Source organism: Nitrosospira multiformis, from assembly GCF_900110185.1.
In the GTDB taxonomy this organism is placed as follows: Bacteria; Pseudomonadota; Gammaproteobacteria; order Burkholderiales; family Nitrosomonadaceae; genus Nitrosospira; species Nitrosospira multiformis_A.
Genome location: NZ_FOCT01000005.1, coordinates 1 through 57,671, shown reverse-complemented (window position 1 = coordinate 57,671; position 57,671 = coordinate 1). Strand labels below are relative to the sequence as shown.

The window sequence follows — 57,671 nt, the reverse complement described above, 5'->3', positions numbered from 1 at the left end:
CTGCCGTTTCTGTACAAGCTGCATTTCAGCATGCATATTCCCGATGGATTTGGAATCGAGTTGGGTATCCTGTTCATGGGCACACTCGCGATTATCTGGGCACTCGACTGCTTCATTGCCCTGTGGATTTCATTTCCCAAGGCGAGTGCATGGACCAAATCCTTTGCGTTTCGCTGGCGGCAGGGAGGAGCAAGGCTGAACTTCGATCTGCATCGATCGGGTGGAGTGTGGGTATGGGGATTCCTGCTGGTCCTGGCTGTGACTGCAGTGTCGATGAATCTCAACCAGCAGGTCATGCGGCCGTTGGTGTCGCTGTTTTCGACGCTGTCGCCCAGTCCCTTCACACGCACTCCCAATCCTCCCGACCAGCCTATCGAACCCGTGGTGGATCGGCAGACCATCCTGCAGCGTGCAATAACCGAAGCGGAAAAGCGCGAGTGGAGAACGCCTCCCGGGGGCATATTTTATGATCCCGAAGTGGGAGTTTATGGCGTCATCTTCTTCGAGCCAGGGAACGACCATGGCGATGCGGGGCTGGGGAATCCCTCGCTTTTCTTCGACGGCAAGGATGGAACATCCGTCGGAGCGAATGTGCCGGGTGAGGGCAGTGCGGGTGATATTTTCATGCAGGCTCAGTTTCCGCTGCATTCCGGTCGTATCGTCGGGCTTCCCGGGCGCATTTTCGTATCCCTCATGGGCCTGCTGGTGGCCATGCTGTCAGTTACGGGAGTGATCATCTGGCAGAAGAAGCGCTGGGCGCGAAAGAAAATGCTGATGAAGGGAGCAGGAGAGGTATAGCTGTATTGCACTGATTTTCGTCGTGTCCACACCTTTCTGATTTTTTCGGAAAAACCGGTCTTGACCATTATCGGTGCGGAATCATTTTTCTGCCCAGTAACGATAAGGCCATTCTGCGGCCGGTTGTGAGCACAGGATAAACCACCTCAGCAGCGTTTCTGTTGCGGAACAGGAATTTGTTCAGTCTCCCAAAAGGTCCCCTGTCAGCACCGAGTATGGAAAGAAGGTGCATCGCATTGGCTCCGTGGTAATAATGCCTCTGCCATATCACGACCATGCCTTCATTGATTTCCATGCCTTGGGCCCGCAACACTCGGACCAGATCAGGTCTTGTCCGGGCGTTGATGAGTTCTATCCAGCCTATATTCTTCCGTAAAGCGTAAAGCTTCACAAACGCCGCACAAAAAGGGCATTCTCCGTCATAAATGATGGAGAGGTGATTTGAATCACTCGCAGTCGCTGTCATACCCAGCCCATCCAGTTTCGGACCGCCGAATGGGCCAGCATGACAGCCGGATAAGTCGCGAGAAAAGGCCAGACGAACGCGTTCAATCCCATGAAGTAGGCATTGGAAAAATGAAAAAGGGCGAAGCAGCAAAGACTTGCAATCGCCACACCGGGGGGTGCCAATAGAACGAGTGGAAACAGCATTTCCGTCCCGATAGTCAGCCAGCATACGAACTTGCAGAAGGCGGGCCGCTCTGCGGCAAAACTCGCGGCAAGGGAGTGTCCGTATGTTCGAGTTTTCATCACACCGAGCAACGCATTTCCGTCTCGCCAGACCGGCGAAACAACCTTGGCGGCCCCAGCAACAAAATAGGCGAGGACCGCTTGACCGCTGATTGCAAAAACACCAGAGGCCGCCAGGTTCATGTCATCCAGCGCAAGGCCGGCGGAAATGATGGCAACACCTGCGGCAATGACCATTCCCATCTGATCCGAGCCATCCCCGCCGAACCACGTGCGGCGTGACATGTAGAAGCATGAAAGCAGAATGAGCAGGCTGCATGGCAAATCTGCAGGATTGGGGTAGGGGATCAGCAGCAGAAGCCCCGCGGCAATACGGCATACCAGGACAGCACTTACAGCGGATTCCGCGTGCACACGATGGCGAACGGATGGGGGGATTAAAAGATGCGGTCGCAGGCGCAGGATATTCCATGTGAGCAAGCCATCGGACCGGAACAGGTGAAGGTTGGCAAACCATTCCGCTGCGGAAAGCAGGGCCCATGCGGCCAATAGAGTCTTGGTGATGACAAGGCATAAGGCGATGTCCGCCATGCCCTCGGTTACCATCGGCTATGAAAACTGGAAAGGAATGAGCATTCCAGTTCCCGCTCCAGGTGCCCTGTAGACTCGATAATCGCGATTTGAAATTCGGCAGCGTCCGGCTCGGCCGGCACAGCATGGGCTGCGTAATGCAAGAGAAGGAGATAGGGGACAGTGAAAGGAAGTCCGGAGAGTCCCACATCGTCGCGTTTCAACAACAGCTTTATTGCCTGGATCGCATCAGTCAGAATCTTCGATGCGCGCTTCTGGGGATTCCACAAGTAAGCCAATTTCGGGCGCGCTGGATAAACAGGCACGCTTTTCCAGTCTGTCAGCCGCCCATCGCGGTAACGCTCCCTTATAACCAGGTGATAATCCCTGACTCCAGGATTAGGTGCAAAGAATGTCCAGCGCGGAATGATATGGAGTCCGTTAAACCGATTGATGACGGACTGGAAGCGCGAGTGTTGCGCCAATAATGTGATTACCAGCCAAAGAGTCACTACCGAATAAAGCAGGATAGAGACTAATGACATGGTGAGTTCATATCAGCTCAGGGCGTTCTCGCGAAGTTTCATGAGTACGCCCAGCGACAGACCCTCTCCCCCTGATAAGCCTGCGTTATCACCCGCTACAGCGGTGCCGGCATTACCAATGGGTATCACGATCTGCTCATATTTGTCGGACGTAGCGGATGTCATTCTTCTTGCTTCTATAACGGCATCCAGTCCCGCAAGTTCCACCTCGGCAAGTTTTGTCATCATTCCTCCACAGTCAAAAGATATTCTAAATTAATGTCGGTCCAGGAAAGCGCAGCAGGACTTTATCTGGAAATCTGATTAAGTGTAGTACAACTTGTGCGCCCTGTGCGCTGCTGTGAGCTCTGCTGCTGATAAAGGAATGAAAGGGAATGAAAGGGAGTCCCAACGGATGGCGTCTGTTAATGGACCCGGAGGGAATCAATCGGATGTATCGGGTTCCGCAAATTTTGCCACGTCCTGATTTTCGTCCATCGATTCCCCCTCCAGAAATTCCATGATCGCGTAGGTCAGTTCCTTGCAGCCATCCCCGGTTATGGCTGAAATGGCAAAGTTCTTGTCTTTCCAGCGAAGGCTGCGGATGAATTTCCTGCATATTTTTTCGCGCTCATTTTCCGGCAGCAGATCGACCTTGTTGAGCACCAGCCAGCGTGGCTTTCGATAGAGCGCTTCGTCATACTTCCTCAGTTCTTCGAGAATAGCTCTGGCCTCATGCGCCGGATCAACCGCTTCATCGAGCGGCGCAATATCGACGACATGCAGCAACAGGCGGGTGCGCGCAAGATGCTTCAGGAAGCGGTGTCCAAGTCCCGCGCCTTCCGCTGCGCCTTCGATCAGTCCCGGAATATCAGCCATTACGAAACTGCGGTTCTGATCCACGCGCACCACACCCAGAGCAGGGTGCATGGTGGTGAAAGGATAATCCGCTACTTTTGGGCGTGCCGCTGAAACTGCGCGAATCAGGGTCGATTTACCCGCGTTTGGCATGCCGAGCAGTCCCACGTCCGCGAGAACCTTGAGCTCCAGCTTGAGATTGACTTCCTCTCCCGGTTCACCCAGCGTGAATTGCCGAGGTGTGCGATTTGTGCTGGATTTGAAGTGCAGATTGCCCAGTCCCCCCGTGCCGCCTTTCGCCAGCAGGATTTTCTGATCATGCTGGACCAGGTCGGCTATCCGTTCTCCGGTAGCCTCGTTGGTGATAACGGTGCCAACGGGCATGCGCAACACAATATCCTCGGCGCTTTTTCCGTAACGATCCGAGCCTTGTCCGTTTTCGCCGTTTCTTGCGCGGTGGATGCGGGCAAACCGGTAATCCACCAAGGTATTGATGTTGCGGTCAGCCACCGCATAAATGCTGCCTCCGCGTCCGCCATCACCTCCGGACGGGCCCCCTTTGGGAATGTATTTTTCCCTGCGGAAAGCTGCGACGCCATCTCCACCTTTTCCAGCGATTACATGGATAATCGTTTCATCAATGTATTTCATAGAATCAACTTACCGTGATGCAAACAAAAAAGCCCTATCGGGCTGATAGGGCTTTCCTGAGAAGTAAAATAAATTAAGCCGGAATAATGCTTACTGTCTTGCGCTGTGGCAACCCTTTGACTGTGAAGTTTACCCTGCCGTCCACCTTCGCGAACAGTGTGTGATCTTTGCCCATTCCAACATTCTCGCCAGGGTGAACTCTTGTACCCCGCTGGCGGATGATGATACTGCCGGCCGGAATCAGCTCGCCGCCAAAGCGCTTCACGCCAAGGCGCTTGGAATTGGAGTCTCGCCCGTTACGGGAACTGCCGCCTGCTTTTTTATGTGCCATGCCAAACTCTCCTTATACCGAAATACCGGTAATCTGAATTTCGGTGTAGTTCTGCCGGTGCCCCTGCTGCTTCCGATAGTGTTTGCGCCGGCGCATTTTGAAAATGCGGACTTTGTCATGCCTGCCTTGTTCCAGTACGGTTGCTTTGACAGAAGCGCCGCTTACCAAGGGTTTCCCCAGCGAAATATTGTCGCCGTCAGCAACCATCAATACCTGGTCGATCAGAAGTTCGCTTCCGATTTCTGCTGGTACCTGTTCTATTTTGAGTTTTAACCCGTTTTCGACCCGGTACTGCTTCCCGCCGGTTTTTATGACTGCGTACATGATGAAATCCTGTTTATTGCGCCCGCCAGGGAGCCATGAAAAGAAGTAGACGCGGATTATACAGAGTCACCCACTTAAGGTAAAGGTCTGTTGTGGATGAGTTTTGTGTCCCGATCCGAGTTTTGCCTGTTTTCGAACTTGACACGTTGGTGGCGACATTTCTACCATGGCATCTTTTTTGCAGGAACCTCCGTGTCAATTGAACGTATCAGAAGCCTGATTGCCCCGGATATGGGCAGGGTGGATACCGTAATTCGTGAAAAACTCCATTCGGAGGTCGTGCTCATCCGGCAGGTAAGCGAATATATCATCAACAGCGGCGGGAAGCGTCTACGGCCCGCTTTGGTAATCCTGTCCGCCGGCGCGTTCGGTTATACCGGACAATACCATTACAATCTTGCTGCCATCGTGGAATTCATCCATACGGCAACCCTTCTGCATGACGACGTTGTGGACGCTTCCGAGCTGAGGCGAAGCAAGGCGACTGCAAATGCCCTGTTCGGAAATGCCGCCAGTGTATTGGTCGGGGATTTTCTATATTCCCGGGCATTCCAGATGATGGTCGAGGTGGACAATATGCAGGTCATGCGGGTATTGGCCGATGCAACCAACACGATTGCTGAAGGCGAAGTGTTGCAACTGCTCAATGTTCGTGATCCGGACGTTGATGAGGAAAATTACCTGCGCGTGATTCGCTATAAGACCGCGAAGCTGTTCGAAGCCGCAACGCGGCTCGGTGCGATCCTTGCTAATGCCACGCCAGCGGAGGAAGAGGCGATGGCCGTGTATGGCATGCATCTCGGCACCGCGTTCCAACTTACCGATGACATGCTGGATTATTCCGGAGATTATCAGGAAACCGGCAAGAATCTGGGTGACGATCTGGCAGAAGGCAAGCCCACTCTGCCGTTGATCTACGCCATGAAAACAGGATCGAGCGCTCAGGCGGAGATCATACGCAGCGCCATCGAGCAGGGAGGCGAGGGAGGGTTTCAGCCCGTGCTGGAAGTTATCCAGCAGACCGGCGCATTGGATTATGCCAAACAACGCGCGCAAGCCGAATCCGAGACCGCATCCAATATAATTTCCTCACTGCCGGATTCAGACTACAAGCAATGCCTGCTGGATCTGAGCACCTTTGCGGTGGCGAGAAATTATTAATAGTTTTATCTGACCTAATTCGCCTGCTTGGCAGAGGCGCGGTGGCGCTGTCACCGCGCTAATTTGGATTGCTCCGAAACCCCTTCCTGCGTACAATTGCAGCCCACGTGCCTGCCATGAATTGCTCCAGGCATCGCAAGTATCAAAATTGAATTTTTCGGGGTGTAGCTCAGCCTGGTAGAGTACTGCGTTCGGGACGCAGGAGTCGGAGGTTCGAATCCTCTCACCCCGACCATTCGGTTTGTTCACATTGGCGTTTTCGACTACTTTTATCCGGAAACGCTGTCATATGCAGAATATCTGCATCATTCATTCCTGATTGTATGCAAAGCGGGGCAGATTTGACCTCTCCACACCTCTACAAGTGCAGAGAGAACCAAGGAGAGAAGAAATAGGTCAATCGAGCCATTTGTGCCCCTCTTCCACAAATGGGAGGGGGTCAGGGGAGAGGGCGGATTCGGCGAATTTTAATCCCCCTCAAGCTTGCACACTATTGCATAAGCGGTAGAATGCCGTACATGTCATTTAACTGCTTGCCGCCGGTTTCGATACCGCAACGGAGATTCCACCTTGGGTAGAATCTTGTTCTTCGCCCTTATTGCCCTTCTTTTTTTATGGGTAATAAGGAGCTACCGTCGCGCTCTCAAAAAACGTGCGGAGATGCAAAAACAGCCTCAATCTCTCGAAGGTGAGGATATGGTCCGATGTGTTTACTGCGGCGTTCATTTACCCAGAAGCGAAAGCATCATTTCGGAAGGCAGGTTTTTCTGCAGCGATGAGCATCGGCGACTGCAGCTGCAATCTGAATCGTGAACCCGCCGGTACAAATGGGTTACAGCCGGCAAAATAACGCGACTGGCGCCGTCCGACAGGATGAGTGCCTCATGCAGGTCGAAGCAACGGGATGTGCGAACAGCATTCGCTTCATTGCTTCACCCAATTTCGACGAACGGCCGGTCGGGTGTGCGATTTCACTGCTCGTGATCCACAACATCAGCCTTCCCCCCGATCAGTTTGGGGGGGACGGTGTAGCCGAGTTATTCACCAACAAGCTTGATCCGGAAGCTCACCCCTACTACCGCACCATTCATGGTCTCAAGGTTTCGAGTCATTTTTACATTCGCCGGACAGGAGAGATCATTCAATTCGTTCCGTGCGAAAAACGCGCCTGGCATGCGGGGGAATCCTGCTGGCAGGGCAGGAGCCGGTGTAATGACTTTTCCATCGGTATCGAGCTCGAGGGCAGCGATTCGCAGCCTTTCACCGATTCTCAATACAGAATGCTGGTCGAGCTCACGCTGGAACTGCAAAAGGCGTATCCCATCGAGCACATTGCAGGGCATTCCGACATTGCCCCGGGTCGCAAGACCGACCCGGGCCCCTGTTTCGACTGGGAGCGTTACCGCACCGCCCTCGCTGCCCCGCGTTAAGCCTTATTTCGAGTCTTGCGCAGCCTCTCGGCTATAAACATCGGAAAAAAATCCCATCCGGGTCATCTGGATGAGGCGCGCGCTTTTTCCTTGGCTGCGGTAGAACTATTCCCGCGCGCATTCACGCCATCCGAAAAAATTCCCTGGCTTTGCAAATAGTCCTCGTAGTTCCCCTTGAAGTCGACGATCCTCTCTGGTTTCATTTCAACGATGCGTGTTGCGAGAGAGGATACAAATTCGCGGTCGTGGGAAACGAAAATCAGCGTGCCTGTATATTTTTCCAGCGCTGCATTAAGCGATTCGATGGATTCCATGTCGAGGTGGTTGGTGGGTTCGTCCATCAGCAATACATTGTTTCTTTGCAGCATAAGCTTGCCAAACAGCATACGCCCTTCCTCTCCGCCGGAAATGACGTTCACCGATTTTCTGACTTCATCGCCGGAAAACAGCAATCTTCCGAGCACACTCCGTATAGCCTGGTCATCATCGTGTTCGCGGCGCCACTGCGTCATCCATTCGGTAAGCGATATATCGTTGCCGAAGTCTGCGGCATGGTCCTGCGCAAAATAGCCAGGACGTGCTTTCTCCGCCCATTTGACTTCTCCCGCATCAGGCGGCAGATCGCCGGCAAGACAGCGCAGCAAGGTGGTTTTGCCAATTCCGTTCGGACCGATAATCGCAATTTTTTCGCCCGCTTCCACATTCATGCTGAATTTGTAGAACAGCGGTTTTTGCATTCCGGCAAAACCTTTGGTGATGCTTTGCACCGATACCGCCAGGCGGTGCAGCTTCTCGCGCTCATCCATGTCCAGCCGGATGTATGGATACTGTCGGCTTGAAGGTTTCACATCTTCCAGCTTTATTTTTTCGATCTGACGGGCACGGCTGGTTGCCTGCCGTGCCTTGGAAGCATTGGCGGAAAAACGGCTCACGAACGACTGCAATTCAGCAATCTGGGCTTTTTTCTTCGCGTTGTCGGCCAGCATGCGCTCTCGCACCTGGGTAGAGGCGAGCATGTAGTCATCGTAATTTCCCGGATAGATGCGGATTTCGCCATAATCCAGGTCAGCCATATGGGTACATACGCTGTTCAGAAAATGCCGATCATGCGAAATGATGACAATCGTGCTCCTGCTGGTGTTGATGACGTCTTCCAGCCAGCGGATGGTATTGATATCGAGATTATTGGTGGGCTCATCCAGGAGCAGGATATCCGGATCGGCAAACAATGCCTGGGCAAGCAGTATGCGCAGTTTGAAGCCGGGCGCCACGGCGCTCATCAACCCCTGATGTTGCGGCAGCGGTATGCCCACGCCGAGTAGCAGTTCTCCCGCGCGCGCTTCGGCGGAATAGCCATCCAGTTCGGCGAACCTTGCTTCCAGTTCCGCGGCGCGCATGTAGTCATCTTCCGTCGCATCGGGATTGGCATAAATTGCGTCGCGTTCTTCCTTTACGCGCCATAGTTCTTCATGCCCCATCATCACCGTATCGATTACGAGACAATTTTCGAAAGCGAACTGGTCCTGGCGCAATTTTCCCACGCGCTCCCCCGCATCGACACTGACATTGCCGGAAGTGGGCTCCAGATCGCCCCCCAGGATTTTCATGAAGGTCGATTTCCCACACCCATTGGCGCCGATCAAGCCGTAACGATTGCCATCTCCGAACTTAACCGAGACATTTTCGAACAGGGGTTTTGCCCCAAACTGCATGGTGATATTGGCTGTTGTAATCAATGTCTTTCCCTCTCTCTGTTCCCGGGAAGGGATTGGAAAAAACCTTCCATTATACGTTTCCTGCATCAGAAACGGAATTATGATCCTCCGCGGAGGGCCAAACAGGGAACCGGTAAATAGAGATCTTAGACATCCGGCTTACTGAGAGATTCCTCGGTTTTCGCCTGATCCTGTATCATTACCGTTTCGGCTTAAACCGGTGTTTTATGAAGATTACATTTCTGGATTTCGAGCAGCCGATTGCTGAGCTTGAAGCAAAAATAGAAGAATTGCGTTTTGCCCAGGACGATTCAGCGGTCGATATTTCAGCTGAAATCCTGCGTCTGCAAAAGAAAAGCCAGTCCCTCACCAACAGCATATACGGGAAGCTCACGCCCTGGCAGATTTCACAAGTCGCGCGCCATCCGCAGCGCCCTTATACGCTCGACTACATTCAGAATCTTTTCACGGATTTCGAAGAACTCCACGGCGATCGCGGCTTTGCGGATGACTACGCCATAATAGGCGGGTTGGCGCGTTTTGACGGCCAGACAGTCATGGTTATCGGCCACCAGAAGGGGCGCGACACCAAGGAAAAAATTCATCGCAATTTTGGCATGCCCAAGCCCGAAGGGTATCGCAAGGCGCTGCGCCTGATGCGTCTGGCAGAAAAATTCGCCATCCCGCTGTTCACCTTCATCGATACCCCAGGCGCATATCCGGGCATTGGGGCGGAAGAACGCGGTCAATCAGAGGCGATTGGACACAATCTGTATGTCATGGCGGAGTTGAAAGTGCCCGTGATCTGCACTGTTATCGGAGAGGGCGGGTCCGGGGGCGCCCTGGCGGTGGCAGTGGGCGACGCAATCCAGATGCTGCAATATGCAACCTATTCCGTCATTTCTCCCGAAGGCTGTGCCTCCATCCTTTGGAAAAGCGCTGACAAAGCGCCTGAAGCTGCCGAGATCATGGGAATCACGGCGCATCGACTCAAGACCCTGGGTCTGATAGACAAGATCATCGATGAACCTTCCGGGGGCGCTCACCGCGACCAGCCCGCTACCATGCAAGCCGTAAAGAAAGCCTTGCAGGAGTCGCTCAAGCTCCTGCAGGACTATTCCGTTGAAATGTTGCTGGAGAAACGCTTTGAGCGGCTAATGGGATATGGCCAGTTCAAGGAACTCAAAGTCAGATAATATCTCGCGCAGAGCGCAGCATGTATTGCGTACCCAGGTCCAAACCGGCGATCATCTGACCATCGCTTTGAGCGGGGGAGTAGATTCAGTAGCGTTACTGGATCTGCTTGTCCCGTTTGCCTCGCAAATGCAACTCCCGCTCTCGGCCGTTCATGTCAACCACGGCATCAGCCCCAATGCAGATAGATGGAGTGAATTCTGCCGAAATCTGTGCCAGTCCCGAAACATTTCCCTTGAAGTTGCCAGGGTAAAGGTCGCGCGAGGACCCGGTACCAGTCTGGAAGCCGCTGCGCGTGAAGAGCGCTATCGCATCTTTAGGGGTCTTCAAACGGATTATATAGTGCTGGCCCAGCATCTGGACGACCAGGCGGAAACGCTGCTGCTGCAATTGCTGCGTGGTGCAGGGGTAAAGGGTCTGAGCGCGATGCCGGTCGTGAGGACCGTGCGAAAAGAAATGGGTGGGGCAGTCTCGGTGAACTCCATCTCTGCACTTGAGGGCAGACCGAGGCTGCTTCGGCCTCTGCTCGACGTTTCGCGGCGGGAGATCGAAGACTATGCGAGAGCGCGTGCCTTGCAGTGGATTACCGACGAAAGCAACGACGAGATATCTTTCGACCGGAATTTTCTGCGTCACGAACTTTTTCCACTCATGGAAAAGCGCTTTCCCGCTTACCGTACGACTTTCCTGCGCGCCAGCCGACATATGGCAGAGGCCTCCGCTTTACTGGATGAACTGGCCGAAGTCGATAGCGCGCAATGTGCAGTACCCGGAAAACTCCACGTCGAAGACCTGCGGAAACTGGGTTTTCCGCGTGCCCGGAACCTGTTGCGCTACACGCTGACGCAGCATGCCGTTGTACTGCCCAGCACGGTAAAGCTCGAAGAGATCCTGCGGCAACTGCTCTCCTCGTACCCCGATACAAAACTGCATGTCGTTTTCGGTGATACAGAAATCCGGTGCTTCAGAGGTCGGGTACATATACGAAAAGCCCAAACGATAGTCCAAGCGATTCCCGAGGCTTGCTGGCATTTGGTCTGGCGAGGAGAAGAGCAGCTTCCCATTCCCGAGCTTGGCGGAACCCTCCGATTTACACGTCGTATGGGCGCAGGGATCGGCTTGCAAAAGATCAAGGAGCAGCCCGTAACGATCCGTCTGCGCCAGGGCGGAGAAAGGCTGCGTACAGACTGCAAGCGTCCGCGCCGGAGCCTTAAAAACCTGTTACGGGAAGCATCCCTGCCACCCTGGCAACGGCAAAGGTTACCGCTGATATTCAGCGAAGAGCAGCTGATCTGCGTACCGGGGATTGGCGTAGACTGCGATTTTCAGGCAGCGGACGACGAACAGGGTCTCTTGGTGGAGTGGCAGCAGGCCCCTGTTTCACCCTGATCTTTGATTTCTGGTTCCGATGGAATGAATGGGTCCACTGCGGCGGAAATGACAAATATTTATTGTTGAGATATTTTCTGAAATCCGGGTTAAACGCAATTCCCATTTTCACGGGCATCATTCCCTCGAAAGAGGGAACCCAGAAACTCCAAGTCAATATTATGGATTTGTCATTCCGGATTTAACCCCGGACCCCGGAATCCAATTCATTACTATCGGGCCAGGCCCGACACGTTTCACCACAATTCAAACACCAGCACTTCCGCTTTTTGACCTTGATCGAGAACCAGACGATCCTCGCCGGTAAGCATGGCGGCATCCCCCGTTTCAAGCGTATCGCCGTTCAGTGATACACGACCGCGTGCGATGTGGATATAAACGTCATTGCCTGAGCCGATACTCTGTTCAATTCGCTCGTCCCCGTCCATCAGCGCAGCGAACATCCTCGCATCGGTCTGTATTTTTACAGAGCCATTGGCGCCATCCGGCGAGGCAACCAGGCGTAGCTTCCCGCGCTTTTCCGCTTCATCAAAGTATTTCTCTTCATAGCCGGGCGGAATACCTGTCTTGTTGGGCAGGAACCAGATTTGCAGGAAATGGACTCTTTCACTTTGTGACGCATTAAATTCGCTATGCCGTACACCCGTGCCTGCACTCATGCGCTGCACACTACCGGGGCGGATCACTGAACCGCTCCCCGTACTGTCTTTATGCGCCAGTGCCCCCTCCAGTACATAACTGACAATCTCCATGTCGCGGTGTCCATGCGTGCCAAAACCCTGCCCAGGCTGGACAGTGTCGTCATTGATCACCCGCAAAGAACGAAATTGCGTATGCTCTGGATCGTAATAGTCTGCAAAAGAAAAGCTGTGCCAGGAATTCAGCCAGCCGTGATCGGCATGACCCCGCTCATGGGCGCGACGTAGTTCGATCATGTAAATGCTCCTTTCAGTGAGATGGAAAAAGGGGACTATCAAGTTCGGCAATTTGCAGAGCAGTTTCCTCTTTATGCCTGAGTCATGTCCCGGTCGCCGCTGTACTGTCGGTTGACGCTGCCGGTGCGCCCGCGATGAAATGTGAAACGCGCGGCGCTTCATTGCCCGTATGAAAACGATTGACGTTTTCCTGCACACGCTGATCCTCGCGGGTAACGCGAGCATGCTGGCGCAAATGATCGAGCCACGAATCCTGCTGAAAGAATTCGATATAACGTCCCGGTTTGTCGAGGTCCTCGAAGATTCCCCAGGCAAACGCGCCATCACGCCGGCGCATTGCTCCCAGCGGCCGGATTGCTTCCAGGAAGGCTTTGCGCTGACCGAGCGCGATTTCATATTCGACGGTTACCAGCACCGGTCCCCGGCGCAAATCTGATTCCTCCACCGTGGGCGGATGCAGCCAATGGTAGGAAGGAGCAAGATCGGGAATCTCCCGAGGGCCCAGGCTGAAATTGCGTACAGCCAGCGCTGCCACCATAATCCCGCCGGAAGATAGCAGGAGCGCGGCGGGAACAGTGGTGCTGGCGGCAACCCAGCCCCAGACGAGACTTCCGAGCGCCATGCCGCCGGAAAACACCATGATGTAGAGGGACAATGCCCGTCCGCGTACCCAGGCCGGGACGGCTGTCTGTGCGGCAACCTGCAGTGACCAGAGCACACCGACCCACGCCGCACCGGATACTATCATTGCGCCGCAAAGCGCCGCTTCGTTCCGCAGTGTCGCCAGCGCTATGATCGTCGCGGCATAAACCAGGCTTGCCCCTAGCACCAGGTGATCGCGGGACAAAAGCTCATGCAGCCGCGGCAGGAAAAGGATGGCGCCTACAGCACCGAGGCCCACGAAGGAGAGCAGCAATCCATACGTTCCCGGACCACCCGCCAGTTCGACCCGCGCAATCAGCGGAAGCAGCGCCCATCCCGAAGCTGCGAAGAGAATAAAAGCCGTGGTACGAATCAGCACCGCGCGGAAAGGCGATGCTACATGAGCATAACGTACCCCGGCACGCAATGCCTGGAAGAAGCGTTCGGGCGGCAGCGATCGTTCTTCCGGCTCGCGCTTCCACCTCCAGAGGACGACAATCATGCCTATAAACGAGAGCGCATTCAGGCCGTAAGCGGCCCATGGTCCGATCTGGGCCAGCAATACGCCGGCAATGGCGGGACCGAGGGAACGCGACAGGTTCATCGACAATGAACTCAATGCGACCGCTTCCGGCAGCATACTCCTGGGAACGAGCTCGGGAGCGGTGACATTGAGCGCGGGAGTTGCCAGTGACGCGCCAATGCCTAAGGCAAAGGTCAGAATCAGGAGGTTCCAGATATCGATCTGCTCGATAGCAGCAAGTATGGTGAGCATTGTCGCCGCCGCTGCCATCCATATTTGCGTGAAGAGAAGGTAACGCCGTCGGTCTACAATGTCGGTCAGCGCACCTGCAGCCAACGCGAACAGTACCATTGGCAACGAAGTTGCCGCCTGCACCAACGATACCATCACCGGCGAGGGAGACAGATCGGTCATTACCCAAGCGGATGATACGCCGTTGATCCATGTTCCGATGTTGGAACCAAGCGCGGCAAACCAGAATGCCCTGAATGGCAGTATCTTGAGCGGTGCCCAGGTGCCGGAGCGCCCTCCACTCGATACTTCATAGCCAGCTTGTTTGGTCACCAGCGAAAACCCAGGCTTGTCATAAGAAAAGTCACGTCCCTGCCGCCGGCTTGAATCAAGGCATCGCCCACCCGAAAATGGACTACGGCAGCGCGGATTTCCCATTGTGGATCGAGAAGGTAAGTGCCCTCCAGCCTGATCTGGTCGCCGATATACCGGCCGGTTCCAATTGTTTCGCGTATTGCCACCAAAGGTGCGGGCGGAGTGTAAACGGCATCTGCTTTGTGATGTTTCCACAAAAAATTCCAGCCCAGAAGGAATGTCAGTGACGGGATGGGTCTGATCGTCACGGCCGGTTGCAAGTCCATGATATTACCCGGTGCCAGCAGTGCTGCTTCACTGAAATAGGTAGGGTTGGGGTAGAGCGCATTGAAGGTACCGAGTTGACCATCTCCAGGTTTTTTATCGCCGCTGGCGATATCCGCTTTCAGACTGAGCCGCGGTGACCACGGCAGCCTGGCGAACGTGAAACCGGTATCGGTGGCAACAGTCCAGGCACGGATGGTTTGATCGCCGACATGACCGGTCTGAAATACCGTTTCCACGTTCCAGTCCCAGCCTTTCTTGGAACCAAAAAGCCGTGCACCGAGGGAATGCCGATGTTCTGGTCCTTGTGCCGCCGCAAATCGCGCCTGGTCTCTTTCATAGCCAAGCCAGTAGAGATCGAGCTTGAAGAGCTTGATGCTTTCCGGAGCGAGTGAGGCATGCAATCCATAGAGCCACTGGGCCTTATTGGTGGTATCGTCAAAAGCTCCAGGTTTGTTGACAACCGGACGAAAGGTGAATCCGTCGATGCGATTCGATCCCTGCTTCCAACTGGCACGTATACCATCGAAAGCAAGGCGAATATTGGGCCCCTCCCGCACCGAGACGAGCCGCGAGGTGCCAAGTGTCATTTCCTGTCGACCGGCACGAAAGGAAAACATGTCGCCGTTCCACGCCAGAAACCCTTGCTGGAGATCGGGGCTGCTCTGATCGGTGCTGACAGGTCCGCCAGCGCGTCCGGCTTCGTCATATGCTCCGAATTGTACGAATGCCTGCACATGCTTTCCAATTCTCAGGTCGCCATGGGCAAGCCCTCGAAACAGGACATAACTATCGCTACCGCTGCCGATCCCAAAATTATCCGGGCCGTAATGCTGGGCGCGTACACGTGCATTGGTGCCAAAGGTCAAAGTGGTGGATTCTCCGATACGCCAGCATTTGGGCTTGACCTTGTCACAGACCTGGCTCCAGTCTTCATCGAACCGGAGAGGCTTATACTCGGATGCATGCGCAGGCGCCGCTGCCAGGGCCAGTACCACAGCACCAAGACTCAGATTCCTGTACTGTGGGGGCTGCCGGTCCATCGAAATAGGCATCGAGCGGAAAACTGCTGCCAGTTTGCAGAGCAAGGGAGGAGGAATAAGCACTCATACCGCCCAGCACGAGCAGCCAAGCGCGCCCCAGAAGCCTCCTTGCTCGGTGATGTCGACAGCATTCTGATAGGCTTGCCCATGTGCGTGCCCATGCACGGAGCAACGAGTGTCACAACCACAGAGTGTCTCGGCCTGCCGGTTCATGATCGGTCCGCTTGATACAGTCCTGGAAGGTTTGAAATAGCCACCAAAATGCTGCACCGGCGCCCAATCCGGCATCGCCGGCGGCAGGGGCGGGGCCAGAGTGCCGAACTCGTCGTCACCGTGGACGATGCGTCCACCGACGACCGTGAGCACCGAAACAATATTCCGGATCTGCTCGTTCGGCACTTCGAAATAATCGTCGGACAGCACCGCAAGATCGGCATATTGACCCAGCTTGATCTGGCCTTTGACGTCTTCCTCGTTGGAGAACCAGGTATTAGCCTGCGTGTAGAGCTGTAGCGCTGTCTCCCGGTCTATCAGATTGGCCTCGGGATAGAGCGACAGGCCTCCCACTGTCCTGCCGGTAACCAACCAATAGAGGGCATTCCATGGATCGTAACTGGCCACGCGGGTGGCGTCGGTGCCTGCGCCTACGTTTACTCCCATTTCCAGCATACGCTTGTAGGGCGGGGTGCGCTCCGCGGCCTTGCTGCCGTAGCGCTGGACGAAGAACTCGCCCTGGTAGGCCATGCGGTGCTGTATTGCAATACCGCCGCCGAGTTTGGCGATGCGCTCGAGATTGACGTCCGTCACGGTTTCGGCATGATCGAAAAACCAGTGTATGCCATCGAAGGGAATGTCCCGGTTCACTTTTTCGAAGACATCCAGCGCACGCGAGATCGTCTCGTTGTAGGTTGCGTGCAGCCGGAACGGCCAGTGATTGCTGGCGAGGATGCGCACCACCGCTTCCAGATCGTTCTCCATGCCCGGCGCCATATCCGGGCGGGGCATGCGGAAATCTTCGAAGTCCGCCGCGGAGAAAACTAGCATTTCACCCGCGCCGTTGTGGCGGTAGTAGCCGTCGCCATCCCCGGGTTTTCTCATTTTTGTCCATCTAGTAAAGTCGGAGACTTCCTGCCCGGCTTTCTGCGTAAACAAGTTATAGGCAATGCGCAGAGTCAGTTCGCCAGCCTTGTGTAGGTCCTCGATAACCTTGTAATCATCCGGGTAGTTCTGAAAACCGCCGCCGGCATCGATTGTTCCGGTCAAGCCCAGGCGATTCATCTCACGCATGAAGTGGCGTGTGGAATTGAGCTGATACTCATAAGGCAATTTGGGGCCTTTGGCCAGCGCCGCATACAGAATCATTGCATTTGGCTCCGCCAGCAGCAGGCCCGTCGGTTCCCCGTTGGAGTCCTTGGCAATCAGGCCACCCGCCGGATTGGGGGTATCGCGATCGTAGCCGCAGGCACGCAAGGCTGCTCGGTTCAGTAATGCGCGGTCATAGAGATGCAAGATGAAGACCGGCGTATCTGGCGCCACCGCATTGATTTCATCGAGCGTTGGCAATCGTTTTTCGGCAAACTGCATTTCAGTAAAGCCGCCGACGACACGCACCCATTGGGGTGCAGGCGTGCGCCCAACCTGTTCCTTAAGGCGGCGCATGGCGTCAGCCAATGAGGGGAGACCGTCCCAGCGCAACTCCAGGTTGTAGCTGAGTCCGCCTCGGATGAAGTGCAAATGCGAATCCGTCAGACCGGGAATGACGCGACGGCGATTGAGGTCCACCACCTGCGAGTTGCTGCTGGCAAGGCGCATTATCTCGTCGTCATCTCCCACGGCGCTGAAACAGCCGTTGGAAATTGCGACGGCCGTTGCTTGCGGATTCCCGCGATCCAAGGTCGTAAACTGGCCATTGCGGAGGATCAGTTCGGTGCTGGGTTTGCTCATCGGTTCCTCCTGAAATAGAATAATCGACATGTCCGGCGAGAGATGTGATGCTTCCTCTGCCTTTTCGCCTTCCTGTGTTTTACTTGGTTCGGGCAAAGTAACTCGTCATCAGGTTCCGATAGTTCGGGATGTGATTGGAGAATAAGGCCCCCAAGCCTTCCACATCGTTGCGCCAGTCGCGGTGCAGCTCGCAGGCCACGCCGAACCAATTTATCATTTGTACACCCGCCGCCTGCATTCTGAACCAGGCGGCGTGACGCGTTACCTCATTGAAAGTGCCTGAAGCATCAGCGACGGCAAACACCTCAAAACCCGCCTCGATGGCGGAAAGTGCCGGGAAAAGCACGCAAACTTCAGTTACCACCCCCGCGATGATGAGTTGCTTGCGTCCAGTCTTTTTGACCGCATTGACGAAGTCCTCGTTGTCCCACGCATTGATATTGCCGGGCCGCGCGATGTATGGCGCATCGGGGAACGTTTCCTTGAGTTCCGGCACTAACGGCCCGTTTGGACCATCCTCGAAACTGGTGGTCAGGATCGTCGGCAGCTTGAAGTACTTGCCGCAGTCCGCCAAGGCAAGGACGTTATTCTTGAATTCATTTGGGGGGAAATCCTGCACTAGCGAGATCAGGCCAGCCTGGTGATCCACCATCAGCAAAGCTGCATCATCCTTGGAGAGTCGGCTGTATTTGAAAGTCTTGTCCATTTTTTATATTCCTCGTGGTTTTTGATGGATCGGGATAATAAGAAAGTAACGGTGAGTTCTTCAAGCTGCGATAGGATTACTCACGAATATTGCGAAAATAAGCACGCTGCTCATTTTTTCTCCTTCTGCACCGCCTGTGCCTTGTCATAGCTTTCGATGAGTAATCGATAATGGGGCATGGGGTAGTCAGCATAAATATCGGCAAACCCCATCGCCTCTGGCCGGTTCCAGGTCTTCTGCAACTCCGAAATAACCGCTACCGTGTCGATTGGAATCACGCCAGCTTGCACGATGCGGGCGATAGTCAGCTCGGTTCCCATCTTGCTCCAGTTACCTGACGCATCCACGACAGCGTATACGGTATACCCTGCGGCCACCGCGCTGATGGACGGGAAGGCCATGCACACGCTTGTAAGCGTTCCGGCAAGGATCAGCGTTTTGCGTCCGGTCGCTTCGACAGCCTTGACGAAATCAGGACTATCCCAGACATTGATTTCCCCGCGGCGTGCCACGTACTGGGCATGCGGGGCAGCCCGGTGGATTTCTGGAATCAATGGACCGTTGGGGCCGTCGGGAACCGAGGCGGAGGTAATGACCGGAATCTTGAGCAGCGCAGCGACCTTGGCGAGGGAAATGGCATTGCGGCGCAGATCCGGCACCGGGAGATCCTTGACTAACTGGAACAATCCACTCTGGTGATCGATAAGAAGCATGACGCTATCGTCGGGGTTGATGTGACTCATCATTTCTTCCTTGATTTAGAGTTCCATAAAATAGGCTTCATGAGCGTAGCTCCGGCTGCTTCCTTTTTATAGCTTTTAACAAGCCGTCAAATAATGGTTCGAGATTCAATGTATATTTCTGACGCTATATGACATATGGCATCATTGGGGCAAAGTTCCATCATGTTGCTAATCTATCGAGATTCTTGCTCATCCGAGGTGGATTCCACATCGTCGTATACCCTATTCAATGTAGTCTATAAATTACTCTTTCCCAGAGTGCTTCGGAATTAGCCTTTTCTAGAAATCGGCGTTCGAAATTTCAGAACAATGCATTATCGACTTGATGATATTTTGGCCTTTCTGCAGGTGATGGAATCCGGGAGCATCAGCACTGCGGCGCAGCGCATGGGTTTGTCGAAGTCAGTTGTCAGCAAACGTATCAGTGACCTGGAGGCTGGGTTAAAGGTTGAATTGCTCTATCGTTCGACACGGGGAGTGGTTCCGACGGATAAGGGGGCCGCATTCTATCAGCGGGCATGTTCAATTGTTCGACAGCTTGACCAGGCAGGGGAAGAACTCATGGAGCAAGATGAATTATGCGGATCGCTACGAATTGCCGCGCCCATGACGTTCGGGACTACTTACCTTGGGCCGGTTCTTTTCTCCTTCATTAGCGACTATCCACGCCTAGCGCTTGTGTTGGACCTTGATGACCGGAGTACCGACCTACCCGGTGAAGGCTACGATCTTGGAATCCGTATCGGACGACTTCATGATTCATCCCTTGTAGCCCGCAAGTTGGCAGTGAGCCGTCGCGTGGTCTGTTGTAGTCCCGCGTATGCTCAGCGTGCCGGTTTGCCGGCAACGATCCAAGAGTTGGTGAACCATGAGTGCATCGGCTATGTCAATGCCTCGCCTGGTCAAATCTGGCAATTCGAACCCAAAGGGTCTGGAAACATTCCTCACTCGCTGGTTGTACGGAGCAGAATTGTCACCAATAACGGCGAGTCAATGCGGGACGCGGCTATTGCGGGTCTCGGTATCTGCGTTCTCCCAGTCTTCATCGTCGCCAAGGCGTTGGCGAGCGGTCAGCTCATCAACGCTTTGCCGACTGCATCACCGGTTGCGGATACGGTCTATGCCATTTATCCGCGCAATCGGCATCTACCAAAGAAAGTTCGTGCAGTAATTGATCGCTTGGTTGCGGCGTTCGAGGGAGAGCCGCCTTGGGAGCGGGAGTTGAGTACCCGCATAAATTATTCTGTTTCTACCTGAAGGACACCATGACAGAATCATCGGTTTACAGGAAGCCTGCATGCTTTTGCAGGTGGCTACAGGACTGGGGCCAAACGAAATCGTGCTGGTCGGAATATGCCCGAGGATATTCGCTTCAGGATGGAAGTCTTGAATTAGCGAAGGTATTCCTCGAGCAGGCGTAGAAGATTGGACCCAATGCTAACGTATTACACTCACACCTATTCCTCCCAAAAAATAATAAGTTGGGAACCTTCAAGGCCATAGTCTTCACCTGAGTGCTGCCATCGAAGAGCAGCACGGTGAACGATACCCAATTCATGCCCTAAGTTCGATCAAGGATCAGGAGCTGGACGCGCGACTCAAGTTTGCGCTCAGTTTGCCGATTACTTATCCAATAACGATATTTGCTGGGTAGAAAGCAGGTACCTCAGACTCTTGGAGTCGACGCTCTCGGCCAGCCCCCAGTTTCTCATCAGAAGCTTTCGCCTGCTTTGGCAACCCCCATCCCATCACATGGCCACGCAGACAGGGATCTATGTACTTCCACCTGAATAATAAGTTTGTTTAATTGATAGATCGATGGAGATTGAGATGCAGCAAAAGATTTTATCCAGCTTTTTTCTCCTGCTTCTTACGTTTGCCTCAGAACTCCTGGCGCAACAAGCCTATGAGGATGAGCCTGACATGACGCCGGTGGCCGCGCCGTCCAAGGTCAGAATTGAAATCAACAAGAAATATTTCGAGGTTTGTGAAGCAGAGCTGGGACCATTTCCGCAGGAGACCCTCCACTGTCCGGATGCAGTGCTGATTCCGAGCGAGCGCACGCTGGCCGGCGGCAAGGTGATCAAGCTGGGTGAGGATTTGCCGGAGAGCACTCCCCGGTTCCGCAATTCCGAAACCGGGCAGCTCAAATTGAATGCCGATACGCAGTTATTCGATGACATCACTTCCTGCGACAAGCCCAGCGGCATTTTTCGGGACATGCGTAATGCGGGCTGTGTCCCCGGCAATCGCATCAAACACCTGACAAATCAGGTCAAGGGCGGGCAAACCGTCGATTGGGTCTACATATGCCGGAAGAATAGCAATTTTTCGAAGCAGGGGGGTCATTACAATGAACTGGGCCTGATTGGCTACAACCGGAATACGGGTAAAACCTGCTATTTTGCCGGGCAGCCGACGCAAACCCTCAAGGTCAACGGGAAGTGGAAGGTCATCGAGAAGAACGATGAAGGTGCGCCGGTCGAAACCATCAAAACGGAGGCGGAGGTTGCCTTGATTCCGGGGGAAAAGATTCCTGCGCCAGGCTTCAGTAAATTCGATGAAAAAATGGTGGTCCACTGGTCGGTGCCGACCTTTGGCGGCTGCACCCGTTGTCACTCCAACGGTCCATTCATTCGCTACCCATTCAATGAGCCGGTCTGCCTGGTTGCCGGCAGCTCTGCCAACTGTCTCAGAAGTTTTTCCAGCAACGAGGCTTGCGGCAAATATCTCGAACAAACCTATACGCATGGGGACCGTATCAAATATCAGTGTAGGGTTCTGAAACCACGTCGCCAGCCGGGAATGCTGTACTCGGTGGTTTCTCCTTTTGATGGAGACGGTACGCTCAACAAATTTTTACTGGCGATGAGCGAAGCCGACAAAAAAGATAAATATTATGAAGATCTGATGCAGTATCCCTGGGAAAAGCCCAGGCGTCTGGTCAGTCCCGAGGCGAAAGCGTGCGCGCAATGCCATGCACTCGGAAATGGTGTGTACGCCACTTTTGTTAATTCCCTGTTTTCCGTCCATAGCCTGAAGGATGAAAAATTTCATCCCGCGGTTGGGGAAAACTGGCGTGCCCGTTTGTTTTTGTCGAATGTTTCCGAGACTCAACGCAGCGATAGCGCGCACGATAAAAAGATAAAGAGCGAAGGCATCCTGCCGGTCAAGGTCAGCGCCAAATCGATCAAGGAGGAGAACGAATTACGGGAAAAACTATCACTCGGACACTATCAGACGGCCTTGCAAAAGATCAATGATTGCGACCGGCAGCCGGGAAATTGCCAATGGGATGATCACTGGACGATGGAGCGGGTCAAGAAGGAACCGTTCAAATATTTGCAGGAACATTGCAGCTATTGCCACACACCGGAAATGGCCAAGCCGGTTTTAATGACCGAAGCCGATTTCAAGCACCCGGATCTGGTCGACAAAATCATAGGTCGCCTGCACGAACCGACCAATCCGATGCCCCCCAGCGGGCAACTGCCAGGTTCGGTATTAAATGTCTTGTCCGACTATCTGCGCAAAGCAAATAATTAAAGGATGCAATAATGAACGAAGAATTGAAAAAGAGCATAGCGGCCAGCATCGAAAACACTCGGTTCGACATTTTGCAGATGATCGAGCTGGGACGCCAGCTTATCGACTATCCCGATGAAATCCATCACGGACCGGTGGTATCCATGGGGGTGCCAAAGGATACGCTGCCCAGATGGGACGATATCCAGATTCTGACAGCGCAGCTCCATAAAAAACCATTAATGGATGATGCGCCGGTGGATACTCAGCTAGTGATCGGTCCACGTGCCCAAAAACCTTTCGTCCTGGATATCCCCCTGCTGGTCGGCGATATGAGTTATGGCGCGCTGTCGAAAAGGGCCAAGCAGGCATTGTCAAAGGGCGCTGATCTGGCCGGCACGGCGATCTGTTCAGGTGAGGGCGGCATTCTGGGGGATGAACTCGAGCTGAATCAGAGTTATATGTTCGAATTGGGCAGCGCGCGCAACGGCCTGAAGAAAAACAACGACTTGAGTCAGTTCGCGAAGGATTTTAAAGGCAAGGTCAAGGCGTTTCACTTCAAGGGCGGGCAGGCGGCCAAGACCGGCACCGGCGGGCATTTGCCGGGGGGCAAGGTCACGGAGGAGATTGCCAAGGCACGCCAGATTGAAGTCGGCAAGGATGCGATCTCCCCTTCCACCTTTGCCGATTTCCACACCCCCCGAGATTTTGCTGATTTTGCCGATCAGATCCGCGACCAGATGGGCGGCATTCCGATTGGTTTCAAGATAAGCGCAAACCATATCGAGGATGACATGCGCTTCGCGCTCGATGCCGGGGCCGATTACATCATTCTCGACGGACGAGGTGGCAGTACCGGCGCTGCGCCGGGGATTTTCCGGGACCATATTTCAGTGCCAACGATCGCCGCGTTGGCGCGGGCGAGAAAATTTCTCGACGCCGCCGGTCATGAGAAAGGCGCAAAGAATAGCGTGACCCTGATCATTACCGGCGGTTTGCGCATCCCTTCCGATTTCATCAAGGCGTTAGCCTTGGGGGCAGACGGAATCGCGCTGGCCAACAGTGCGCTGCAGTCAATTGGCTGTACCGGTGCGCGCATCTGCTACTCCGGCGATTGCCCTGCCGGCATAGCAACCCATGCCCAGCACCTGGTCAACAAGATCGACGTCGACGCCAGGGCGCGTGATCTAGCGCTGTTTTTCACCGGCAGCGTGCACCTGATGAAGATCATGACAAGGGCCTGCGGCCACCATTCCCTGCGGGAATTTACTCGGGATGATATTTGCACCTGGAAAGCCGAAATGTCCAGATTGGCCGGAATTCCCTATGCCGGTGTGGATCCCTCAATCTCTGACCGTCGGAACTGATGCAATCCTTGCGCTGGACGGAACCTGCCGTTTGCTCGATATATCTATGACATGGTTCGTGGAAATGAAATATATTACTTCGATGATTGAGCTTTCAGGGCGATAACGAATTCCGGTTTTCCACACATGGCTAAATCCAAATCCACTTATTCCTGCACCGAATGCGGCGGCCAGACTTTGAAATGGCAGGGCCAATGCCCGCATTGTCAGGCATGGAACACGCTCGTCGAGGCGATGAGCGAAAAGGCGGCAGCGCGATTCACTCCCGTCTCGGAAAGCAGGGAAGTTCAGAGCTTGAGCGAAGTGGAAGCGGAGGAAGAGCAGCGTTATTCGACAGGTTTGCTCGAGTTTGACCGGGTGCTGGGCGGCGGATTGGTGCAGGGTGGCGTGGTACTGCTGGGGGGCGATCCGGGAATCGGCAAATCCACGCTGCTGCTCCAGGCCTTATGCAATATGTCTTTGCTGCCGCTCGCGAGAAACGTGTTGTACGTGAGCGGTGAAGAGTCAGTCAAGCAGGTGGCGATGCGCGCCAAACGGATGGGAGTCGATGCAAAGGCGTTGCATTTGCTGGCTGAAATTCGCCTGGAGCGAATCCAGGAAGTGCTGACCGAACGCAAGCCTGATGTAGCCGTGATCGATTCCATTCAGACAATTTATTCCGACGCACTGCAATCCGCACCCGGTTCCGTCGCTCAGGTACGCGAATGCGCTGCACAATTGACCCGACTCGCCAAGGCCAGTGGTACCAGCATGATTCTGGTGGGCCATGTGACGAAGGAGGGGGCATTGGCGGGTCCGCGCGTGCTGGAGCACATGGTGGATACGGTGCTCTATTTCGAGGGTGACACGCATTCGAGTTTTCGCCTGATCCGCGCCTTCAAGAACCGGTTTGGGGCAGTGAATGAACTGGGTGTTTTCGCGATGACTGAAAAGGGTTTGCGGGAGGTGAGCAATCCCTCGGCCCTGTTTCTTTCTCATCATGGCGGGCAAGTCCCGGGTTCCTGCATCATGGTGACCCAGGAAGGCACCCGGCCGCTTCTCGTTGAAATCCAGGCCCTGGTGGATGAAGCGCACTCGCCTAACGCGAGAAGGTTGAGCGTTGGACTGGAGCAGAACCGGCTTGCCATGCTGCTGGCGGTTTTGCACCGCCACGCAGGCATTGCCTGTTTTGATCAGGATGTGTTCGTGAATGCGGTGGGGGGCGTGAAAATTACCGAACCGGGTGCCGATTTGGCCGTATTGCTGGCAATCGTTTCCTCACTCAAGAACCGGCCTCTGCCGGAAAAAACGGTGGTGTTCGGGGAAGTGGGTCTGGCGGGAGAAGTGCGCCCAGTCCAGCGCGGCCTGGAAAGACTGAGAGAAGCCGCCAAGCTGGGTTTTGTGCAAGCCGTTGTTCCCAAGGCTAACAAACCGAAAGCGACGCCTTCCGGCATCGAAATCATTGCGGTGGAACGGGTGGAGGAAGCGGTTGCAAGAATGCGATGAAACCCCGGGAAGATTCGCTTTCAGGAATACCTGTTACTTTGTCTATAGACAGGCTTGGGGATGATTCCCGGTTGCCGTCACAAGGATCGAGGTTTCACATTTCGGGATTCACTTCGATCTTTGACATGCAACTAGGAATCCTTCATTCTTTTCAAATCCTCGATTATTTCAGCAGAATTGCGCGAAGCGCTGGCTGATAAATAAATTTTAGCGATCCTGCCTTCCGGGTCAATGAGGTAGGTATTGCGTTTAGCCAGGCCAATGAGGCTCCATATCGAGTCGTAACGCTTGGCAGTCTCGCCTTTGCTGTCCGCCAAAAGCGGAAAGGGAAGATCATACTTTTTGGCAAAGCTGGCATGGCTTGCGCTATTGTCCACGCTTACACCGACAACTTCCGCGCCCAGATCCCTCAATTGGTGAATGTCATCACGGAATTTACACGCCTGCTTGGTGCACCCGGGTGTATCGTCCTTAACATAGAAATACAATGCCAGCCACTTGCCACGGTAATCCGAGAGCTTGTGGTTTTTGCCATTTTGATCGGGAAGATTGAAATCCGGTGCTGCCTCTCCCACCTTGAGAGGCTCTGCAAGGACGCCACGACTTCCAAAAGTCATAATAAGTGTTACCAACGTTGCAAGCACTCCCAGTACTTTCATGATTTCTCCTTGATATTCAAATCGATTTGGCCATTCGGCATCGCATGATGTTTCTGCAAGCGGGTTGAAACACTTGTGCTCATAGCAAGTCTTCTCTTTTCATGCTGCATGCGTCATATTATGGTTCACTTCCTTATTTGCATGCAAAGCCCTTCAGTTGAGCTTGGACGAGTAATTGAGTAATAAATTCAAATTATGGATACTGGCTATACTTTCAGTCGCCATGTTGTTGCTTGCGGCAATTGTTCCACCCATTCCGCAACCCCCGTCATACCACCATTTCGCCGATAGCCGTGACTGTTTGGGCATTCCAAACTGTTTTAATGTAATCTCCAATTTCGCTTTTCTCTTCGTGGGAGTCGCAGGGCTGGTATTTTTGCTGAACTCTCGAGGTTCGCCCGCGGCAAAGGCCTTTACCCTGTCGTCCGAACGCTGGCCTTTCGTGATTTTGTTCCTGAACGTGGCCCTGGTATGCTTCGGTTCAGCTTACTACCATCTGGCTCCTGACAATGATCGCCTGATATGGGACCGATTACCCATTGCAATCGGCATCATGGCGCTGTTGGCGGCAACGCTCAACGACCGAATCGGTCCAAAAGCAGGGACACGCCTTCTGCCTGTCCTGATGGCAATCGGAGCGGGTACCGTACTGAACTGGTATTGGAGCGAACAGCGCGGGGTGGGCAATCTGAACTTTTACGTAGTCGTGCAGTTCTATTCGTTGCTGGTCGTCGTTCTCCTGGGTGTTTTTTTCCACTCGCGCTATACCCGCGGACGAGACATCTACGCTGCGCTGGGGCTTTATGCCCTTGCCAAGGTTGCGGAATTCACAGACCGGCCGATTTATGCTCTCGGACACGCAATCAGTGGACACAGCGTAAAGCATCTGCTTGCCGCTTGTGCCATCTACTGCGTTTTACGCATGCTGAGGAAACGTGAACCTTTGCAGGGAACAATGGAGGAAGCAGCACCTCGTTCTTCCGGCCTTCCCTGACGATGTGACGATCTGGTTAACGTCTGGTTAAAGGAAAGAAGGAGAATGAAGTGCACCTTATAGAAGCTTACGAACGGATGGGTGGGGAAGCAGTCATCCGCCGTTTGGTAGACCGTTTTTACGACCTGATGGATGAGGATCCCGATTATTACGGCATACGCAAGCTTCATCCGCAGGACTTGACCAGTTCCCGGGAGAAGTTGTTCATGTTCCTCTCAGGTTGGACCGGGGGGCCAACACTCTATACCGACAAGTATGGCGATCCTCGTCTGCGCAGCCGCCATATGCCTTTTCCGATTGGCACTTCCGAGCGCGATCAATGGTTGGGCTGCATGTATCGCGCCATGGTGGATATCGAGCTGGATGAGGTTCTGTGCAAGAAGCTTGCCATGGCGTTCGATCAGACTGCCGACTTCATGCGCAACCAGCCGGAATAAAACCGATGTAAGGGTTGCGCGAATAGCGGGGTGGGAAATGCCCCGCTGCTGTCCTTCAGAACATGGATGAAACGACTACTTCCCCCTGAAATAAGCGCTGGAACCGGTCGTGTTTCCAAATGAATCGCGCCTGCTGTTCCCTCCGCTACTGGTTCTGGCGGCTCTGGTACTGCTCGCTGTATTACCCCATGTATCTCGATTACCGGCAGGTGAACGGCTCTGCCCGGCCTTCCAGTCTCCATCGGATCTATAAGCGTTGCTCCGGTGCGGAACATCGCTGGCCCAGGTACGGCTACGCTTGTGAGTAACACTCGGTAAGTTCCTGGGTGCTCCAGTACCCGCGCTTGCGCGCGGCTTGAATTTCGGTTCGAGACCCGGTACCACGTGAGAGGTTATTCGCTGCCCGGTAAAGCGTTCGATTTTTTTCAGATGGATTCCATCCTTGCTCGAAGCGAATGAAACCGCAATTCCTGACGCCCCCGCGCGTCCTGTCCGCCCGATGCGATGCACATAATCTTCGGCAAATTTCGGCAGATCAAAATTGATGACGTGGGTAATGCCTGCTACATCGATTCCCCGCGCGGCTACATCGGTCGCGACCAACACTCTTATGCCGCCCTGGCGCAGTTTTATGAGAGTACGGTTGCGGTCGCGCTGGCTCATGTCCCCGTGCAGGGCGGCTGCCGCATGACCCTGGGCGGAAAGACCGTCGGCGAGCATATCCGCATCACGTTTGGTGGCGGTAAAAACGATGGCTTGTTTGAGCGCTATATCCCGAAGCAGGTGATCCAGCAACTGGTTTTTGTGGGAAATGTCGTCCACGTAATGCAGCCGTTGTTCGATATTGTTCAACCGGGCCTTGGAGGTGGCGACCTGGATGCGTTTCGGTGAATTCAGCAGACGTGCAGCCACATTATCCATTGCACTGTCCAGGGTGGCTGAAAACAGCAGGGTCTGGCGGGTTGCAGGAGTGGCCGATGCGATTCGCTCAACATCCTCTATGAAGCCCATGTCGAGCATGCGATCGGCCTCGTCCAGTACCAGCATTTCCAGGCGGGAAAAATCGATCCGCCCCCGTTGGATGTGGTCGATCAGCCGCCCTGGAGTGGCCACAAGAATATCGACCACCTGCGAGAGCAGCTTGTTTTGCAGCGGGTAAGGCATACCACCAAGTATGCTCACCACTTTCGCCCGCGGGAGGTACTTCCCATATTTGGCAGTGGCTTCGGATACCTGGAGTGCAAGTTCCCGCGTTGGTGTCAATACCAGCACGCGGGGTCCGCGGCTACGCACCTGGGAAGGGGAAGCCAGCCGGTGCAGAGCGGGCAACATGAAAGCAGCAGTTTTGCCGGTGCCGGTCTGGGCTGATGCCAGGACATCATGCCCCGTCAGCAATTCGGGAATGGCTTGTTCCTGAATGGGGGTAGGCGAGGTATAGCCCGCATCATTGATGGCTTTAAGAATGAGCGGATGGAGATTTAAACTTTCAAAAGACACGTTGTTTTTTCCTGTTGAATGAAAAAGTGTGCATCCTCATAAAAACCCGGGTTTCCGTGCCTCAGCCCCTACTTGGAAGGATTTTGCGCCAAGAGAGTTGCGACAAGACTGTCGATTTCTGCACAGGGATGTTTTTCATCCCATTTTGTGTCTGAGTCAGGTGATCCGGTATTGATTCTTGGATGCGCTCTCGAGCGCGCAAGCAGGACGTACCCTCGAAAATGGACGGGCTGTTGGTCGGCCAGCGCACATACATAAGAAACCGCTTGAAGCACCCGCAAAGGGCTGATCAAGCGTTTCAAACATCGCCGCTAACCACGGTGCCGCCAATTTCCGCTGGAAACTTGAAAATCGAAAAAGCTCTGAAACGGTCAGGAACGATGGACCGAAAAAAGCCGTGATGCTATTAGGGCTTTTCGTCGAAGCGCGGAGTATACAGGAAACTGGAGCCTGTATAGAAATTTTTATGTGGATAAATGCATGAAGAGAGTATGAAAAGCGCAGACGGAAAAGAAATTGGGTGGGAGCAGGGGCGATTTCGTTTCCGGGAAAATTCATTCAGCAGAAAAAGTTTTTCTGTAAAGACAGCCTTGCGACTTGCGGTGGGGAGATTATGGGGCGCTTCCGTGAAACCAAGTCTTTGGAATCCGGGTTCATTGGGGTCTCCCGCAAAGTTTCATGCTTCCTCGAGATTGAGGGCATGCGCGAATTGGTTGGGATGGTGAGATTGTCAGCTGGAACAGATTCAGCACAGACCCAACGGAGTCTGTTCCAGCTTGGCAAGCCGTCATGCAAAAGTCAGCATTCGAAGCCTACACTTTCTCCAGGACTTTGTCGCTTCCCGGGGGAGTAGTGTCGGTGCGAGGAAGCACGGGCCTGGCAGTAATCTGCCGTTTCAGGTTCTCTATCTCGGGTTCATTCAACGTTTCGACCCGAAGTAGCTCCTCCGCCGTCCGGTCGAGCAGCGCGCGATTGTTTTCCAATATCTCTATCGCCCGCTTCAATGCCCCATCGACGAGCGCACGCACGGTGTTGTCAACCGTGTTTGCCGTATCTTCGCTATAGTCCCGGCTTTGCGGCATGGGAATGCCGGGTTGCAGAAACTGCGACCGTTCCCGGTCATACGCAACATTCCCGAGAGCTTCGGTCATTCCATACCGGAGCACCATCGCACGGGCGAGGTCGGTTGCGCGGACGATGTCATCCGATGCACCGGTCGATATTTCGTTGAATACCACACGTTCGGCCGCTCGTCCGCCCATCATCACCGCCATTTTGTTTTCCAACTCTACCCGGGTCATCAGAAACCGGTCTTCAGTGGGCCGCTGTACCGTGTAGCCTAGCGCGCCTATTCCACGTGGGATAATAGAAACCTTGTGCACCGCATCGGTTCCCGGCAAGGCGAGCGCCACCATCGCGTGTCCCAGTTCATGAAACGCGACCACGCGGCGCTCTTCCGGATTGAGCAGACGGTTGCGCTTCTCAAGGCCGGCTACCACCCGCAAAATGGCGTTATTGAAATCTCCCATCGTCACGGCGGCGCCATTCCTGCGGGTGGCAAGCAGGGCAGCTTCGTTGACCAGGTTGGCGAGATCAGCACCCGTAAACCCCGGCGTCAAAGCTGCGACCTGCTCTTTTTTTACATCAGGATCGAGCTTCACCTTTTTCAGATGCACAGCAAGAATCTGCTCTCGCCCCAGTTTGTCCGGCCGATCCACCAGCACTTGGCGGTCAAATCGCCCTGCCCGCAACAGGGCGGGGTCGAGGATTTCGGGCCGGTTGGTCGCTGCGAGCAGCACCACGCCACTTTTAGGGTCGAAACCATCAAGCTCGGCCAGCAGTTGATTCAGCGTCTGCTCCTTCTCGTCATGACCCCCAAGCCCATAGGCGCCCCGAGCTCGTCCAAGCGAATCCAGTTCATCGATAAAGATGATGGCAGGCGCCATCTGGCGCGCTTGTTCAAACAGGTCGCGCACACGCGCAGCCCCAACCCCGACAAACATCTCTACGAACTCGGAACCGGAGATCGAGAAGAACGGAACATTCGCCTCGCCTGCCACGGCACGGGCCAGCAGCGTCTTGCCTGTACCCGGTGGACCCACCAGCAGGATACCCTTGGGTACCCTCCCGCCCAGGCGGCTGTATCCGGCAGGATCCTTCAAAAAATTGATGACTTCTTCCAGTTCTTCCTTGGCTTCATCCACTCCGGCCACGTCTGCGAAAGTTACCTTGGTTTCTTTCTCCACGAAAACTTTGGCGCGGCTCTTGCCGATCGACATCAACCCGCCGGTCATGCCGCCTGGATTCATGCGGCGGATGATAAACAGCCATATCCCGAAAAAAATCGCCATCGGCAATAGCCACGACAGCAGATCGCGCATCCAGGTGCTCTGAACCACGCCCGTGTACGTCACGTGATGTTGATCGAGCTTATCAGCCAGCTCGGGTTCCACCCGCGTGGTCACGAAATCCTTCAACCCGTCGGCGCCTTCCCCCTTCAGGGTGCCATAAATATGATTTTCGGTGATGGCTATCTCCGCAATCTTGTCCTCATCCAGTAGGGTATGAAAGCGGCTGTAAGGAATGGGCTCGACCTTGGTATAGCGGGCATACATGCTTTGTATGAGCAGAATGCCGAGTACCGCAATAATGACGTACCAGAAGTTGATCTGGGTTTTTTTGTCCATGGGAAGTTGGGCCTTTTTATCCTTTTTATCCATCAGATATCCTTGCTCTCGTACTGTTATATTAGTAGACAGTCAAATGCCTGACTTTGTTCAGCATAGTATACGGAGGCTATAGCGCAAAGCGCCGCGCGCAGGTTGGATAGACCGCAGGTTGTGTAGACTATGGGAGGAGAGAGCTTGCCAAACAAAGGCTTGACGCGACCGGGTCGCATGCGCTTTACTCAGGAAAATTGCTTATATCGCTGGTCTGCTATTCTTTGATTCTGACGGTCCGCCTGTGGGGACAAAGATTTACCTTATTCCGCAGGCTTACATGCAAAGCCTGCCTTTCATTTGCGGGCTTCCAGTAGTGTTTATACAGCCCTTCTTGCATTTGCCCGTCTTGAAATTCTTGTTTTCTCTTCTGGCGGATAAAGCGTGTCTTTACCTCGGGGTGATCATTTTGCTCATGCTGAGTAACGGCACGGTCGAAGCGGGTCTTTTCGGGGGTCTCTTCGGAGACGATGCTCCGCCCCCCTCCATCGGACTTTCCGCTCCGGAGCCCGTGGCGGATCTGCTGAAAACACATTTCCGTCTGCCGACAGAGGCTCTGGAAGACGAAACCGCACGCGCCACTTTCATGCGGCGCGCCCAGCGCGAAATCAGCGAATTGCTCGCCACCGAGGGTTATTTCATGCCCAGGATAACATTGCATCTCTCCACACCCGGCGAGATACCGCAATTGGAAGTCGCGCCGGGACCGCGGACAATGGTTGTCGGGGTGCATATCGAGTTCAAGGGAGATCTGAGTGTTGATGAACCTGGACGGGGCGCACGGATTGAAAAGCTCCGATCTGCCTGGTCCCTCAAGGAAGGCCAGCCCTTTCGCTCCCCTGCCTGGGAAGAGGCCAAATCGGTATTGCTATCCAATGTCGCAGGAGAGGATTATGTCGCAGCGCAGATCGAGGAAAGCAAGGCGGAGATAGATCCTGATTCTTCGGAGGCGCGATTAATGGTGATAGTGAACTCCGGGCCGGCATTCCGCTTTGGCGATCTCGACATAAAAGGGCTTAATCGCTATGAACCCTCACTCATAAGCGGCCTTGCCCCATTTAAACCGGGGGACCTTTATCGCCGTGATCAATTACTCTCCTTCCAGACGAAATTGCAGAATCTGCCTCAATTCAGTTCCGCGGCTGTCAATATTCAACCTGACGAAGCAACGCATCAGGCGGCGCCGGTAGAGGTAGTGCTATCAGAGGCGAAGTCGAAGAGGGTAGGGTTCGGCGCAGGTTACAGTTCCAATACGGGTGCGCGTGGCGAGGTCACTTACACGAATAACGATTTGCTGAATAGCGCATTGAGACTAAATAGTGGATTGCGTATCGAGCAGAAACGCCAGAGCTTGACGAGCTCAATCGACAGCGTGGCGGATGCGTCGGGAACATGGTTTTCCTTGGGGGCGTCGGCGGATAGAACTTTCATCCAGCAACTGGAAACCATACGTCAGAAAGTCGGCGTCAGCCGCAACCAGCTCTTAGACAAGACTGAAACAAGACTTTCGTTGAACTGGCAGCGGGAAAACCGGGAGCCGGAAGGAGGCCTGGAGCAGATCAACCAGACCTTGGTGCTGGATGGCTATCTGCGCTATCGTTCTGTGGACAACCCGTTATTCCCCAGGGATGGCAGTGTTTCGGAATTGCGCATCGGAGGTGGCAAGCGGGAATTGCTGTCCGATCAGGACTTCTTGCGGACCTATGCAAGACATCAATTCTGGTATCCGGTGGGCAAGCGTGACGTGTTGTTACTGCGGGGCGAGCTGGGGTACACCTTTGCCCCTTCACGCTTCGGCATTCCCCAGGAATATCTCTTTAGAGCGGGCGGTATTCAATCTGTTCGCGGCTACGCTTTTCAGCGTTTAGGCGTGCGGGAAGGCAGTGCCGTGGTCGGAGGCAGGGTAATGTTCACAGGATCGATTGAATATAATCACTGGCTTACGCGTAATTGGGGTGCTGCCATCTTTACCGATGTGGGGGATGCAGCCGATACCATAGGTGGGCTGAATCCGGCTGTCGGATACGGTGGAGGGATACGCTGGCGTAGTCCTGTGGGGCCACTGGCGGTGGATGTTGCTCGCGGGCAGCGGGACGGAAAATTCCGCTTTCATTTTTCGATTGCCGTGGCGTTCTGACAGCGCATGAAGCCTGCAAGCGAACAGCGAATCCAGCATGCGTTCCCTAGCTTCCGCTGGTGGCAATGGATGTTGCTGGCGGCGATCTTCATCATCCTCGCGGTCGCAGGCTCCGCCCTCTGGCTGGCCACAAGCAACTCGGGCCTCGTCTGGCTCGGGTCGGCCCTGTCTCGCCTGAGCGCGGATAGCATTTCTTTTGAAGGGTTGGAAGGAAAACTGTCCCGATCCGTCAGCGTCCGGCGCATGCGCTTTTCCGGGGAAAACCTGCTTATCGTCGCACGGGAGGTGCAACTGGATTGGGAACCCGGTGCATTACGGTCGGGCCAACTCAAGATCATCGCCTTGACAGCGGGGGAAGTGGAAGTGGTTTCACTCCCTTCTCCGGAACCGGCAACACAGCCGGATAATCTGGAACTGCCCTTGTCGCTGGATGTGCGCAAGTTCGAGATCGGCGTCCTCCGTGTGATGCGCGAAAAAGGGGGCCTTCCGGTTTTTCGGGCACTGGACCTTGCCACGAAATTGACAAGTGATGGACACGTTCATCAGATTCCTGAACTGCGCGTCATGCTCGACTATGGCCGCCTCACTGCATCAGCCGAACTGAAAGGCGAGAAGCCTTTTCCCCTGGAAGGTCACGTAACCCTGGCAGGAATTGCCGTTCCCAAAGTGCAACAACCAGCCGGTACGTCGACGGAGAAATCGGAAGCACGCATTTCTGCCACCCTTGGCGGCGATCTGGCACAGATCGACGTGAAAATCGAGGGGCAGGGCGCCGGGCTGTCAGGGGAGGGAGACGCGCAATTGCGTCCCTTTGCCCCGTTTGTGGTGGGGGGCCTGCGGTTGTCACTGAGCGGTCTGGATCCTCATGTTTTTTCCGCTACGGCGCCTCAGGCCAAGCTTGATTTGCAGGCGGATTTGAATGAAAAAATGGCGGGCCAACTCGAAGGTACCCTGACCGTTAAAAACAGCAAGCCTGCCGCCCTGGATGCGGGCGGTCTCCCGGTGCTCGAGGCGCGCGCGGAGCCTGTGTTGTCAGCGGAATTGCTCCAGCTTCATGACTTGAAACTGCTGCTGCCAGGCGGCGGATCGATCATGGGTGATGTCGTATGGCAACTCACGGAGGCAAGCGGATCGGCGGATTTGCGCGTCCTGCAGGTTAACATGGCCAGGCTGGATACGCGCATACGCCCCACGAATGTCAGTGGATCGCTGAGACTCAGTGCCGATGTGAAGAGGCAGCAGGGAATATTGGCGCTTCATGATCGGAAGCTGAGTGCGAGTGTTCATATGACACTGGCGGACGATGTGCTGACACTGGAAAAAGTGCGCCTCAACCATGGGCAATCCCTGTTCACCGGTCAAGCCAGGATGGAGTTGAACGGGCAGCGGGAGTTTGACCTGGCGGGCAGCTTGCGGCGCTTCGATATTTCTGCGTTTTTACAGGGGCCTCGAACCGATCTCAACGCGACACTCAAACTGACAGGCGAACTGGGTTCAACCGGAACACGCGAATCTTCCCGAAAAGTTTCAGAACCGGCGGGTACGGCTCAGTTTGCAATCGCCAACAGTCACGTAGCGGAACAACCGGTATCAGGCAATGGCCGCATCGAGTTTGCAGGGCTCAGCCGGGCTAAAGGGGGAATCGAGTTAAACTTCGGCACGAACCGGCTTCTGGCGCATGGCGGTTACGGGCGTCCAGGTGATCAACTACAGCTTGAATTGAACGCGCCTGCGCTGGCGCAAATCGGCTACGGACTTGCAGGCTCACTGATGGCGAAGGCAATAATGGGGAGCAGTTCCGCCAGTTTTATCGAGAAGCCGCTTGAATTGGCGGATATAAGCTTTTACGCCACGGGAAAGGGTATCAAGCTCCCGAATGAGCATTATCTGGATAATTTCACTGCCGATGGCAAGCTGCACGGCGATGCGATCACGTTAAAGATCCTGGCTGCGGACTACCGGCTCCAGGCAAATCCCCGCCTGCAACAACTCAGTGTGGAAGTGGGGGGTAGTACTTCACAACACGAGATCCAGGTCTCTGTCCAACTGGTCGATGATCAGAGCCTGTTCCTCCGGGGCAGAGGGGGTCTCACCAAGATGGGGCAGTGGCCGGATGCCGAGTGGGCGGGGGAACTGGTGGAGTTGTCCGGGTCCGGTCGAGTTCCATTTAGCCTCAAAAATGCCTCTCCCGTGCGAATCGGCTCCAGCCACGCATCACTCGGTTTATCGAATATCGGCATCGCGGGAGGCGCAGTGCAGATTCGTGAAATCGATTGGAGCCCTGAAAGGTGGAGCACAAAGGGGCATTTTTCGGGGATTGGGCTGCGTCCCGGGGCTGGAGGGAAAAAGTCGGAGGGGGCTGCGGAGGCTGTGGCGGCAGCGAAGACCGTAAAGACTGCAGGGGCAAATGAAAACGCAGGTGCGGACGAGCGCAGGCGGTATGAAGCCGATCGGGGAGCAGCTTATGAAGCTCTCCGGCTACACGGAGAATGGGATATTTCAGCCGGTAGCCAACTGAAAGGTTTTATTGACATCGAACGCGAGGGTGGCGACTGGATATTGCCGGACGAGCCGCCGCTACCGCTGGGTCTGCAAATCCTCAGATTGTCCGGCCGGGCCACAGAGGGCCAACTGACCGCAGAACTCACTGCAAGAGGCAAGCGATTGGGCGAGGCGAACGCTCTTGTCTCCATGCCGCTGGCAAAATCAGTAGAGTCCGGGATGCACTGGACGATTTTGCAGGATGCTGCCCTCTCCGGGCACCTCTTTGTCAATATGCAGGATATTTCCTGGGCGGGTCCCGCTATTGACGACAGCATCAAAACCGGCGGTGCAGTCGCATTGCAGGCAGATGTGATCGGGACGTTTGGCAAGCCGCGTCTGGAAGGAAAGATACAGGGAGATAATCTTGCGGTTGCCTCGCTGGAGCATGGCGTGCGGCTTGAACAGGGAAAGCTCGCCGCGCATTTTGACGAGAAATCCCTTCACATGGACATCCTGAATTTCTCGTCACCGCATCAATCCCCTCCGCAGGACCCTCTGTTACGGCACCTGGAACTCGCAAAAGGACCGGGTACTTTGCGGGCGTCGGGAGTCATGGATTTTACCGGGGAGCGCGGCAGTGTCGAAATTACCGCCAATCTTGTTCCGTTGGCTCAACGGCCCGATCGCTGGATTATTGCTTCGGGAAGCGGTAATGCCACGCTGGAACACAATATGCTCACCCTCAAAGGGAATCTCATGGCGAATGCAGGCCTGCTGGCGCAGCCTACCGCAGGTCGTCCTCATTTGCCCGATGACGTGATTATCATCGGCCGGGACGCGCCGGATGGACCGCAATCCGAGCGCAGGGGATTGCGTATCGATGTTGAAGCTACCCTCGATCTGGGCGAGCGGTTCTACATTCATGCCTCGGGGCTGGAAGGCAGGCTTGCCGGACAATTGCATTTGAGGGGCGAGCCTGGACAGAAGCTCCGTACTGTCGGCACCATTACCGCTCAGGATACGAAATTCGAGGCCTATGGGCAGGACCTGACTGTGGAGCGAGGCATCGTGAGCTTTCAGGGTTCGATCGACGATCCGGCACTGAACGTGCGTGCAGTGCGCAAGGGGTTGGCAGTGGTGGCAGGAGTGGAAGTGACTGGCAGCGTGCGTCATCCCGTCATACGGCTGGTGTCGACGCCGGCCGTGTCCGATCTGGAGAAACTCTCGTGGATTACGCTGGGGCGGGCTCCGGGAGGCAAGGCAGACGCCTCATTATTGCTTGCCGCGGCCGGCTCCATTCTCGGAGGGCAGTCCGGCGGTGTGACCGATAAAATAACCCGGGCACTGGGAGTAGACGAGCTATCGATCCGGCAGGCGGGAAGCGATCCATTGACCGGACAAATCGGCACGATCGGCAAGCGCCTGTCGAAGGAGGCTTACATCAGCTACGAACAAGGCCTTGCCGCGGCGGCGGGTGTGACGAAGCTCACCTATGCGCTAACTCCCAAGATCACGTTAGTTGCCCGTGCGGGAATGGATAATGCGATCGATGTGCTTTATTCGCTCAGTTTCGATTGATTGAATCCGTGCCGAGTGCGCGAAAAAGGCCGGGAATCAATCAGATTCCCGGATGAACAAACCTCGTATCCGCGTCATAAGAATACCCTTCCTGCTTATTCTTCAGTTGCAGATGCCCGCACCGGAAAGCCCGGAGAATAACGCATCACCATTTCGCCTGGCCTGAGCAGGCTTCCACCGGAAAAGCCTCACCGCTCAGCATGAGTGTGGTACCGAACAGAGGGAACGTATTTTCGTTCTTAAAATTCGGGTTCTGCTCTAATTCGAGTCGGTGATTGATCTGGGATCAAAGGGATAGACTGCATTGGAGTGCAGTTGTGTCTCCATTGAAAATCTCGTAGTCCTCGATCGCTGCGGCATCCGACATACTCTGGCTGGACTTGCAGACGTCGGCCTGTAGAAACAGGAAGTGCTCTCGCTTGCGCCCTCTTCTGTTTCCTTACCGGCAGGTGCTTCGCGACCGGCTTCAATGAAAGGGGAGGAGTATGAAGAAGAGAATTGCCCTCATCAGTGAACACGCTTCACCCATCGCGGCAATAGGGGGTACGGACACCGGCGGACAAAATATCGCGGTAGCCGAACTGGCCCGGCATCTTGCCGCCCTCGGCTACGAAATTGACGTCTTTACCCGCTGGGATGACCGTCGTGTTCCAAAAATCCTCAACTGGCGGGATGGCATACGCATCGTCCATGTGGAAGCCGGGCCCGTCACGTTCATTCCCAAGGAAAAGCTGCTGCCTTATATGCCTGCCTTCACGCGGGACATCCTGCGGTTTATCAAGGCAGAAAACAATCGCTACAAGCTCGTTCACGCCCATTTCTTCATGTCCGGGCTGGTGGCGGCGGATATCAAGCGAAAACTGGGTATTCCTTTCATCGTTACCTTTCACGCTCTTGCAAAAGTGCGGAGGCTTCACCAGGGGGGGAATGACTGGTTCCCGGACGAGGGTTTTGCCATCGAAGAAAGGGTGATAACAGAAGCAGACCAGATTGTCGCCTTGTGCCCGCAGGATCGCGATGACCTGGTCAATCTCTATGAAGCTGATCCGGGAAAAATAACGGTTATTCCAAACGGATTCAGACCGGATGAGATCTATCCTCTCGACAAGCTGTTCGCGCGCATGGCACTGAAACTCGATCCCAAGGAAAAGATCATCCTGCAACTGGGGCGCATGGTGCGGCGAAAAGGTGTCGATAACGTCATAAAAGCGCTGGGCTACATGCGGCGCGAGCATAACTTCGAAGCACGTCTCCTGATAGTGGGCGGGGAGTCGGATGAGCCCGATCCAAAAACAACGCCTGAAATCGGTCGCCTGCAAAAACTGGCTGAAACAGAGGGTGCGGGCGATCTTGTGACGTTTGTCGGGCGCCGCCCGCGCGACATGTTGCATTACTACTATAGCGCGTGCGACGTATTCACGACCACGCCCTGGTATGAACCGTTCGGGATCACCCCGCTTGAAGCAATGGCCTGCGGGACGCCCGTGATCGGTTCAAATGTGGGGGGCATTAAATCCACCGTCATGGATGGCAGGACGGGCTTTCTCGTGCCACCTAACGACCCCGCATCGCTTGGCCGCCGCATCATAGAGCTTTTGAGCAGCAACAAGCTCATGACGTATTTCAAGGAAAACGCCATCCGCCATGTCAATCAGAATTACACCTGGATGAAGGCAACGCATCTCACGGCCAACATGTACGAGCGGATTGCAACCCAGAGCCCGCTGCGGGCGGATGACGAAGAAGATTCCTTGTCCTACATCGACGACTCCTTCGGGTCATTAATAGAGACTATTGAAAAGTCCAGGCGGAAAATCCGCCTTGCCATCCTCGATTCGGCCCAGGCTATTTACCGGTCGTTGGCACGCGGCGGAAAGGTATTGGTTTGCGGCAATGGCGGGAGTGCCGCCGAAGCGCAGCACTTTGCAGCCGAACTCATGGGGCGGTTCGAGGCGAACGGTCGTCGCGGCTTGCCCGCAATGGCACTCACTGCCGATACCGCCTTTGTGACCGCCTGGTCGAACGACTATACATTTGACGATGTGTTTGCCAGACAGGTCGAAGCACATGGGCAGCCGGGAGATGTTCTGGTTGTCATCAGCTCGAGCGGGCAGTCAGTCAACCTGGTCAAGGCGCTCCGGACTGCGCGCCGGCGCGAGATGTTCTGCATCGGCCTGCTCGGCAAGGAGGGCGGTCCTGCCAGCGAACTGACTGATGTCGGCATCATCGTTCCGTCAAACGAAACTTCACGCATCCAGGAAGTACAACTGCTTGTTCTCCATGTGCTGAGCCATCTTATCGAGCAGCAAATCGTGGTGGACGACCTGAATACCGTTCAGATAACGGAAGAGTGGTCAATAAAGCACTTTCAGGTCCAGGAAATGGCTAAAAACGTTAATAAGAGGAAAATCAAGCATGAATCAACAAAGTGTGACTGACAAAGTCGTTATTGTAACTGGCGCAGGCCAGGGGTTAGGCGAGGCGATCGCAAACACGCTCGGCGCGGCAGGAGCAGTCGTCTGCGCCTGCGATATCAAGGAAGACAAGGTGAAAAACGTGGCCCAGGCCATTAACGATGGGGGCGGCACGGCTTATCCATTCATGCTGGATGTACGCAACGCGGAGGATATTCGGCAGACTGTCGATGACATCATGGCCGAGCATGGCCGCATCGACATCCTGATCAACAACGCCGGTACTGACATGACACTGGGGATTGAAGATTTAAGCGTGACCGATTGGGACCGGGTGGTGGACGTCAATTTATGCGGTCCCTTCCTGTTGTCGAAAACTGTCTATCCGCTTCTCAAGCGTCAGGGCAAGGGTCATATCGTCAACATTGCCTCGACAGCCGCGAAGCGTGTCTGGACGGAGGCAAGTGCCTACCATGCGAGCAAATGGGGCCTGCTCGGTTTCAGCCACGCACTGCACGCGGAAGGACGCCGGGATAATATCAAGGTCACTGCGGTAATAGCAGGCGGAATGCGCACGCCTTTTATCATGGACAGGTTCCCCGATACCGATCCAAACGTTCTCCAGGATCCAAAAAACGTGGCGGATACCGTGCACTTTGTCCTGACACAACCCGACGAGACGGTGATTCCCGAAGTTATGGTTCTTCCGATGCGGGAGACATCGTGGCCGTAGTGCTTACGGAAACTGAAACCGGAAAGGCGGTGTTTATCGACAAGGACGGTACCCTTGTTCGCGACGTACCTTACAACGTCGATCCGCGATATATCCGGTTGACCGTGGGTGCGGGTCCAGCCCTCCGGAATATGAAAAATGCGGGTTATAAATTGATTGTCATTTCCAATCAATCCGGGATCGCCAGGGGCTTGTTCGAGGAAAAGGATTTATTTCCTGTTAACGGCTGCATCCAGTCCTTGCTGGCGCAATATGACGTTTCCATCGACGCTTTTTATTACTGCCCGCATGGGCCGGCCGATGGTTGCCAATGCCGTAAGCCGATGCCGGGAATGATTTTAAAGGCTGCCAAAGATCAGGGCGTGCACCTGCAAGCCTCCTGGATGATCGGCGATATCCTGAATGACGTGGAAGCGGGAAATCGCGCGGGCTGCCGCACGATTCATCTGGATAACGGTAACGAGACGGAGTGGGTAAAGGGTAGCGATCGAGAACCCGTGTATTCGGTAAGGGATTGGATGGAAGCAGCGGAAATTATTTGTCAGGGTGCCAACTGCGATACCGTGCGCGGGGAGGTCGCCCACTGCTGATACTGGCAGTTTTCTCGATTGCTCACTGGAATTTGCTTTGACCCCGTATAGCCTACAGACGACACATTCCAGGTAAAAGGAGGCAGCATGAACAGCAATTATCTTGCCACTATCCATCGCTTTAGCGGTTTGAACGTACTGGTAATCGGCGACGCGATGCTCGATGTGTATCTCGACGGGGCGGCAAACCGTATCTGCAGGGAAGCGCCTGTTCCTATCGTGGATATCAGGGATGTCAAGGCAGTGCCGGGAGGGGCAGCTAATACGGCAGTAAATCTGGCACAACTGGGTGCCACAGTCCACTATCTTTCGGTTGTCGGATGTGATCACGAGGCCGAGTTGCTGAAAGAATCGCTCGTCAGTCATGGCCTCGACATTTCCCTGGTTATCTGCGATCCAACCCGTCGGACGCTTACCAAACAGCGTGTCGCCGCAGGCACCCAACTGCTGGTGCGTTTTGATGCCGGCACGACGGAACGGGTATGCAATAAGCATGAACAGCAGATGATCGATACCTTGAACGAAAAGTTTCATGAGATGGATGCTGTCGTTGTCTCCGATTATGGATATGGCATTCTCACGGACAGGGTGATCGATGCTCTGCGTGCTTTGCAGAAAAAAAAGGAAAAAACTCTGGTAATCGACGCAAAATCGCTCGATAAATACAGCCGGGTTGGGGCGACCGTGGCCAAGCCGAACTACCAGGAACTCGTCACGCTGCTTGCCATCACGGAACCGGCGCCTGTCGGTCAGCGTTCGGAGCAGATCAGGCTCTATGGACAGAAGCTGCTCAAAAAAACCGGAACGAAATATGTGGCCGCTACCATCGATATCGAAGGCGCATTGCTGTTTCAGCACGGCAAAGAGCCTTATCGCACCTTCTCCAAACCGGTAGAGAACACCAGGGCCGCGGGAGCAGGGGACACTTATGTAAGTGCGCTCACGCTGGCACTTGCCACCGGATCTTCCATTGAAGTGGCGGGTGAGATTGCCAAGTCTGCGGCGATGGTGATACTTCAAAAATCCCACACCGCGACCTGCACTCAGAACGAACTGCGGCATTATCTGGGAAGCAGCAGTAAATATATCCCCGACTGGCAAGGCTTGAATAATCGCTTGGCTGCGTTCAGAAAAGAAGGCAAGCGCATCGTGTTTACCAACGGGTGTTTCGACCTCCTTCATAGCGGCCATGTCAGCTACCTTGAACAGGCGCGGGATCTGGGCGATGTCCTCGTGCTGGGCCTCAATTCCGATGCGAGCATTAAACGCCTGAAAGGGAGCAATCGCCCCATCAACAACCTGTACGAACGTATCCGCATACTGTCCGGATTGGAGTCGGTGACACTCATGACGTCATTCGAGGAAGACACTCCGATCAATCTTCTGGAAGTCATTCAGCCGGATCTGTATGTAAAAGGCGGCGACTATACGATCGAAACGCTTCCCGAAGCGCCGGTTGTCCAGGCATATGGTGGAAAAGTGGAAATCATGCCTTTTGTCCAGGATAGATCCACGACAAACATCATTTCCAGGATCAAAAGCATGGACAAACAGGTTGCATAGCCGGGAAACCAAAGTGTTTGCCGAAGCTTGGAAAAATTACAGGAACATATTATGTGTCCGCCCGGACAACATGGGCGACGTGCTGATGAGCCAGCCAGCCATGCGGGCACTCAAGGAATCGGTTCCGGGCAGAAAAATAACGTTACTGACTTCCACCGTGGGAGCATGCATTGCTCCCTTCATTCCAGAAGTGGACGAAACGATTCCGTTCGATGTTCCCTGGGTAAAGACGACCGAAACCAATGGAGCGCAACGATTGCTGGCGCTTGCTGGTAAATTGCAAGCCCTTCAGTTTGATGCCGCGGTAATCTTTACCGTCTACAGTCAGAATCCGCTGCCCGCGGGCATGCTGTGCTACCTGGCAGGTATCAAAACCGTTCTGGGCTATTGTCGTGAAAACCCCTATCAGCTTATCAATCAGTGGGTGCCGGACAGGGAACCGCTCGATTATGTTGTCCACGAGGTCGAACGGCAGCTTCGGCTGGTCGAGATGGTCGGTGCGAAAACCTCCGATACAAGGCTCTTGCTGAAAATTCCGGAGGAGACGCGGAAAGAAGCAGCGGAAAAGGTATCGAATATATTAAATGCTGTTGGCATCCGGGCGGGCATGCGCTGGCTCGTGCTCCATGCCGGGGTTAGTGAAGAAAAGCGCCTTTATCCAGCCAATGATTATGTAACGGCCTGCCAGTCGCTCATCAGGCAAGGTTATAAAATCCTGCTCACAGGCAGTGGCAGCGAGCGTGGCTATGTGGATCAGATCGCCCGCCAACTCGGGCCAACTGTGGTGAATCTCGCCGGTGAGCTATCCATTGCAGAACTCATTGTCCTCATCGAAGCGGCGTCCGTTCTGGTGTCGAATAATACTGGTCCTGTCCATATTGCCGCAGCCGTCGGCACCCCCGTAGTGGTGCTGTACGCGATGACCAACCCTCAACATACTCCGTGGCAGGTGCCGAGCAAGGTGCTTTACTTCGAGGTGCCGCCGGAATTGAGGACAAAGAACCGGCTGCTTCAGTCTTTTCCCGGAGTATCCACACCCAGGGCTTCGCCGGAGGCAATAGTGGCGGGTGTAGGTGAGCTTGTTTCTCCACAAAGGAGAAAATATAGATCCATCATTCCCGGTTTGACCCGGAATCCAGTCCAAACTTTTAGCAGCCTTCCTGATGTTGCAGTGGCCGCCTGCTTCACTCCGCATAATGAAGTCAGCCTTTGCTCGCCTGATAGATATAGCGAGGATATATGAAGCAAGCACAAACCCGGGTTGTATTTATATTGCGTCGTTCTGGGCCTAATCCGGGATCCAGGCGGAAACAACAACGGCAGGCCGCGCATGCTACTGCATTCCGTCCCTTGCGCTCCGAGGACCGTTTTGTTCATTCGCCAGATCAATAAACAAGGGCTACATGATGCGGGCAGGCGTTACCGTAGTCATTCCTTCCTACAATCGCCCTACGGCCTTGGCGGTGACGCTTACGGGGCTTTGTTTCCAGCAATACCAGGATTTTGCTGTCGTTATTTCCGACCAGAGCGACCTCCCAGTCTATAGGGATGCCTCTGTGCAGACGGCAATTCGCCTTCTGGAAAAAAAAGGCCATGCGGTGCAGCAACTGACCAATCTGCCTCGTCGCGGCTTGGCGCAGCAACGGCAGTTCCTGCTGGATACGGTCGATTCGTTATACTGTCTTTACCTCGACGATGACATTCTGCTGGAGTCTTTCGTTCTGGGAAACATGCTGCAGGCGCATCAGGAAGAAGAGATCGGATTTGTCGGGCAGGCAGTCATCGGGTTGTCATATCGGGACGATTGCCGGCCTTCGGAGCAGGCGATCGAGCTATGGCACGGACGCGTTGAACCGGAGATTATTACCCCCCAGCACGCAAGCTGGCAGCGCTACAGCTTGCACAATGCCGCCAATATCCTTCATGTGCAGGAAAAACTGAAATTGACTCCGGAAACCCAGAAAAAATACAAGATCGCCTGGGTGGGGGGCTGCGTGCTGTATGACACGGAAAAGCTACGGGAAACGGGCGGGTTTGAATTCTGGCAAGAGGTGCCGCAAGAACATGCGGGGGAGGACGTTCTTGCGCAGTTGAGGGTCATGAAGCGCTACGGCGGCTGCGGCCTTATCCCCTCCGGCGCCTACCATCAGGAAGCGCCAACCACCGTAGTCAACAGAAATTTCGATATTCCGAAAGAGCTGGCCCTGTGAGCAGTAAACAACATAGCTTCAGTAAATAACCGACGTCATTCGGGGCTTGACCCGGAATTCAGTCGAAAACGCAGTTTCGCAAGTTCACATCCTACATGCCCCCTCAAGGTATAGCGATTATGCCATTTAATATTGAATTAAACAAAGCGCCTATGAAAAACCAGAAGATCAGCTTGCCCGAACAGGGCATTTTTTTTATCGAGGAAATAGAACAAATAGCAAGGTCAGCCGGAGGCATTATCAAAGCGCACTACACTCAAGGTGTGATAGCCGAATTCAAATCCCTCCGGCAGGTCGTGACAACCGCCGACAGGGAATCCGAGCAATTCCTGAAAGAAGCGCTGCTGCAACTCTACCCGTGCCATTTCTATGGAGAGGAAAGCGGTGGAGTCATTATCGAGCAAGGCGACCAGTGGGTCGTTGACCCATTGGATGGGACGGAAAACATGACTGGATATCCGCCACTTCTTGCTGTCTCTATCGGGCTTCTTCGCAATGGAACGCCTGTCCTAGGCGTAGTTTACGACCCGATTCACGACATCCTGTATAGCGCACAGCAAGGGGGTCTGCTAAAAATAAATGGAGAAGTTACGCAACTGAGGAAACGTACTGACCCGACAAACGCAGTTGTGGGACTCGATTTTTCCTCTGAAATGCAGACGCGCCCGGAAACACTCGATCAGCTATCGCGCGTATTGCAACAGGCACGCGCAGTAAAGGTATTGGGGGCGCCGGTACTATCGCTGGCAGAAGTTGCGGCGGGACGGCTAGACCTGTTTTTCCGTCCGTCTACGAAACTGACGGACATGGCAGCAGGCGTCTGCATGATCAGGGCAGCGGGAGGTAAGGCGGTTGATTACGAAGGTGAGGAGTGGACAATCCATTCGAAAGGAGTCATTGCGGGGTCTTCCGGGATGATAGAAGCCTATATGCCTTGTTTTTACATAACTTGAACTTAACAGAAGGAGGTTCGGTGCGATTTTGAACCGAGCATTGAGAGCGACCGCTGTTGCTAGGTTCAAGCCCCTTTAAGAAGTAGGAAGTTATCAAAATTCGCCGTCTGATTATGCTGCTGTAAAACAACACCTAATAATAACCCAGGGGTTATAGCAGATTATGGCCGAGGAAAAAGAGCCAGAATTGCCAGACTTAGCGCCGGCAGGGTTGACCTTACTTTTCATATTTGGGCTCTTGATGTGGTATGACGTGCCACGCGAGAACGGCCGTCCCTTTGACCCATACACTCAAAATCAAGTCCCGCATATCAAAGAATACGCCTACGAAAGCTGGCTGTGGCAGGACCCTTTTGGCGTTGATCTGGACTCTAATACCCAAAAAAATGAATACTACATTGAGTTTAATGACAGTTTAGAAAAGAGATCTAACGTCCACTATAAGGTACTTAAAAAGATGGATTTGGAACCCTTTGACCAGAAAGAAGAGTCCGAGGACCAATGCGAATATCAGTTAAATAAAATTTTAAATGCTTCCAGCAATGACCCGCGAATGCCTGGTATCAGTGAAAGCGGTGTAAAAATATTGGCTCCATTATTAAAAGTTCAACCTAATTCTTTAGAAAACAAAGAGCTGCGAACCAGGCAACGTTATGCAGTAATTGCCGGATTGATAGAATCAGGTTATAGCCCCTCGGAATCGGACCGTTTGCACTTTTGCTCCAGTAAAAAAAACAGTAGCAACAAAGGTCCTGATCAAAAGAGCAGTAGCAATAATAAATATGACGTGCGCTGGGAGCATTACTTTCATCAATCCAGAGATAAGCCAGACATTATTGTTGCCTGGATGAATAGCGAGATGTTTGAGACGGATGATGATGATCCGAAGTTGTCTCTTGATAAGCTTGCTTTTGTACCAGGTAATCTGCTCATACCCGGAAAGGAGGATAAGAATAATTTTTATCTATTTGATCTCAACAATATTTTTGGTCGAGATCATTTCGAGGAGATAACAGAAAAGCATAAGAATATCGCATTCATCAAACCCGCTGGCACAGGCAGCAAAGAACTTACTGAAAAATTAATTGGAAAATTAACTGAGGAGCTGATAAAGCGCCAGCATATTAAAGGACCATCTGACTTGATGGTCATTACAGAACAGGATTCAGAGAATGTACGTAACTTCTCACATAGCTTCCGCAAAACGCTCTGTAACTCCCTTGCTAAAGATATTAAAGATATCGAAGGGAAACAAATCATGAACGAGCCTATTGTTCCGTGTGCTCATGAAAGTGAAATAAAAAACGTCTTCTATCTGAAAGGCCTGGATGCCCACCAAACAATCCAAAAACAGGATAAAAATGAGGGTGAGCAAGCAACGAACAAACGGGCTGAGCGCCTTTCTGTTGTCGATATGGACAATCCAACGACCTTGGCTGTTGGCCCGAGACAGTTGGATTACTTTCATCGACTGGCAGAGGATATTAGAAACCCCCACAAGAAGATAAATCTAGAGAAACGTGATAGCGGGATAAAAGCAGTAGGAATCTTTGGCAGTGATATTTATGACAAGCTGCTGATACTTGGAGCCCTGCGGGCAGAAATGCCCAATATGCTGGTTTTCACAACTGATCTCGATGCGCAAATGCTTCATGCGAAGCACTGGCCCTCGACTAGAAACCTCGTTGTAGCTTCAAACTTCGATCTGCTACTTAACGAAAAATATCAGAGCACATTTCCCTCCTTTCGGGATAGTCAACAAACCAGCATTTTTTACCGCACAATCAGTATCGTCAAAGGTGATGTCGAAAAATCTGAAATTACCTCACCTCAAATTTTTGAAATAGGCCGTGACGTTTTGGTCCGCTTGTCCTCAATACAGGAGAAATACGAAGACTTAAATTATTACCATCCCCCCGACGACGCTGCGAAGCAGATCAAAACGGAGTTAACGTTGCTCACGTGGATCATATTTTCTCTTATTGCTTTCTATTGGAGAATACGCGCTCACTCAGACAGACTATCGATATACCTATCGTTTGGTACATTGGTGATATTTGCCATCGCTTTGTTTTCTGCGACTAAAGAGGTAGGAGAGCCGCTCAGCTTTACAGATGGTACCAGTCTTTGGCCTACCATATTCATACAAATTATTGCAATCTTCCTTGCATTGGCGTTTTTTTATAAGGCCAGGAAAGAGCTTGAGGAAAATTTTGATAGCCTGAATGTGGATGAAAATGCTCCTTTTTTTAAAATTGACCTAAAGGAACCCGAGCACCTTCATATTTTTAAGCTTCCCGAAAAGGGAAAACCACTTCCCGAAAAGGTTAAACTACTACTTCCTGAAAAGATTAAACCGCTGTTGCCGCGGCTAATCACCTGGGTTGAGTTTTTTCAGCCCAAGCTAAGACTGCCCATCATTATTTTTATATCCACTGCGATAGCTTATACAGTAAATGATGCCTACCCGGCAGATTTTCGGTTCTGGCCATGTTTAATCGGGCTCGTTCTCCTTACAATCTTCTTCTTAACTAGAACTTGGACTAAGAAGGACGAAGATAATTTTAACTTTGACTCTATCAAAGATTGGGTAGAAAAAGATAATCTCCAAGTAACAACTAAGGACGACAATAGTTTGTGGAGGGAATATTGCAAGTATAACCGGGCTGACCACTGTGTAAATCGAGCTGTCGCGATATGGTTATTCTTCGCCATCATTGAAACCATACTTATTTACATACTGCCGCCTTGGCCGTGGCCCTGTAGAGGTCCTACTTGTACATGGGTTTACTGGACAGGAGTCACGAGTTTTGTCGTAATCATGGTCCTGCTCTTTTTTATACTCGATGCGGTCAAACTGAGCTTTGTTTGGATCAGGAAGCTGCGTACACAACATCCCCTGCTCGATGATAAAAATGGTGAGGAAAATCTTAATGCTTTTAATAATCCACTTGAGTCACTTGAAAAGGTTATTGAAGTGGTTGCAGAAAGGACTCGGGTAGTGGATGAGCTTATTTATTATCCAATGCTCTGCATTATGTTGATGCTATTTGCGAAAATTACTTATTTTGATAATCAGGATTTTCCGCTTAGCAAGGCCATCACCTTTGCTGTGAGCATTTCGTTACTCTTTTTTTCAGGCTTCATGATTCGAAAAGTAGCCAAACAACTTAAGCTTTCCGTCCTTGAGCGCATCAAGAAACTACCCAAAAGTAATAAAAGCGACCGTATAAAAGCAGATGCAACTATTGAAAAAATAAACAGCATTTGCGAGGGCGCTTTTCAACCCATGTTCGAGCAACCCGTCATGCGGGCATTATTAATAATATTGGCGTCCATCAGTCTCTTTGCGAGTAAATATCTTGAGTTCTTTGGATAAAGTTCTTTGGATAATTCTACCCGCCTAATAGAAATTACCTCCCCTCCAGCAACGCTTTCAATTCATATTTTTCACGGTCGATTTCGCCTCGTGTACGCACGCCCAAACGTCTCAGTAGGGGTAAAGGCGGGCACCACCCCTGCAGCGAATGCTGCAGCAGGAATGAGAGTACAACCGTGGGTAACGCCAGCCATTTCCTGTTGACAGTCAGGCCAAGCAAAAGACCCGTCAAGGCCAGTGCCGATGCATTGGCTTCAAGTGCGCGCTCGATGTCCCACTCCTGCTCGAGCTCCTCAATGCGCCGATTGATGATTTCCTCGCTGCTGTTGGCATAACGTCGGATGTTGCTATTTGTTTGGCGGTCTATTTCGCGGTTCACATTTGGGGCTGTTGAGTGGCGAACGCGATCTCTGCTCGTTCGGTCTTCGGCATGTAACATGATTCGTTCTCCTTTGAAGAAGTGATCCCAGGGGAGAGATTCATTTAAGTTTCTGATGCCAGTGAACACATAACAGGTAAATCTTATTTTTATCTTTATTTTTGAAGACTTCTGTATGGAAAGACACAGTTGAGGCAGAAAAAAATATTGTTCAACCAATAATTCAATTAACCTGTCCTTTGCTTTTATCCTCTCTATAGCTGGATAAGATGCGGGCTAAGCAAAGAGGCGGGGATTAAGGTGAGAATTTATGCAAATCTCTCAAGAAGCCTCCGTTTCGGCCTTCGTCCCCTCGCACAAACCGACGAGCGTCGCGGAATCAATGATGTGTTCTTTCATGCTTGCCGCCACCTGAGTTTTATTTGCGCTTGCGGGTAAATCCAATACGACATCCAGGGCGAATAACTGGAAATGGTAGTGGTGGGTGCCGTGGAAGTATTTGGGACAAGGACCTTCATAACCGTGCGTCCCCCCATTGGCAATGCCCTCCGTCCCGCCCGCGGGAATACTGCCGGCTGAAACCGTTGTGGTGTCAGGGGGAATATTGAATACCAGCCAGTGTACCCAGGGAACTGGTGTTGCATCGCGGTCTTCCACGATCAGGACCAGGCTTTTCGTCTGTGGGGGAAGATCTCCAAACTCCAGGGGAGGGCTGACATTCTCACCCATGCAGGTATGTGGCTTGGGAACGATGGTGCGATTAGGAAAAGCCGGGCTGGATATGAACATCGTGACTCCTTTCAATAAGTGGACTTCAGAAAAGAAGAGTTAAAACAGGAGAATTGGCTACAAAAATAGCGAAACCTTGGCTGACATGCAATACTGTTGAGTAAAAGGGTTCTGACTGATTTTGACTCATACCGGGGACGTAAGGGAAGGGGAAGCATATGGCTCGGCTACCCAGTCTGCCAATAAAAAGAATTGCTGTTTTCAGGGCCCTGAAGCTGGGAGATTTCCTGCTGTTCATCCCGGCGCTGCGAATGATCCGGCGGGCTTTTCCACAAGCCACCATCGATTATGTCGGCTTGCCCTGGAACAAGACGCTTGCCACGCGTTACTATCATTATATCGACGAGTTTGTCGAATTTCCGGGTTTTCCTGGATTGCCGGAGTGCCCCTTCAAGGCCGAAGCGGTTACGGCCTTCCTGGATGGCATGCAGCAGCGACAATACGACCTTGTCCTGCAAATGCACGGCAAAGGTACAATCTCTAATCTTGTCGTCTCCCTTTTTGGAGCGGCTATTGAAGCCGGGTTTGCGGGCGAGGATGGCCATTGGCCTAACCGTGATTTCTTCATGCCCTATCCCGTGGAGCGGCCTGAGCTGTTGAAGAGCCTAGCGCTGCTTGAGTTTCTCGGTTTGGGCCAGACGGACCGGGCGGGGGATAGGGCAATGGAGTTTCCGGTATTGGATGCGGACTACCAAAAACTTGAGGCACTGGAAGAATATGCGACTATTTGCGATAAGCCTTACGTCTGCCTGCATCCGGGTGCCATTTCCGCCGTCCCCTGGCCTGCCGCGCATTTTGCGGAGGTGGCTGATAAGTGTATTCGGCAGGGTTTGAAAGTAGTGTTGACGGGCACCGCGGAAGAGAAACCGCTCACGCAAGCGGTCGCGGGGAAAATGACGGGTACAGCGATTGATCTTGCCGGTAAAACCGACATCGGCTCGCTCGCCACCCTTCTGAAAGGCAGCCAGGCGGTGATTTCGAATGACACGGGTGTTGCGCATCTCGCGGTAGCGGTCGATGCCCCGAGTGTCACTGTCTTTACTACGACCGATCCTTTGATCTGGGGTCCGTTGGATCAGGTCCGTCATCGGGTTGTTTCGGGAAACGACGTGGAGACGCCGGAAGTGGCAATCCGGGCGCTGGAGGAATTAATTGGGCATTGATATGGAAGTAATGGGGAATCAAGGAAGAAAGGAGAGACCGATAAGGCAGGAGAGATTGCGGGTCCTTACTTGGCATATCCACGGTAATTACCTTTACTACCTCACGCAAGCTCCATTGGAGTTTTATTTACCCAAAGGAGAGGGTGCAGGTTACGGCGGCCGTGCGCGTGGTTTCGATTGGGGGGATAACGTGCACGACGTGCCCATCGAGCAGGTGAAGGATCTCGATTTTGATGTGATTCTGTTTCAACATCGCAAGAATTACGAGGTTGACCAGTATGAAATCCTGTCCGAGGCGCAGCGGCGGTTGCCCAAAATTTACCTTGAGCACGATCCCCCGCAGGAACACCCAACCAATACTGGGCACTGGGTGGACGATCCCTCCATGCTTCTGGTCCACGTAACCGATTTCAACCGCCTGATGTGGGACAGTAACGGAACACCGACCGCCGTCATCGATCATGGGGTAATGGTGCCGGACAACGTGAAATATACGGGCGAGCATGCCAAAGGCATTGTCGTGGTGAATAACATGCACAAGCGCGGCCGGCGCCTGGGTCTCGATGTATTCGAGAAAATCCGTGAACAGATACCGTTGGACCTGGTGGGGATGGGGTCAACGGAACTGGGTGGCCTGGGGGAAGTGTCGCATGATGAACTGCCGGCTCTTGTCGCTAGGTACCGTTTCTTCTTCAACCCCATTCGTTATACCAGCCTCGGGTTATCCGTCTGTGAAGCGATGATGACGGGACTGCCCATCGTAGGGCTTGCGACAACCGAGATGGTCACCGCAGTTGAAAACGGCAAAAGGGGCTATGTCGAAACGGATGTGGACAAGCTGATCGAACGGATGCGTTATCTGCTCGATGATCACGATCATGCGCAGGAATTGAGCCGGAACGCGCGGGAGTACGCAACCCGCCGATTCAGCATCCAGCGGTTTGCCAACGACTGGCAAAGAGTCGTCGGCAACTTTGTTCAGAATGCTCACTGAAAAACGGCTTGGTGCTCAGTCCTCGGGCGCAATAATTCAGTGACCAATGCAAGAACCTCTGCAACCGGTACACTTTCCACGAATGAGTACGGATGACTGCAGTCCGGCGTCTGAGGCTGAAACGGCCAGGGTGAAACAGGCCTGATGCCGCATTGGGGACATTCAAGCTGCCACCCGATCGCGACCCGGTGCCGGTCGCGGCTGAGCGGGCCCCAGTTGAGTGCGTTGGGCGCCCAGTAAATCCCGACTGTACGTGCGCCTACCGCGCGTGCCAGATGGAGCGGACCCGTGTCGTTGCTGATGACGAGCGCGCTTTGCTGTAAGAGGGCCGCCAGACCGCCCAGGCCAAGTCGGGTACAGGGAATCGCAGGGCGACTCATTGCCCGAATGACATTCGCGACGCGCTCTTCTTCTTTCGGTGTTCCTGTCACGACAACTTCATATCCCTTTCCGATCAGGCAATCTGCTGCCTCGGCAAACCTGGTTGCAGGCCATACCCTGCGGATATCATCCGCACCCGGGTGGATAACGATATAGGGTTTGCCCTTGATCGTCTGGCGGACCGGTTCTGCTTCCTGTTCGTCGGATTCCGTCACCTCGATGCGTGGTTCGAATCCAGTACTTGTGGTATGAGCGCCAACCAAGGCGGCCACTTCGAGATTGCGCAGAACCTCGCTCTGATAATGCACATAGGGGATGGAACGGTCGAGGGATTCGGCAGGCGGGTTGCACATGCCTGCCGTCACGCGGGCGCCAAATTTATTGATGAAGGGGTTGACGGATTTACCGTCACCCTGCATATGAATGACGACATCGAGCTTCTCGCCTTGCATCGCCTGGCAGAACAGTTCGACCTCGACAGGGTAGGCGTCGCTGCCTGTGGGGGGAACCCGGCCTTTTGACTCCACAGGATCATTGACACCGGCAAGTGGGGGAATGCTGACAACCCGATCAACCGGCGACGGGCGACCGGAGAAGAATTCCTTTACCCACGGTTTGGCGAGCAGGATGAGTTCTGCATTGGGATATGTCCGTTTAATCGCATCCAGCGCGGGCAGGATGACGATAAAGTCACCCACCGCCTTGGCATGGAGAACCGCGATTTTGCGGGGTGAGAACGGGAGAGCCGGAGGAAAATTACCTGCTGCCAATGTCAGTAAAAAAGGTTATTGTTGTTCTCTATTCCCGGTATCGTCTCATTGCCTTACACGTTTCATCCTTCGGATACGTGGATTCCCCACGGACTTTATCCTGCCCCGTAAGGCTCCCAGGAATTATTTGATCTGCCCGATTGCCTTGCTCACATCCGCTGGCGTCTCATAGTCTTCATCCGGCAACTGTTCGAGCGTCTGCATTATATTCTCGTCAGCGCCCTTGGATTTGGCATGATCCACGAGTTCATCCTTGTTCGCGGGGTAATCCACACCAGACAGGAATTTCTGTACCTGAATCGGGTTCGCTTTTGCCATGGTTCCTCCATTTATCGCAATCGTTATCTCGGTTGCCTCACATTCAGAACTCAGTGTAGTTCATTTCCTGGCAGATTTCCGTGTAACTTTGATTCATGAGAGAAGCAAATGACGAAGAAGCGGGGCGCGATGAAGGCAATCCTCAGGCACCGATGAAGCTGCAAATCCTGATATGTGTGTTGGCGAACTGAAATAAAACCTGATCAGAGGAAGAATAATGTCACCAGCAAGTACCTGAATGATGGGTGAAACAACTCCCAATCATTTGAATATGAACCGGCTTAAGGAGGCAGGCATGAACAACATAATCTGGTGGGTGGGTTTTATTGTTATCCTTCTCGCTGTCTTGAGCTTCCTCGGATTGCGTTAAGAGGTGGTGGCGCCAGCGGTTACTCCTGGGAGCAACAGGCTGTTTTTCGTCAACGACGATTTGGTGAACAGCAATTCTCCTTCTCCAACAGGAGTAATCCTGGCTTTACTAGCTTCCTTGACAGATGCTTGACATTGCATCGGGATTTGCGCTACGTTTGCTCTGACCAAGTCTGAGTTTGTTGAAATCTCCTTCCTGAATCAACTACTTGTGTGATATGTAATCGGTAATGATGATTGCTGATCAGATTGTTAACACCGCAGTTGAGCTTGGCGAACAGAAATCGTGGGAGGCCGTACGCCTGCATGACGTGGCGGCTGCGCTGGGCATCACTCTGAATGACGTGCATGCGCATTTTCGTGAGAAAGAAGATATCGTTGAAGCCTGGTTCGAGCGGGCAGACAGTGCAATGCTCAGGATGGCGCAGGCCCCGGACTTTTCCTTCCTGACGCCGCGGCAGCGCCTGCACCGGCTGATCATGACTTGGCTGGCGTCTCTTTACCCTTACCGCAAGGCTACAAGGCAAATGATCTATGGCAAGCTGGAGCCAGGTCATCTGCATGTTCAGATTCCCGGATTAATGCGCATTAGCCGTACTGTGCAATGGATGCGGGAGGCTGCGGGGAGGGATGCTACGTACCTCCGGCGCGCATTGGAAGAAAGTGCGCTTACTTCCATTTATCTGGCGACATTTGCCCACTGGATGAACGACAGTTCGTCCGGTTCTTCCAGGACGAGCCGATTTCTGGATGGATGCCTGTCCGTAGGTGAAAACCTGGATCGAATGCTATTTTTCCGTTGGCACGGCGGAGAAAGAAGGGATAGCGGAGAAGCGCCCCAGGGTACATAAGGATGCATAAGGGTACGTACGGGTAGATTAAGGATAGAGTACAGGAATCACTCCGGCAATGCGTCCCGCTGTTTTTCCCACCCGCTAAGTGCCCAGTTGAGCGCCCAGCAGACTGCTCCGTTGCACTACCTCTTTGATCTGTCCCTTTCGTTCCCCATTATCAGTTCTCATTAAATCCCTTCACCGCATGGATACCTTGACCCATGCTTTAAGCGGTGCATTGCTTGCGCGGGCAACCGCTTCACCCTCACATCATGCCCCTGACACCGGGCAACTGACATTGCACGCTCGCATGACTGTCGGCTTCATTGCAGCCGCGTTTCCCGATGCCGATTTCGTGTTACGCGCAATCGATACGCTCACGTATATCACGTTTCATCGTGGCATTACCCATTCAATCATACTGTTGCCTTTCTGGGCCTGGCTGGTTGCCTGGCTCCTCTCGAATTTGTCTCGTCTTTCACGCCGGCCGTATCCATGGCAGGCATTCTATGGCATCACTGCGCTCGGTATAGGCATTCATATAGCCGGTGATGTGATCACCTCTTACGGCACGATGCTTTTGGCTCCGTTTTCCAGGCATGCTTTCAGCATTCCCTTCACATTCATTATCGACCCCTATTTCACCGGAATAATCGTGATCGGCCTTGTGACCAGCATATTCAAGCCAAAAAGCCGATATCCGGCGGTGGCTGCCTTGCTGATCCTGGGATGTTACGTTGGCTTCCAGGGGATTCTGCATTCACGGGCCGTGGAGATTGGCGAGGCATACGTCAAAAACCATCGATTAAAGGAGGCTCAGGTCCACGCCTTCCCTCAACCGCTCTCGCCCTTCAACTGGAAGATTATCGTCAGCCATGACGATGACTATGAAGTAGCCTCGGTCAATCTGTGGCGTACGCAAGAACTTGATGCCCCCGCTGCCGAGAGCGGTTTGCTGGACTGGTGGGAAGCGATTGCTGCAGGTTATCAGCCTGTTTCAACAGCAAAATGGACACGGCATAGTCGATTTGGTGAAACAGAGCGTCAGAGTGCTCTTGCCCGCGAGGCGTGGCGACAGGAGATTTTCGCCGGGTTTCGCCACTTTGCGGTGTTTCCTGTTCTCGATCGGATCGAGTATTACCCGGACGCAGTCTGCGTGTCTTTTCTTGATTTGCGTTTTATCGTTCCTTCCCTTCAGCCATCCCTGGTATTCGGGCTCTGTCGCGAAGGTCCGCACGGATTCTGGCACCTCGCACACGACCCTGGCCTCTTCGGGAGAGACTGACGCGGCACCGCGATTCCGCCGGAATCTCGGTTCACCGAGCTTCCCGCTCTATCCTTTCCTTCGCTACCCGTTCCTGGGCGTGTTCAAGTCCTTCAAATAAAGTAGCCCATCGAATTTTTGGTGAGGGGTTGCGGCTTTCAGCCTCTACCCATCCTATCGTACTTCGATGCCCTCGCGGATAGATCGCCTCCCTTCATCCTCCTGCCGCTGAATTTCGGATCGCGCGAGATTTGGTAGGGTACGAACCGGATATCTCCCGCTGGGAATATGCCCGAGTCCATTTATCCCCCTCTATCCCTTCTATCACCCTTTATCACCTCAGCTCATTCCCTTTCACTCAACCTCGATAAAAGTTGATATTAGTCAAGGTTTCGCGTCGTGCTGAGGCATACGATTCGATACCGGATAAGAGAATCCGATTATCTTTAATAACCCTACTCGTGGACCAAATATTCGGGAATCAATGAGGAAAACATGAAGATCAACGTACCCTCCGCCTTTGCAGGAGTCATGACGTACGTGACGTATCCCGGACTGGCGATGGCGGCAGCCGACCCCTACCAGTTAAATCTGCCCGAGCCGCAGACAGTCATTGCCCAGCAGATCTACGACCAGCACACGATG

The 57,671-nt window shown here is 53.6% G+C and carries 47 protein-coding genes and 1 tRNA gene (1 of these 48 running past the window's edge); 27 read left to right on the top strand and 21 right to left on the bottom strand.

Annotated elements, in window-relative coordinates:
• A protein-coding gene (locus BMY01_RS07115; RefSeq protein ID WP_254772650.1) for a PepSY-associated TM helix domain-containing protein crosses the window boundary here: on the top strand, positions 1–798 show its 3' portion. It extends 477 nt beyond the left edge of the window; the window shows 798 of its 1,275 coding nt (coding positions 478–1,275); its start codon lies off the left edge, out of view; its stop codon occupies positions 796–798.
• Between the two features lie 67 nt (positions 799–865).
• Here BMY01_RS07115 and BMY01_RS07110 read toward each other — a convergent pair whose 3' ends face one another.
• The 7 genes from BMY01_RS07110 to rplU form a co-directional block, all read right to left on the bottom strand.
• A complete protein-coding gene (locus tag BMY01_RS07110; RefSeq protein WP_074745683.1) occupies positions 866–1,264 on the bottom strand; it encodes a DCC1-like thiol-disulfide oxidoreductase family protein in 399 nt (132 codons plus the stop codon).
• Positions 1,261–2,094 carry a hypothetical protein gene (locus BMY01_RS17750; RefSeq protein WP_074745681.1) on the bottom strand — a complete coding sequence of 278 codons (834 nt, stop codon included), beginning with the start codon at positions 2,092–2,094 and terminating at the stop codon, positions 1,261–1,263. The genes BMY01_RS07110 and BMY01_RS17750 overlap by 4 nt, the downstream gene beginning before the upstream one ends.
• Complete coding sequence (locus tag BMY01_RS07100) at positions 2,088–2,603, bottom strand: hypothetical protein (RefSeq protein ID WP_074745679.1); 516 nt, start codon at positions 2,601–2,603, stop codon at positions 2,088–2,090. Before BMY01_RS07100 ends, BMY01_RS17750 begins: the two co-directional genes overlap by 7 nt.
• Positions 2,604–2,615: 12 nt before the next feature.
• On the bottom strand, positions 2,616–2,831 hold the full coding sequence (locus tag BMY01_RS07095) for a hypothetical protein (protein ID WP_139176779.1): 216 nt from the start codon (positions 2,829–2,831) through the stop codon (positions 2,616–2,618).
• Positions 2,832–3,026: 195 nt separating this feature from the next.
• Entirely contained in the window at positions 3,027–4,091 is a 1,065-nt protein-coding gene (cgtA, locus tag BMY01_RS07090; RefSeq protein ID WP_074745675.1) for an Obg family GTPase CgtA, read from the bottom strand.
• A gap of 73 nt (positions 4,092–4,164) precedes the next feature.
• A complete protein-coding gene (gene rpmA / locus BMY01_RS07085; RefSeq protein WP_011381133.1) occupies positions 4,165–4,422 on the bottom strand; it encodes a 50S ribosomal protein L27 in 258 nt (85 codons plus the stop codon).
• Between the two features lie 12 nt (positions 4,423–4,434).
• Positions 4,435–4,746, bottom strand: a complete 312-nt coding sequence (gene rplU / locus BMY01_RS07080; RefSeq protein WP_074704290.1) for a 50S ribosomal protein L21 — start codon at positions 4,744–4,746, stop codon at positions 4,435–4,437.
• 192 nt (positions 4,747–4,938) lie between these two features.
• On the opposite strand from rplU, the gene ispB reads away from it, so the two are divergent.
• From ispB to ampD, 4 genes are all read left to right on the top strand, one after another.
• A complete protein-coding gene (gene ispB, locus BMY01_RS07075) occupies positions 4,939–5,907 on the top strand; it encodes an octaprenyl diphosphate synthase (protein ID WP_074745673.1) in 969 nt (322 codons plus the stop codon).
• Positions 5,908–6,065: 158 nt separating this feature from the next.
• Positions 6,066–6,142, top strand: a tRNA-Pro gene (locus BMY01_RS07070).
• 335 nt (positions 6,143–6,477) lie between these two features.
• Positions 6,478–6,720 carry a PP0621 family protein gene (locus BMY01_RS18605; RefSeq protein ID WP_074745671.1) on the top strand — a complete coding sequence of 81 codons (243 nt, stop codon included), beginning with the start codon at positions 6,478–6,480 and terminating at the stop codon, positions 6,718–6,720.
• A gap of 71 nt (positions 6,721–6,791) precedes the next feature.
• Positions 6,792–7,337, top strand: coding sequence for a 1,6-anhydro-N-acetylmuramyl-L-alanine amidase AmpD (gene ampD, locus BMY01_RS07060; RefSeq protein WP_074745669.1), 546 nt, complete (start codon positions 6,792–6,794; stop codon positions 7,335–7,337).
• Between the two features lie 62 nt (positions 7,338–7,399).
• Here ampD and BMY01_RS07055 read toward each other — a convergent pair whose 3' ends face one another.
• A complete protein-coding gene (locus tag BMY01_RS07055; RefSeq protein ID WP_074745991.1) occupies positions 7,400–9,073 on the bottom strand; it encodes an ABC-F family ATPase in 1,674 nt (557 codons plus the stop codon).
• A gap of 206 nt (positions 9,074–9,279) precedes the next feature.
• Between BMY01_RS07055 and BMY01_RS07050 the strand changes: the two genes are divergently transcribed.
• Both BMY01_RS07050 and tilS read left to right on the top strand, forming a co-directional pair.
• Positions 9,280–10,248, top strand: a complete 969-nt coding sequence (locus BMY01_RS07050) for an acetyl-CoA carboxylase carboxyltransferase subunit alpha (RefSeq protein ID WP_074745667.1) — start codon at positions 9,280–9,282, stop codon at positions 10,246–10,248.
• A 25-nt stretch (positions 10,249–10,273) separates the two neighbouring features.
• Positions 10,274–11,635 carry a tRNA lysidine(34) synthetase TilS gene (gene tilS, locus BMY01_RS07045; RefSeq protein ID WP_254772649.1) on the top strand — a complete coding sequence of 454 codons (1,362 nt, stop codon included), beginning with the start codon at positions 10,274–10,276 and terminating at the stop codon, positions 11,633–11,635.
• Between the two features lie 236 nt (positions 11,636–11,871).
• Here tilS and BMY01_RS07040 read toward each other — a convergent pair whose 3' ends face one another.
• The 6 genes from BMY01_RS07040 to BMY01_RS07015 all read right to left on the bottom strand — a co-directional run bounded on the left by BMY01_RS07040 (position 11,872) and on the right by BMY01_RS07015 (position 19,044).
• Positions 11,872–12,570: a pirin family protein gene (locus BMY01_RS07040; protein WP_074745663.1), complete on the bottom strand. Its 699-nt coding sequence runs from the start codon at positions 12,568–12,570 to the stop codon at positions 11,872–11,874.
• Between the two features lie 82 nt (positions 12,571–12,652).
• Positions 12,653–14,299, bottom strand: a complete 1,647-nt coding sequence (locus tag BMY01_RS07035; RefSeq protein WP_074745661.1) for an MFS transporter — start codon at positions 14,297–14,299, stop codon at positions 12,653–12,655.
• Positions 14,296–15,660, bottom strand: coding sequence for an alginate export family protein (locus tag BMY01_RS07030; RefSeq protein WP_139176776.1), 1,365 nt, complete (start codon positions 15,658–15,660; stop codon positions 14,296–14,298). The genes BMY01_RS07035 and BMY01_RS07030 overlap by 4 nt, the downstream gene beginning before the upstream one ends.
• A 51-nt stretch (positions 15,661–15,711) precedes the next feature.
• Positions 15,712–17,592 (bottom strand): amidohydrolase, encoded by a 1,881-nt coding sequence (locus BMY01_RS07025; protein WP_074745659.1) that lies wholly within the window; start codon positions 17,590–17,592, stop codon positions 15,712–15,714.
• Between the two features lie 79 nt (positions 17,593–17,671).
• Positions 17,672–18,298: an isochorismate family cysteine hydrolase YcaC gene (gene ycaC / locus BMY01_RS07020; protein WP_074704320.1), complete on the bottom strand. Its 627-nt coding sequence runs from the start codon at positions 18,296–18,298 to the stop codon at positions 17,672–17,674.
• A 110-nt stretch (positions 18,299–18,408) separates the two neighbouring features.
• The gene (locus tag BMY01_RS07015) at positions 18,409–19,044 is read right to left on the bottom strand and encodes an isochorismatase family protein (protein ID WP_074745657.1); all 636 of its coding nucleotides are present in this window, start codon (positions 19,042–19,044) and stop codon (positions 18,409–18,411) included.
• Between the two features lie 306 nt (positions 19,045–19,350).
• On the opposite strand from BMY01_RS07015, the gene BMY01_RS07010 reads away from it, so the two are divergent.
• The 4 genes from BMY01_RS07010 to radA all read left to right on the top strand — a co-directional run bounded on the left by BMY01_RS07010 (position 19,351) and on the right by radA (position 25,418).
• On the top strand, positions 19,351–20,298 hold the full coding sequence (locus BMY01_RS07010; protein WP_074745655.1) for a LysR family transcriptional regulator: 948 nt from the start codon (positions 19,351–19,353) through the stop codon (positions 20,296–20,298).
• A gap of 573 nt (positions 20,299–20,871) precedes the next feature.
• The gene (locus BMY01_RS07005) at positions 20,872–22,587 is read left to right on the top strand and encodes a hypothetical protein (protein WP_074745653.1); all 1,716 of its coding nucleotides are present in this window, start codon (positions 20,872–20,874) and stop codon (positions 22,585–22,587) included.
• An 11-nt stretch (positions 22,588–22,598) separates the two neighbouring features.
• Positions 22,599–23,933 carry an FMN-binding glutamate synthase family protein gene (locus BMY01_RS07000; RefSeq protein WP_074745651.1) on the top strand — a complete coding sequence of 445 codons (1,335 nt, stop codon included), beginning with the start codon at positions 22,599–22,601 and terminating at the stop codon, positions 23,931–23,933.
• Positions 23,934–24,059: 126 nt separating this feature from the next.
• Positions 24,060–25,418, top strand: coding sequence for a DNA repair protein RadA (radA, locus tag BMY01_RS06995; RefSeq protein ID WP_074745649.1), 1,359 nt, complete (start codon positions 24,060–24,062; stop codon positions 25,416–25,418).
• Between the two features lie 131 nt (positions 25,419–25,549).
• Here radA and BMY01_RS06990 read toward each other — a convergent pair whose 3' ends face one another.
• On the bottom strand, positions 25,550–26,077 hold the full coding sequence (locus tag BMY01_RS06990; protein ID WP_074745647.1) for a peroxiredoxin: 528 nt from the start codon (positions 26,075–26,077) through the stop codon (positions 25,550–25,552).
• Between the two features lie 175 nt (positions 26,078–26,252).
• Here BMY01_RS06990 and BMY01_RS06985 point away from each other — a divergent pair, with 175 nt between their 5' ends.
• Together BMY01_RS06985 and BMY01_RS06980 are read left to right on the top strand one after the other, a co-directional pair.
• Positions 26,253–27,071 (top strand): DUF6962 family protein, encoded by an 819-nt coding sequence (locus BMY01_RS06985; RefSeq protein WP_254772648.1) that lies wholly within the window; start codon positions 26,253–26,255, stop codon positions 27,069–27,071.
• 50 nt (positions 27,072–27,121) lie between these two features.
• Complete coding sequence (locus tag BMY01_RS06980; RefSeq protein WP_217638626.1) at positions 27,122–27,508, top strand: group II truncated hemoglobin; 387 nt, start codon at positions 27,122–27,124, stop codon at positions 27,506–27,508.
• Between the two features lie 75 nt (positions 27,509–27,583).
• Here BMY01_RS06980 and BMY01_RS06975 read toward each other — a convergent pair whose 3' ends face one another.
• On the bottom strand, positions 27,584–29,005 hold the full coding sequence (locus BMY01_RS06975; protein ID WP_074745641.1) for a DEAD/DEAH box helicase: 1,422 nt from the start codon (positions 29,003–29,005) through the stop codon (positions 27,584–27,586).
• Positions 29,006–29,817: 812 nt separating this feature from the next.
• Positions 29,818–31,692 (bottom strand): ATP-dependent zinc metalloprotease FtsH, encoded by a 1,875-nt coding sequence (gene ftsH, locus BMY01_RS06965; RefSeq protein ID WP_074745987.1) that lies wholly within the window; start codon positions 31,690–31,692, stop codon positions 29,818–29,820.
• Between the two features lie 382 nt (positions 31,693–32,074).
• Here ftsH and BMY01_RS06960 point away from each other — a divergent pair, with 382 nt between their 5' ends.
• The 10 genes from BMY01_RS06960 (at position 32,075) to BMY01_RS06915 (ending at position 49,766) form a co-directional block, all read left to right on the top strand.
• Entirely contained in the window at positions 32,075–33,862 is a 1,788-nt protein-coding gene (locus tag BMY01_RS06960; protein WP_254772647.1) for an autotransporter assembly complex protein TamA, read from the top strand.
• A gap of 6 nt (positions 33,863–33,868) precedes the next feature.
• Positions 33,869–37,924: a translocation/assembly module TamB domain-containing protein gene (locus BMY01_RS06955; RefSeq protein WP_081353808.1), complete on the top strand. Its 4,056-nt coding sequence runs from the start codon at positions 33,869–33,871 to the stop codon at positions 37,922–37,924.
• A gap of 485 nt (positions 37,925–38,409) precedes the next feature.
• Entirely contained in the window at positions 38,410–40,362 is a 1,953-nt protein-coding gene (locus BMY01_RS06950) for a glycosyltransferase (protein WP_074745633.1), read from the top strand.
• Positions 40,340–41,071, top strand: coding sequence for an SDR family oxidoreductase (locus BMY01_RS06945; RefSeq protein ID WP_074745631.1), 732 nt, complete (start codon positions 40,340–40,342; stop codon positions 41,069–41,071). The genes BMY01_RS06950 and BMY01_RS06945 overlap by 23 nt, the downstream gene beginning before the upstream one ends.
• Positions 41,062–41,661: a D-glycero-alpha-D-manno-heptose-1,7-bisphosphate 7-phosphatase gene (locus tag BMY01_RS06940; RefSeq protein ID WP_254772646.1), complete on the top strand. Its 600-nt coding sequence runs from the start codon at positions 41,062–41,064 to the stop codon at positions 41,659–41,661. Before BMY01_RS06945 ends, BMY01_RS06940 begins: the two co-directional genes overlap by 10 nt.
• Positions 41,662–41,748: 87 nt before the next feature.
• Positions 41,749–43,224, top strand: coding sequence for a D-glycero-beta-D-manno-heptose 1-phosphate adenylyltransferase (gene rfaE2 / locus BMY01_RS06935; RefSeq protein WP_074745629.1), 1,476 nt, complete (start codon positions 41,749–41,751; stop codon positions 43,222–43,224).
• 13 nt (positions 43,225–43,237) lie between these two features.
• The gene (locus tag BMY01_RS06930; protein ID WP_074745627.1) at positions 43,238–44,467 is read left to right on the top strand and encodes a glycosyltransferase family 9 protein; all 1,230 of its coding nucleotides are present in this window, start codon (positions 43,238–43,240) and stop codon (positions 44,465–44,467) included.
• A gap of 160 nt (positions 44,468–44,627) precedes the next feature.
• Complete coding sequence (locus tag BMY01_RS06925) at positions 44,628–45,434, top strand: glycosyltransferase family 2 protein (RefSeq protein WP_074745625.1); 807 nt, start codon at positions 44,628–44,630, stop codon at positions 45,432–45,434.
• A gap of 152 nt (positions 45,435–45,586) precedes the next feature.
• Positions 45,587–46,387 carry an inositol monophosphatase family protein gene (locus tag BMY01_RS06920; protein WP_175463224.1) on the top strand — a complete coding sequence of 267 codons (801 nt, stop codon included), beginning with the start codon at positions 45,587–45,589 and terminating at the stop codon, positions 46,385–46,387.
• A gap of 163 nt (positions 46,388–46,550) precedes the next feature.
• Positions 46,551–49,766, top strand: a complete 3,216-nt coding sequence (locus tag BMY01_RS06915; RefSeq protein WP_074745621.1) for a hypothetical protein — start codon at positions 46,551–46,553, stop codon at positions 49,764–49,766.
• A 34-nt stretch (positions 49,767–49,800) separates the two neighbouring features.
• On the opposite strand, the gene BMY01_RS06910 is transcribed toward BMY01_RS06915, so the two are convergent.
• Together BMY01_RS06910 and BMY01_RS06905 are read right to left on the bottom strand one after the other, a co-directional pair.
• A complete protein-coding gene (locus tag BMY01_RS06910) occupies positions 49,801–50,205 on the bottom strand; it encodes a hypothetical protein (protein WP_074745619.1) in 405 nt (134 codons plus the stop codon).
• A gap of 261 nt (positions 50,206–50,466) precedes the next feature.
• A complete protein-coding gene (locus tag BMY01_RS06905; RefSeq protein ID WP_074745617.1) occupies positions 50,467–50,934 on the bottom strand; it encodes a YbhB/YbcL family Raf kinase inhibitor-like protein in 468 nt (155 codons plus the stop codon).
• Positions 50,935–51,092: 158 nt separating this feature from the next.
• Between BMY01_RS06905 and BMY01_RS06900 the strand changes: the two genes are divergently transcribed.
• Together BMY01_RS06900 and BMY01_RS06895 are read left to right on the top strand one after the other, a co-directional pair.
• Positions 51,093–52,097, top strand: a complete 1,005-nt coding sequence (locus BMY01_RS06900) for a glycosyltransferase family 9 protein (RefSeq protein ID WP_074745615.1) — start codon at positions 51,093–51,095, stop codon at positions 52,095–52,097.
• Between the two features lie 55 nt (positions 52,098–52,152).
• A complete protein-coding gene (locus tag BMY01_RS06895) occupies positions 52,153–53,091 on the top strand; it encodes a glycosyltransferase family 4 protein (RefSeq protein ID WP_254772645.1) in 939 nt (312 codons plus the stop codon).
• Here BMY01_RS06895 and BMY01_RS06890 read toward each other — a convergent pair.
• Both BMY01_RS06890 and BMY01_RS06885 read right to left on the bottom strand, forming a co-directional pair.
• Positions 53,085–54,170, bottom strand: coding sequence for a glycosyltransferase family 9 protein (locus BMY01_RS06890; RefSeq protein ID WP_139176774.1), 1,086 nt, complete (start codon positions 54,168–54,170; stop codon positions 53,085–53,087). The two genes, BMY01_RS06895 and BMY01_RS06890, sit on opposite strands and share 7 nt — an antisense overlap.
• A gap of 195 nt (positions 54,171–54,365) precedes the next feature.
• Positions 54,366–54,560, bottom strand: coding sequence for a DUF2795 domain-containing protein (locus tag BMY01_RS06885; protein WP_011381097.1), 195 nt, complete (start codon positions 54,558–54,560; stop codon positions 54,366–54,368).
• Between the two features lie 599 nt (positions 54,561–55,159).
• Here BMY01_RS06885 and BMY01_RS06880 point away from each other — a divergent pair.
• Together BMY01_RS06880 and BMY01_RS06875 are read left to right on the top strand one after the other, a co-directional pair.
• A complete protein-coding gene (locus tag BMY01_RS06880; RefSeq protein WP_074745611.1) occupies positions 55,160–55,780 on the top strand; it encodes a TetR/AcrR family transcriptional regulator in 621 nt (206 codons plus the stop codon).
• A gap of 196 nt (positions 55,781–55,976) precedes the next feature.
• Positions 55,977–57,047 (top strand): metal-dependent hydrolase, encoded by a 1,071-nt coding sequence (locus BMY01_RS06875; protein ID WP_217638624.1) that lies wholly within the window; start codon positions 55,977–55,979, stop codon positions 57,045–57,047.
• Positions 57,048–57,671 lie beyond the last annotated feature (624 nt).

Bases quoted from the DNA above. Each gene is read 5' to 3' on its own strand.
- BMY01_RS07110 (WP_074745683.1), bottom strand. From the start codon at position 1,264: ATGACAGCGACTGCGAGTGATTCAAATCACCTCTCCATCATTTATGAC.
- BMY01_RS17750 (WP_074745681.1), bottom strand. From the start codon at position 2,094: ATGGTAACCGAGGGCATGGCGGACATCGCCTTATGCCTTGTCATCACC.
- BMY01_RS07100 (WP_074745679.1), bottom strand. From the start codon at position 2,603: ATGTCATTAGTCTCTATCCTGCTTTATTCGGTAGTGACTCTTTGGCTG.
- BMY01_RS07095 (WP_139176779.1), bottom strand. From the start codon at position 2,831: ATGATGACAAAACTTGCCGAGGTGGAACTTGCGGGACTGGATGCCGTT.
- cgtA (WP_074745675.1), bottom strand. From the start codon at position 4,091: ATGAAATACATTGATGAAACGATTATCCATGTAATCGCTGGAAAAGGT.
- rpmA (WP_011381133.1), bottom strand. From the start codon at position 4,422: ATGGCACATAAAAAAGCAGGCGGCAGTTCCCGTAACGGGCGAGACTCC.
- rplU (WP_074704290.1), bottom strand. From the start codon at position 4,746: ATGTACGCAGTCATAAAAACCGGCGGGAAGCAGTACCGGGTCGAAAAC.
- ampD (WP_074745669.1), top strand. From the start codon at position 6,792: ATGCAGGTCGAAGCAACGGGATGTGCGAACAGCATTCGCTTCATTGCT.
- BMY01_RS07050 (WP_074745667.1), top strand. From the start codon at position 9,280: ATGAAGATTACATTTCTGGATTTCGAGCAGCCGATTGCTGAGCTTGAA.
- BMY01_RS07040 (WP_074745663.1), bottom strand. From the start codon at position 12,570: ATGATCGAACTACGTCGCGCCCATGAGCGGGGTCATGCCGATCACGGC.
- BMY01_RS07030 (WP_139176776.1), bottom strand. From the start codon at position 15,660: ATGCCTATTTCGATGGACCGGCAGCCCCCACAGTACAGGAATCTGAGT.
- BMY01_RS07025 (WP_074745659.1), bottom strand. From the start codon at position 17,592: ATGAGCAAACCCAGCACCGAACTGATCCTCCGCAATGGCCAGTTTACG.
- ycaC (WP_074704320.1), bottom strand. From the start codon at position 18,298: ATGGACAAGACTTTCAAATACAGCCGACTCTCCAAGGATGATGCAGCT.
- BMY01_RS07015 (WP_074745657.1), bottom strand. From the start codon at position 19,044: ATGATGAGTCACATCAACCCCGACGATAGCGTCATGCTTCTTATCGAT.
- BMY01_RS07010 (WP_074745655.1), top strand. From the start codon at position 19,351: ATGCATTATCGACTTGATGATATTTTGGCCTTTCTGCAGGTGATGGAA.
- BMY01_RS07005 (WP_074745653.1), top strand. From the start codon at position 20,872: ATGCAGCAAAAGATTTTATCCAGCTTTTTTCTCCTGCTTCTTACGTTT.
- BMY01_RS07000 (WP_074745651.1), top strand. From the start codon at position 22,599: ATGAACGAAGAATTGAAAAAGAGCATAGCGGCCAGCATCGAAAACACT.
- radA (WP_074745649.1), top strand. From the start codon at position 24,060: ATGGCTAAATCCAAATCCACTTATTCCTGCACCGAATGCGGCGGCCAG.
- BMY01_RS06990 (WP_074745647.1), bottom strand. From the start codon at position 26,077: ATGAAAGTACTGGGAGTGCTTGCAACGTTGGTAACACTTATTATGACT.
- ftsH (WP_074745987.1), bottom strand. From the start codon at position 31,692: ATGGACAAAAAAACCCAGATCAACTTCTGGTACGTCATTATTGCGGTA.
- BMY01_RS06955 (WP_081353808.1), top strand. From the start codon at position 33,869: ATGAAGCCTGCAAGCGAACAGCGAATCCAGCATGCGTTCCCTAGCTTC.
- BMY01_RS06950 (WP_074745633.1), top strand. From the start codon at position 38,410: ATGAAGAAGAGAATTGCCCTCATCAGTGAACACGCTTCACCCATCGCG.
- BMY01_RS06945 (WP_074745631.1), top strand. From the start codon at position 40,340: ATGAATCAACAAAGTGTGACTGACAAAGTCGTTATTGTAACTGGCGCA.
- rfaE2 (WP_074745629.1), top strand. From the start codon at position 41,749: ATGAACAGCAATTATCTTGCCACTATCCATCGCTTTAGCGGTTTGAAC.
- BMY01_RS06925 (WP_074745625.1), top strand. From the start codon at position 44,628: ATGATGCGGGCAGGCGTTACCGTAGTCATTCCTTCCTACAATCGCCCT.
- BMY01_RS06920 (WP_175463224.1), top strand. From the start codon at position 45,587: ATGAAAAACCAGAAGATCAGCTTGCCCGAACAGGGCATTTTTTTTATC.
- BMY01_RS06915 (WP_074745621.1), top strand. From the start codon at position 46,551: ATGGCCGAGGAAAAAGAGCCAGAATTGCCAGACTTAGCGCCGGCAGGG.
- BMY01_RS06910 (WP_074745619.1), bottom strand. From the start codon at position 50,205: ATGTTACATGCCGAAGACCGAACGAGCAGAGATCGCGTTCGCCACTCA.
- BMY01_RS06905 (WP_074745617.1), bottom strand. From the start codon at position 50,934: ATGTTCATATCCAGCCCGGCTTTTCCTAATCGCACCATCGTTCCCAAG.
- BMY01_RS06900 (WP_074745615.1), top strand. From the start codon at position 51,093: ATGGCTCGGCTACCCAGTCTGCCAATAAAAAGAATTGCTGTTTTCAGG.
- BMY01_RS06885 (WP_011381097.1), bottom strand. From the start codon at position 54,560: ATGGCAAAAGCGAACCCGATTCAGGTACAGAAATTCCTGTCTGGTGTG.
- BMY01_RS06880 (WP_074745611.1), top strand. From the start codon at position 55,160: ATGATGATTGCTGATCAGATTGTTAACACCGCAGTTGAGCTTGGCGAA.